45 protein-coding genes and 1 pseudogene are annotated in these 49,526 nt (G+C 66.9%); 25 read left to right on the top strand and 21 right to left on the bottom strand.

The features are described from left to right. Positions 1–356 (bottom strand): annotated as a pseudogene (gene glyA, locus LJF27_RS30200) (serine hydroxymethyltransferase); the annotation flags it as partial. Between the two features lie 215 nt (positions 357–571). Here glyA and LJF27_RS30195 point away from each other — a divergent pair. The 3 genes from LJF27_RS30195 (at position 572) to LJF27_RS30185 (ending at position 6,178) form a co-directional block, all read left to right on the top strand. Beyond that, positions 572–1,213 carry a hypothetical protein gene (locus LJF27_RS30195; protein ID WP_003096775.1) on the top strand — a complete coding sequence of 214 codons (642 nt, stop codon included), beginning with the start codon at positions 572–574 and terminating at the stop codon, positions 1,211–1,213. An 83-nt stretch (positions 1,214–1,296) separates the two neighbouring features. Then, complete coding sequence (locus LJF27_RS30190; RefSeq protein WP_023116837.1) at positions 1,297–2,337, top strand: low specificity L-threonine aldolase; 1,041 nt, start codon at positions 1,297–1,299, stop codon at positions 2,335–2,337. Positions 2,338–3,748: 1,411 nt separating this feature from the next. Next, the gene (locus LJF27_RS30185; protein ID WP_025921243.1) at positions 3,749–6,178 is read left to right on the top strand and encodes a hypothetical protein; all 2,430 of its coding nucleotides are present in this window, start codon (positions 3,749–3,751) and stop codon (positions 6,176–6,178) included. Here LJF27_RS30185 and gbcB read toward each other — a convergent pair. Further along, positions 6,172–7,272: a glycine-betaine demethylase subunit GbcB gene (gbcB, locus tag LJF27_RS30180; RefSeq protein WP_003096769.1), complete on the bottom strand. Its 1,101-nt coding sequence runs from the start codon at positions 7,270–7,272 to the stop codon at positions 6,172–6,174. The genes LJF27_RS30185 and gbcB overlap by 7 nt on opposite strands. Before the next feature lie 424 nt (positions 7,273–7,696). Between gbcB and gbcA the strand changes: the two genes are divergently transcribed. The 3 genes from gbcA to LJF27_RS30165 all read left to right on the top strand — a co-directional run bounded on the left by gbcA (position 7,697) and on the right by LJF27_RS30165 (position 10,002). Further along, on the top strand, positions 7,697–8,986 hold the full coding sequence (gbcA, locus tag LJF27_RS30175; RefSeq protein ID WP_003096766.1) for a glycine-betaine demethylase subunit GbcA: 1,290 nt from the start codon (positions 7,697–7,699) through the stop codon (positions 8,984–8,986). Positions 8,987–9,260: 274 nt separating this feature from the next. Further along, complete coding sequence (locus tag LJF27_RS30170) at positions 9,261–9,821, top strand: HdeD family acid-resistance protein (protein ID WP_003096765.1); 561 nt, start codon at positions 9,261–9,263, stop codon at positions 9,819–9,821. Between the two features lie 4 nt (positions 9,822–9,825). Beyond that, the gene (locus LJF27_RS30165; RefSeq protein ID WP_003096763.1) at positions 9,826–10,002 is read left to right on the top strand and encodes a hypothetical protein; all 177 of its coding nucleotides are present in this window, start codon (positions 9,826–9,828) and stop codon (positions 10,000–10,002) included. On the opposite strand, the gene LJF27_RS30160 is transcribed toward LJF27_RS30165, so the two are convergent. The 13 genes from LJF27_RS30160 to LJF27_RS30100 all read right to left on the bottom strand — a co-directional run bounded on the left by LJF27_RS30160 (position 9,999) and on the right by LJF27_RS30100 (position 20,833). Continuing rightward, complete coding sequence (locus tag LJF27_RS30160) at positions 9,999–10,289, bottom strand: cell division protein ZapA (protein WP_003105708.1); 291 nt, start codon at positions 10,287–10,289, stop codon at positions 9,999–10,001. The two genes, LJF27_RS30165 and LJF27_RS30160, sit on opposite strands and share 4 nt — an antisense overlap. Continuing rightward, positions 10,286–10,519 carry a hypothetical protein gene (locus tag LJF27_RS30155; RefSeq protein ID WP_003105710.1) on the bottom strand — a complete coding sequence of 78 codons (234 nt, stop codon included), beginning with the start codon at positions 10,517–10,519 and terminating at the stop codon, positions 10,286–10,288. The genes LJF27_RS30160 and LJF27_RS30155 overlap by 4 nt, the downstream gene beginning before the upstream one ends. A 95-nt stretch (positions 10,520–10,614) precedes the next feature. After that, complete coding sequence (locus LJF27_RS30150; protein ID WP_003105712.1) at positions 10,615–10,848, bottom strand: hypothetical protein; 234 nt, start codon at positions 10,846–10,848, stop codon at positions 10,615–10,617. Between the two features lie 13 nt (positions 10,849–10,861). Further along, positions 10,862–11,266 (bottom strand): hypothetical protein, encoded by a 405-nt coding sequence (locus LJF27_RS30145; protein WP_003114450.1) that lies wholly within the window; start codon positions 11,264–11,266, stop codon positions 10,862–10,864. A gap of 31 nt (positions 11,267–11,297) precedes the next feature. Then, positions 11,298–11,504, bottom strand: coding sequence for a helix-turn-helix domain-containing protein (locus LJF27_RS30140; RefSeq protein ID WP_003096753.1), 207 nt, complete (start codon positions 11,502–11,504; stop codon positions 11,298–11,300). Positions 11,505–11,511: 7 nt separating this feature from the next. Further along, positions 11,512–12,081, bottom strand: coding sequence for a hypothetical protein (locus LJF27_RS30135; RefSeq protein WP_003096751.1), 570 nt, complete (start codon positions 12,079–12,081; stop codon positions 11,512–11,514). A gap of 124 nt (positions 12,082–12,205) precedes the next feature. After that, positions 12,206–12,979, bottom strand: a complete 774-nt coding sequence (locus tag LJF27_RS30130) for an electron transfer flavoprotein subunit beta/FixA family protein (RefSeq protein ID WP_003105716.1) — start codon at positions 12,977–12,979, stop codon at positions 12,206–12,208. 35 nt (positions 12,980–13,014) lie between these two features. Continuing rightward, positions 13,015–14,247 (bottom strand): electron transfer flavoprotein subunit alpha/FixB family protein, encoded by a 1,233-nt coding sequence (locus LJF27_RS30125; protein WP_023116835.1) that lies wholly within the window; start codon positions 14,245–14,247, stop codon positions 13,015–13,017. A 118-nt stretch (positions 14,248–14,365) separates the two neighbouring features. Next, positions 14,366–16,327: a dimethylglycine demethylation protein DgcB gene (dgcB, locus tag LJF27_RS30120; RefSeq protein ID WP_003107277.1), complete on the bottom strand. Its 1,962-nt coding sequence runs from the start codon at positions 16,325–16,327 to the stop codon at positions 14,366–14,368. 103 nt (positions 16,328–16,430) lie between these two features. Then, positions 16,431–18,491: a dimethylglycine demethylation protein DgcA gene (gene dgcA / locus LJF27_RS30115; RefSeq protein WP_003107280.1), complete on the bottom strand. Its 2,061-nt coding sequence runs from the start codon at positions 18,489–18,491 to the stop codon at positions 16,431–16,433. 15 nt (positions 18,492–18,506) lie between these two features. Next, positions 18,507–19,037 (bottom strand): DUF5943 domain-containing protein, encoded by a 531-nt coding sequence (locus LJF27_RS30110; protein ID WP_003107282.1) that lies wholly within the window; start codon positions 19,035–19,037, stop codon positions 18,507–18,509. A 126-nt stretch (positions 19,038–19,163) separates the two neighbouring features. Beyond that, positions 19,164–20,141 carry a dipeptidase gene (locus LJF27_RS30105; protein WP_003106042.1) on the bottom strand — a complete coding sequence of 326 codons (978 nt, stop codon included), beginning with the start codon at positions 20,139–20,141 and terminating at the stop codon, positions 19,164–19,166. Between the two features lie 221 nt (positions 20,142–20,362). Then, on the bottom strand, positions 20,363–20,833 hold the full coding sequence (locus tag LJF27_RS30100; protein WP_003106041.1) for a DUF1348 family protein: 471 nt from the start codon (positions 20,831–20,833) through the stop codon (positions 20,363–20,365). A 153-nt stretch (positions 20,834–20,986) separates the two neighbouring features. On the opposite strand from LJF27_RS30100, the gene cls reads away from it, so the two are divergent. The 5 genes from cls (at position 20,987) to argE (ending at position 26,426) form a co-directional block, all read left to right on the top strand. Further along, positions 20,987–22,459, top strand: coding sequence for a cardiolipin synthase (cls, locus tag LJF27_RS30095; RefSeq protein ID WP_003121332.1), 1,473 nt, complete (start codon positions 20,987–20,989; stop codon positions 22,457–22,459). Positions 22,460–22,752: 293 nt separating this feature from the next. Continuing rightward, a complete protein-coding gene (locus LJF27_RS30090; protein ID WP_003122387.1) occupies positions 22,753–24,105 on the top strand; it encodes a flavin-containing monooxygenase in 1,353 nt (450 codons plus the stop codon). After that, positions 24,105–24,527 (top strand): RidA family protein, encoded by a 423-nt coding sequence (locus tag LJF27_RS30085; protein ID WP_003096732.1) that lies wholly within the window; start codon positions 24,105–24,107, stop codon positions 24,525–24,527. Before LJF27_RS30090 ends, LJF27_RS30085 begins: the two co-directional genes overlap by 1 nt. Before the next feature lie 13 nt (positions 24,528–24,540). Next, positions 24,541–25,215, top strand: a complete 675-nt coding sequence (locus LJF27_RS30080) for a DUF1028 domain-containing protein (protein WP_003106037.1) — start codon at positions 24,541–24,543, stop codon at positions 25,213–25,215. A 56-nt stretch (positions 25,216–25,271) separates the two neighbouring features. Next, complete coding sequence (gene argE, locus LJF27_RS30075) at positions 25,272–26,426, top strand: acetylornithine deacetylase (protein ID WP_010793634.1); 1,155 nt, start codon at positions 25,272–25,274, stop codon at positions 26,424–26,426. Here the strand turns inward: argE and cdhR are convergent. After that, a complete protein-coding gene (gene cdhR / locus LJF27_RS30070; RefSeq protein WP_003114442.1) occupies positions 26,356–27,366 on the bottom strand; it encodes an HTH-type transcriptional regulator CdhR in 1,011 nt (336 codons plus the stop codon). The two genes, argE and cdhR, sit on opposite strands and share 71 nt — an antisense overlap. 210 nt (positions 27,367–27,576) lie before the next feature. On the opposite strand from cdhR, the gene LJF27_RS30065 reads away from it, so the two are divergent. The 5 genes from LJF27_RS30065 to LJF27_RS30045 all read left to right on the top strand — a co-directional run bounded on the left by LJF27_RS30065 (position 27,577) and on the right by LJF27_RS30045 (position 31,989). After that, entirely contained in the window at positions 27,577–28,515 is a 939-nt protein-coding gene (locus LJF27_RS30065) for a choline ABC transporter substrate-binding protein (RefSeq protein WP_003096718.1), read from the top strand. A 72-nt stretch (positions 28,516–28,587) separates the two neighbouring features. After that, positions 28,588–29,472 carry a 3-keto-5-aminohexanoate cleavage protein gene (locus tag LJF27_RS30060; protein ID WP_003096716.1) on the top strand — a complete coding sequence of 295 codons (885 nt, stop codon included), beginning with the start codon at positions 28,588–28,590 and terminating at the stop codon, positions 29,470–29,472. 50 nt (positions 29,473–29,522) lie between these two features. After that, positions 29,523–30,488, top strand: coding sequence for an L-carnitine dehydrogenase (locus LJF27_RS30055; RefSeq protein WP_003096713.1), 966 nt, complete (start codon positions 29,523–29,525; stop codon positions 30,486–30,488). A 50-nt stretch (positions 30,489–30,538) separates the two neighbouring features. Then, entirely contained in the window at positions 30,539–31,018 is a 480-nt protein-coding gene (locus tag LJF27_RS30050; RefSeq protein WP_004351796.1) for a thioesterase family protein, read from the top strand. Positions 31,019–31,023: 5 nt separating this feature from the next. Continuing rightward, entirely contained in the window at positions 31,024–31,989 is a 966-nt protein-coding gene (locus LJF27_RS30045) for an acylcarnitine hydrolase (RefSeq protein WP_021205040.1), read from the top strand. Here the strand turns inward: LJF27_RS30045 and LJF27_RS30040 are convergent. Further along, positions 31,963–33,030, bottom strand: coding sequence for a YeiH family protein (locus tag LJF27_RS30040; protein WP_023116834.1), 1,068 nt, complete (start codon positions 33,028–33,030; stop codon positions 31,963–31,965). The genes LJF27_RS30045 and LJF27_RS30040 overlap by 27 nt on opposite strands. Positions 33,031–33,137: 107 nt before the next feature. Between LJF27_RS30040 and LJF27_RS30035 the strand changes: the two genes are divergently transcribed. Both LJF27_RS30035 and LJF27_RS30030 read left to right on the top strand, forming a co-directional pair. Then, entirely contained in the window at positions 33,138–34,031 is an 894-nt protein-coding gene (locus LJF27_RS30035) for a LysR family transcriptional regulator (RefSeq protein WP_010793635.1), read from the top strand. Between the two features lie 268 nt (positions 34,032–34,299). Next, complete coding sequence (locus LJF27_RS30030) at positions 34,300–34,548, top strand: hypothetical protein (protein WP_003096701.1); 249 nt, start codon at positions 34,300–34,302, stop codon at positions 34,546–34,548. A 46-nt stretch (positions 34,549–34,594) separates the two neighbouring features. On the opposite strand, the gene LJF27_RS30025 is transcribed toward LJF27_RS30030, so the two are convergent. Further along, a complete protein-coding gene (locus LJF27_RS30025) occupies positions 34,595–35,698 on the bottom strand; it encodes a GlxA family transcriptional regulator (protein ID WP_003096699.1) in 1,104 nt (367 codons plus the stop codon). 419 nt (positions 35,699–36,117) lie between these two features. Then, a complete protein-coding gene (locus LJF27_RS30020) occupies positions 36,118–37,494 on the bottom strand; it encodes an L-serine ammonia-lyase (protein ID WP_003111339.1) in 1,377 nt (458 codons plus the stop codon). Positions 37,495–37,957: 463 nt separating this feature from the next. Between LJF27_RS30020 and LJF27_RS30015 the strand changes: the two genes are divergently transcribed. The 3 genes from LJF27_RS30015 to choV are packed head-to-tail and all read left to right on the top strand — an operon-like array spanning position 37,958 to position 40,959. Next, on the top strand, positions 37,958–38,896 hold the full coding sequence (locus LJF27_RS30015) for a choline ABC transporter substrate-binding protein (protein WP_003104841.1): 939 nt from the start codon (positions 37,958–37,960) through the stop codon (positions 38,894–38,896). Between the two features lie 41 nt (positions 38,897–38,937). Continuing rightward, positions 38,938–39,777 (top strand): choline ABC transporter permease subunit, encoded by an 840-nt coding sequence (gene choW, locus LJF27_RS30010; protein ID WP_003096692.1) that lies wholly within the window; start codon positions 38,938–38,940, stop codon positions 39,775–39,777. 3 nt (positions 39,778–39,780) lie between these two features. Continuing rightward, positions 39,781–40,959: a choline ABC transporter ATP-binding protein gene (choV, locus tag LJF27_RS30005; protein WP_003096690.1), complete on the top strand. Its 1,179-nt coding sequence runs from the start codon at positions 39,781–39,783 to the stop codon at positions 40,957–40,959. Between the two features lie 217 nt (positions 40,960–41,176). Here choV and LJF27_RS30000 read toward each other — a convergent pair whose 3' ends face one another. After that, positions 41,177–42,727, bottom strand: a complete 1,551-nt coding sequence (locus LJF27_RS30000; RefSeq protein WP_003114437.1) for a BCCT family transporter — start codon at positions 42,725–42,727, stop codon at positions 41,177–41,179. 332 nt (positions 42,728–43,059) lie between these two features. Here LJF27_RS30000 and betI point away from each other — a divergent pair, with 332 nt between their 5' ends. From betI to betA, 3 genes are all read left to right on the top strand, one after another. Further along, positions 43,060–43,653 (top strand): transcriptional regulator BetI, encoded by a 594-nt coding sequence (betI, locus tag LJF27_RS29995; RefSeq protein ID WP_003096684.1) that lies wholly within the window; start codon positions 43,060–43,062, stop codon positions 43,651–43,653. Between the two features lie 60 nt (positions 43,654–43,713). Then, positions 43,714–45,186: a betaine-aldehyde dehydrogenase gene (gene betB, locus LJF27_RS29990; protein WP_003114436.1), complete on the top strand. Its 1,473-nt coding sequence runs from the start codon at positions 43,714–43,716 to the stop codon at positions 45,184–45,186. Between the two features lie 135 nt (positions 45,187–45,321). Further along, the gene (betA, locus tag LJF27_RS29985; RefSeq protein ID WP_003104848.1) at positions 45,322–47,007 is read left to right on the top strand and encodes a choline dehydrogenase; all 1,686 of its coding nucleotides are present in this window, start codon (positions 45,322–45,324) and stop codon (positions 47,005–47,007) included. 45 nt (positions 47,008–47,052) lie between these two features. Here the strand turns inward: betA and LJF27_RS29980 are convergent, their stop codons facing one another. After that, positions 47,053–47,457, bottom strand: coding sequence for an acyl-CoA thioesterase (locus LJF27_RS29980; RefSeq protein ID WP_003096677.1), 405 nt, complete (start codon positions 47,455–47,457; stop codon positions 47,053–47,055). A gap of 287 nt (positions 47,458–47,744) precedes the next feature. Here LJF27_RS29980 and LJF27_RS29975 point away from each other — a divergent pair, with 287 nt between their 5' ends. Next, complete coding sequence (locus tag LJF27_RS29975) at positions 47,745–49,061, top strand: MFS transporter (protein ID WP_003104851.1); 1,317 nt, start codon at positions 47,745–47,747, stop codon at positions 49,059–49,061. Positions 49,062–49,526: the final 465 nt, after the last annotated feature.

Genomic DNA, 49,526 nt, shown 5'->3' with positions numbered 1-49,526 from the left:
ATGCCGAGGATGGTGTCGCCGGCGTTGAGCAGCGCCAGGTACACCGCGGCGTTGGCCGAGGAACCGGAATGCGGCTGGACGTTGGCGTAGTCGGCGCCGAACAGTTGCCTGGCGCGGTCGATGGCCAACTGCTCGACCTTGTCGACGTGTTCGCAGCCGCCGTAGTAGCGCTTGCCCGGATAGCCCTCGGCATACTTGTTGGTCAGGCCGCTGCCCTGCGCCTGCATGACCCGCTTGCTGGTGTAGTTCTCCGAGGCGATCAGTTCGATGTGGTCTTCCTGGCGGGCCTCTTCGGCGTCCATCGCGGCGAGCAGTTCGTCGTCGTAGCCGCGGATCTGGTCATGCTTGCTGAACATCGCTGGGTCTCCCTGCGGCGCCGGAACCGCGCCGGAATGGCTGCAACGGGACACGCGGTCCCTTTGCCAGCGATGGTATGACCGGCCCTGCCGGCCCAGATGCCTATGCACGCCACGGGGAGGTGCGTTTGCGACATGGCGGTGGGATTCGGCAACCGATGCGGAACGCCCCGGGCTGGCGCTAAACTGCGTGCTCTTCGTCTTGCGAGAACACCATGAAACGCCCGCTGATCTTCCTTTCCGCCGTGCTGCTCGGCGCATCCCTGCAAGGGTGCGGGGGCGGCGATGAAAAGCAGGCCGCCGCGCCTGCGCTGCCGGCCGATTCCTGCACCGGCCATGAACTCGAAGTGGCCTTGCCGCCGGCCGGCAAGCCACTGTTCGGCTACGACTTCCTCTCCCGCCAGTGCGGCTACAACGATGCCACCGTGGTCTTCGGCGCCGCCGACGGCAGCAAGCGCCTGGAGATCGTCCTCACCGACACCGGCCTGCCGGCGCCGCCGACCGAGGGCGACGCGGTGGCCTATCGGGCGGCGCAGGACAAGCTGCGCGAGATGACCCAGACCAACCTGACCCTGCTCCACAAGACCCGCGAGACCGCCCTGAAGAACGGCACCGCCGAGCGCTTCGGCGGCGAGGACTACCTGCCGCTGATCGATACCACGCGAATGGGCGACCCGCTGGGGGTGATGGTCCCGGCCAAGGGCGAGGAGGGCGTCTCGACCCTCAGCGGAGTGATCAAGAACCGCTACGTACTGACCCTCAGCACCCGCGACATGCCCAATGGCGGCAGCGCCACGGCGATGCGCCAGGTGCTGGTGCCGTTCGTCGAGCAGATGAAGCTGACCAAGCTACCCTGACAGACTGTGCCGGCACCTACCCGTACCGGCGCGACCGCACGGAGCCCCACGAGGGCTCGGCAACCGTTCCATCCGAGGCCCACATGACCGATAACACCCAACAGTTCGCCAGCGACAACTATTCCGGTATCTGCCCCGAAGCCTGGGCGGCGATGGCCGAAGCCAACCGCGGCCACGAGCGCGCCTATGGCGACGACCAGTGGACCGCGCGCGCTTCGGACTACTTCCGCCAGTTGTTCGAGACCGATTGCGAAGTGTTCTTCGCCTTCAACGGCACCGCCGCCAACTCCCTGGCCCTGGCCGCGCTGTGCCAGAGCTACCACAGCGTGATCTGCTCGGAGACCGCCCACGTCGAGACCGACGAGTGCGGCGCGCCGGAGTTCTTCTCCAACGGCTCCAAGCTGCTGCTGGCGCAGACCGAGGTCGGCAAGCTGACCCCGGCGTCGATCCGCGACATCGCTCTCAAGCGCCAGGATATCCACTATCCGAAGCCGCGCGTGGTGACTCTCACCCAGGCCACCGAGGTCGGTACGGTGTACCGCCCGGACGAGTTGAAGGCGATCAGCGCCACCTGCAAGGAACTCGGCCTGCACCTGCACATGGACGGCGCGCGCTTCTCCAACGCCTGCGCCTTCCTCGGCTGCTCGCCGGCGGAGCTGAGCTGGAAGGCCGGGGTCGACGTGCTCTGCTTCGGCGGCACCAAGAACGGCATGGCGGTGGGCGAGGCGATCCTGTTCTTCAACCGCGACCTGGCCGAGGACTTCGACTACCGCTGCAAGCAGGCCGGCCAACTGGCCTCGAAGATGCGCTTCCTCGCCGCGCCCTGGGTCGGCGTACTGCAGGACGATGCCTGGCTGCGCTACGCCAATCACGCCAACCGCTGCGCGCGGCTGTTGGCCGAACTGGTGGCCGACGTTCCCGGCGTCAGCCTGATGTTCCCGGTAGAAGCCAACGGCGTGTTCCTGCAGCTTTCCGAGCCGGCGATCGAAGCCTTGCGCGCGCGCGGCTGGCGCTTCTACACCTTCATCGGTGAAGGTGGCGCGCGTTTCATGTGTTCCTGGGATACCGATATCGAGCGGGTCCGCGAACTGGCGCGGGACATCCGCCTGGTGATGGGCGCCTGAGTCCGCTCTCGGCCGCCTCTATGAACCGGGGCGGCCGCTCTTTCCTCATCTCCTGTGGATAACTCTGTGGGCTAACTGTTCGGGAGCTATGCAAAAGTGCCCCCGGCAACACCCTCCCTATCTCCGCCGGGGGTGTTGAAAGCCTTTATCCACGCGGTTCCACTCCCATGCCAGGAGAACCTGGCCAATCCACAAACACTGTGGAGTCGAATGTGAATAACGTGTTCGCAGTCGCTTCCGCGCGGCGCCCTGCCGGGCTCTTCGGAGGTTGGTCGGTTTTTGAGCGAAAACAGCCGTTTGTGAAAGGACGATGAAGGTTCAGGTGAAAAGCGCTGACGAAACGGTGACGGGCATTGTCCCTGCGGGACCCAGACAGGCCTGTGGATAGAAAAGCAAGGAGCGAAGTGGGGGCAAATGCCGCAAACCCCCTGCGCGGACGTAACGGCTTGAGGAAAAAGACAAAATTCTCCCGCTCCGATGGCGCTGGAACAGCGGTTGCGGCCGCCGCCGGGAATTTCCCCCAATTCCTGTTGAGGTCAGTGTGCAGAGCCTGTTTATAGAATGCTGGGAGCCAGAGGGCCCGCGCCTTCCAGGCTATTGGTCAAGAATTGAGCGGATTTTCTGTCAACAGGCTGCCGGCTTGCTTTAGGGGGCATGTGCACAAACGCAGGGTTGCTCACAAAAGGCCTGGAAAGCCTTGTGGACAACCTGTATGGATAGTTCTGTAAGCCTTATAAGGTAAGGCCTGCATGGAGTTGGTCAATAAATGGTCAGGCCGGGCGGGAAGGGATGAAGAGCCAGAATAGGCCAGGTTTTTTCTTCATCCTGTGAATATTTTTCTGGTTTTCCCCAAGGGGAGTGTAAAGCCCTGTGGAAAAATTGTTCGCTCACGCTTGGGGCGGCCGGACGGCGGGGTCTCTGGCGGATTGATCGTTAAATGAGCAGGAGAGTGCGGCCAGGCCGAGCGTGCGGCGAAGTGCGATTTACCCGGAAGGAAAGCCGGATGGGCTTGCGGAGCCCTCGCGCCACGGAGGAGGCATTGTCGGTATGTTGTTTCTGGACCCGCAGGACATAGAGGAGGCGATGGATTGCACAACTTGTGGATAAGTCTGTGATCAACCTAGCCTGGAAAGGGCTTCCCGGAGGCAGGGACGGGCTGAGTAGCCGGCCCTGAAATGCACTTGAATTTGTAGAATTTATCTTTTATTTCAAATGCTTGAGTGAACACATGGCGGACATTCAGGCGGCGAAGGAACACCTGTATGGAATTCCAGTCCGAATGTGGACAACCTTGGCGCCCTGGTGTTTTCCAGTATGAGAAGGTCAGCTTCGCCGTGGCTCTGGTGGTTGGTCGGAGCCTTGATTACCCTTGGCTTTTGCCAGGAAAGTGGGATGGATCATGGATGATCGGATGTCAGACAAGCCGCTCGGCCGCTTGTTGCTCGAAGGCCTCGGCGAGATCGCCTGGATCGCCGTGCTGGTGGCCCTTGGCGTCCTCCTTCCGTTGCCGCTGGTAGCGCTGGGTTGGGTGCTGCTGCTGGGCGCCGAGTGGGCCACGGATCGTTGGCGCGGCAAGGTGCCGTATCGCCTGCAACAGGCGCTGTTCTTCTGGGTTCTGGGTGGCGGCATCGCCCTGGGCCAGGCACTGCCGGGCTTCTGGCTGGGACTGGGCGGTGGCTTGCTGGCGGTGATCGGCGGCGTGCTGTTGCAGATCCGCTTCGAGCGCGGCCTGCGCCTGGAGCGCCAGGCTCCGCAAGCGCTGGACGCACCCCTGCCGGCCGGAGGTAGCGCATGGGGCGGCGAAGCGCCCGAGCGAACCCCCGAGGGCGAGCCGATCCGCCTGTTCGACGGCGGCGAGATCGCCATGGGCGGCCCGCTGGTATGCCACTACCTGATGCCCGACGGTTGCTTCATCCCCGACTGCAATCCTTCGGCACGCTTTTCCAGCGATGGCCGCCACTTCGTTTCGCCGATACCGAGCCGAGGCGCGTGGGGCCTGGCGATCTTCGACCGGCAGGAGCGGTTGCTTTACCGCTGTGCCGTGGACAACTTCTGGGAGCTGGACAGCGTCACCGAGCGCGAGGTGATCGGCCGGCACAGCCCGCTGACGTCCAACGCACCGCAGCGCCTCGAGCTGCAGGCGCTCAAGGCCGGCAGCGAGGCCGAGGCCTTCGTTGCCATCGGTGACCTCTGGCTGCCCGAAAGCGAATGGCAGCGCTGGAGCGGGGATCTGCGCGCGCAACCGCTACCGTCCCCGCTTGGCGGGCCCGCGCTGGAAATCCGCCCCTGGCTGCCGGACAGCCTGCTGGCCCTGGACGATCCTTTCGCGCCGCTGCGCGCCAACCGCGGCGAGCTGTGGATAAACGGCGAGGCCAGCGGCCTCTACCTGTCCCGTGAAGCGCCGCCATTGGCTTGGAACGATGACGGCCGGGCGCTGGCGCTGCAGGCAGCAGGCGAGCCGCTGGGGCAGGATACCTACTGGCTTTGGCGAGAGGACGGCGGCCTGCGTGCGCTGGGCGCGCCGTGGTCGGCGTTGCCCGCCGAGCCCCATGCCGGCGGGCCCGAACTGCTCGGGCTGGAGGATGGCTGGCTGCGTTTCGGCCTGGACCTGGCGCAACCCTGCCTGACCTACGAACGCTACGGCACGCTGGGTTCGTACAGCCATTCCAGCCTCTACCTTCTGCACGCTCGCGATGCGGACGACCGGCCGCGCTGGCGCGAGGCCGACATGCCGCGCCTGGACCTGTTGCTGCCCCTGGATGGCGCGGCCGGCAGGCCGGGATGCCTGTTGCAGAGCGCACCGCTGGCCGATGGCAGCCGGGCCGTCTGGGAGTGGTTGCGCGACGATCAGGAGGCGGAGCGCGGCGCCTATGCCTTGCGCCTGGGCGACTGGCGCCTGGATGGCGAGTGGACGCTCGACCACCGCGTGTCCGATTGCGGTCGCTACCTGGCCGTGGTGGCCTTCGCCGAGGCGCCGACCCTGCCGCAGCGCCTGGCCATACTCGATAGCCGGGAGCGGCGCCTGGAGTGGCTCGCCGAGCCGCTGGCCGATCTACACCTGCAAGGTTTCATCGATGGCCAGGTGCATTTGCTCCACCTGCTCGGCCGCAACGCCTACCAGCCGCCGGGCGGGCCGGGCGAAGGCGACCCCGGCCTGTTGCGCCGCTTCGACGAAGGCTTGCCCGAGCCCGGCGCCTGGCACGCATTCGGCCGCTTCCACGACGACTGGCGGCATTACTACGAGCAGGCGCGGGTGGCGTTCGATGGCACGGCCTGGCGGCTGTGCCCCACGTCGCGCTGGCTGGACGCAGCGCCGCGGCCCTGGAGCGACGGCGACTTCGTCTTGCCGTCGGTGGGCGCGGAGGACGCCGCCTGGGGCTTCGGTTTCCACTACGAGGGCATGCACCGCGACGAGGACGTGCGCGCCGGGTTCGGCCGCGACGGCTACCTGCTGACCGCGTCGGGCATCGGCTTGGGCAACCTGGCGGCGCCAATGATCTGGTCGGCGGACGGTCGCTACCTGGCGCTGACCCGGCACGTCCAGCGCTACGAGGAAAGCGACCTGGAACGGGACCAGTGGCGCCTGCTGCTGCTCGACGTGCAAGAGCGGACGTTGCGTCGCTACCGCGACGACCTCGGCGAGTACCCGTGCTTCGACAGCTTCGACGACGACCTGTGCTTCCGCTGCGCGGGGACGGGGCGCTACGTGCTGGCCCTGGACTCGCTGCTGAAGGCTCCCGCCGAGCCGCTGCAGGCCTGCGCCGGACGCTGGCTGCCGGCCGAGGAACTGCCGCGGCGGCGCTACTGGGAGCGCCTGGCGTTTCCCTCGCGCCCTCAGTAGTCGATGACCACGTCGCCCTTGGGCACGCTGCAGCAGGAGAGGATGTAGCCTTCGGCGACATCCTCGTCGGTGATCCCGCCGTTGTGCTCCATCTCCACCTCGCCGGCGGTCTTCATTACCTTGCAGGTGCCGCAGATGCCCATCCCGCAGGCCTTCGGAATGTGCAGGCCGAGCTTGGCGGCGGCGGCGTGCACGGTTTCCCCGGGGCTGACGCGGATGCTCTTGCCGGTGGCGGTGAATTCCACCTGGTGCTGGTCGGCGACCGGTACCTCCGGCGCCTCGGCGGCTTCCGCGGCCAGTTCCCTGACGTCGGCGCGGACCTCCGGCGGAGTCGGCCCGAAGGCTTCCTCGTGGTAGCGGCTCATGTCGTAGCCGTGGCCCTGCAGCAGGTGCTTCACCGCGCTCATATAGGGCGTCGGGCCGCAGCAGAAGATTTCCCGCTCGAGGAAGTCCGGGGCGATCAGTTCCAGCATGCGCAGGTTCAGGTAGCCACGGTAGCCGGCCCAGGCTTCGCCGAGGCCGTGGCGCTCGCAGATGATGTGCAGGCTGAAGTTGTCGATCCGCGAGGCCATGTGCTCCAGCTCGCGGTGGTAGATGATGTCCTTCGGCGAACGGGCGCTGTGGACGAAGACCATGTCGACGTTGGCGTTGGTGTCGAAGAACCAGCGCGCCATGGACATCACCGGGGTGATGCCGACCCCGCCGGAGAGGAACAGCACCTTGTCGGCCGGGAAGTCGATGGCGTTGAACAGGCCGACCGGACCGTGCACCGGTAGCTCCTGGCCTTCCTTGAGGTTGTCGTGCAGCCAGTTGGAAACCCGCCCGCCCGGCACCCGCTTGATGGTGATGGAGAAGCTGTAGGGCACCGAGGGCGAGCTGGAGATGGTGTAGGAGCGCATCACCGGCTCGCCGTCGATCTCCAGCTCCAGGGTGACGAACTGGCCCGGCTTGAAGAAGAACAGGATCGGCTGGTCGGCCATGAAGCAGAAGGTGCGCACGTCCCAGGTTTCCTGGATGACCTTGACGCAGCGCACGAGGTGCCGGCCGTTGGCCCAGGTCTGGGTGGTGACCGGATTGAGGAAGTTGCTCGACATGATGATCTCTCCGTGCGCACGGGGCCGAACGATGGCCTGATGGGGCGGATTGTGCGCATCGCCGTGGCCGCTCATTTACCTGCCAGCGACATTTACATGCTTATCGCGACCTGCCTGCTGGGGCGCGGCCCGGAGCGTCGGAAACGGATGCGGTCATGTCGCCCATGGATAAGGTCGGCGGCGGGCGCGGGCCCACACTCCAGACCAGCCGAGACGAGGGTTTGCATGAACCCCGGGAGGGTAGAGCCCGGACGTGTAGAGCGACTGACCTTCATTCCCGCCACGGCGGGGCCCGTCCATCGGCAGGGCGGGATTCCGGACGCCGCGCCGGGATGAGGAAGGCTGTGAACGCCACCTTGCGTAGCAACCGTATCAGCCACTTTTTCCGCCGCCACCCGCGCGGGGGCGGCATGAGGAGTTACCGATGGACGTCACTTCCACCCTGAGTCTCGGCGATCCCCTGGAACCGGCCCGCAAGGCCACCGCCGACATGCTGCGCAGCCGCGACCACAGCTTCTCGCTGCCGCAGCCCTTCTACTGCGACCAGCGCCTGTTCGAGATCGACATGCAGGAGATCTTCCACAAGGAATGGCTGATCGCCGGCATGACCTGCGAGATTCCCGCCAAGGGCAATTTCCTCACCCTGCAGATCGGCAAGAACCCGGTCCTGGTGATCCGTGGCGCCGAAGGCCAGGTGCATGCCTTCCACAATGTCTGCCGGCACCGCGGCTCGCGCCTGTGCGTGAGCGAGAAAGGCAAGGTGGCCAAGCTGGTCTGCCCCTACCACCAGTGGACCTACGAGCTGGATGGCCGCCTGCTGTTCGCCGGCACCGAGATGGGCGCCGACTTCGACATGAAGGAGTACGGCCTGAAGCCGATCCAGGTGAAGACCGCCGGCGGCTACATCTTCATCAGCCTGGCGGAGAACCCGCCGGCCATCGACGACTTCCTGGCGACGCTCGAGCACTACATGGAGCCGTACGACATGGAGAACGCCAAGGTGGCGGTGCAGACCACCATCCGCGAAGCCGCCAACTGGAAGCTGGTGATCGAGAACAACCGCGAGTGCTACCACTGCAACGGCTCCCACCCGGAACTGCTGAAGACCCTGCTGGAGTGGGACGACGTCACCGACCCGCGCGCCAGCCAGGCGTTCAAGGACCAGGTGGCGGCCTGCACCAGCGCCTGGGACGCCGAGAAGATCCCGTACGCCCATGCCAGCTTCGGCCTGCGCAATCGCATCGTGCGCATGCCGCTGCTGGACGGCACGGTGTCGATGACCATGGACGGCAAGCAGGGCAGCAAGAAGCTCATGGGCCGGATCAAGAATCCCGACCTCGGCTCGATGCGCATCCTGCACCTGCCGCACTCCTGGAACCACTGCATGGGCGACCACCTGATCGTCTTCACCGTGTGGCCGATCAGCGCCCAGGAAACCCTGGTCACCACCAAATGGCTGGTGCACAAGGACGCGGTGGAAGGCGTCGACTACGACGTGGCGCGCCTGCGCGAGGTATGGGACGCGACCAACGACCAGGATCGTCGGCTGGCCGAGGAGAACCAGCGCGGGATCAACTCCGACGCCTACCAGCCTGGTCCATACTCGAAGACCTACGAGTTCGGTGTGATCAATTTCCTCGACTGGTACAGCGAGCGCATGCTGAACAACCTCGGCGAGGAGTCCGCCCACGTGCGCAAGGTGGCCGGCAGCTGAGCCGGACGAGGCGCCCCCTGGCGGGGCGCCGCTGCGGAGGAAAGGTCATGGACAACCTGCTGTTCTACGTCAGTTCCGCTTTCGTCAGCCTGCTGCTGGCCTGGAACCTGTTCGCCTGCTGGCGCCGCCAGCGGCCGCCGGAGAAGTCCCGGCCCTGAGCCCGCGCGCACGCCTTGCCTCCCGCCTCCGCCCCCTGACAGCCTCCCGGCAAAAGGACTAAGGTGGGAGGACTCAACCTGAACGGGCCGCTCAAGGGCGGCCTCTGGAGGCAAGCGTGGAAAACAATCCCCTGTGGGCCGAACTGGGCAAGCACTGGAAACTGGTGGCCCTGCGCGGCGTGGCGGCGCTGGTGTTCGGCGTCCTGACCCTGCTCTCGCCGGCCCTGGCGCTGACCGTGCTGGTGCTGTTCTGGGGCGCCTACGCGCTGGTGGACGGAGCGTTCGCCCTGATCGCCGCGTTCAACATGCGCAGCGATGGGCAGTTCAACTGGCCGCTGGCGCTGGTCGGGGTGATCGGCGTGGCGGCCGGCCTGGTTGCGTTCTTCTGGCCGCAACTGACCGCCATCGGCCTGCTCCTGATCATCGCCGGCTGGGCACTGGCGATGGGCATCTTCCAGATCGTCGCGGCGATCCGCCTGCGCAAGTCGATCCAGAACGAATGGTGGATGATCCTCTCTGGTGCCATCTCGGTGCTGTTCGGCGTGCTGATGATCGCCAACCCCGGCGCCGGGGCGCTGGCGGTGGTCTGGGTGATCGGCGCCTACGCGGTGTTCTTCGGCGTGTTGCTGGTCATGCTCGCGCTGCGCTTGCGCAAGACTTCGACCCTGAAGGCTTGACGCGGTGGCGGCGAAGCCGGCGGAGGAAACGCGCTGGTGCCTGTGGCGCCAGGACGACAACGGCAATGCCTTCGTCATGCGCCGCGACCTGACGCGCGACGAGGCCTGCGCGCTGGTCAAGGACTACCAGGCGCGCGGGCATCGGCAGCTGTATTGGGCGAGTCCGCAGGCGCGCGACTAGCCGGATGCCCCGGCGATCCGCTCGACCAGCGCTTCCAGGCGCTGCTCCACCGCCCGCAGGCGCGGCGACTCGCCGTCGTTCGCGCCGAGCTGGCGGGCGCAGAGATTGAGCGCGGAGAGCACCACCAGCTCGTTGCTGGTGACGTAGGGAAACTTGCGCTTGTTGGCGTCCACTTCCGCTTGCAGCAACGCGGCGGCGTCCGCTAGGGCCCTCTCCTCGCCGGCCGGCACGCGGATCGAATAGTCCCGGCCGAGGATCGACAGGACCTGGACGCCGTCGCGGCTCATGCGCTAACCGGTTGCTGCGCGCTGAGGCGCTCGACCAGGGCTTCCAGGCGGGCCTGGGTGCCGCTCTGCTTTTCTTCCTGCTCGAGCATGGAGAGTTGCAGGGTTTCGTTTTCCTCGGTGGCCTGGCGCAGCTGCTGCTGAAGCTGGTCGTGGCTGTCGCGCAGGGCCTGGTTCTGTTGCAGCAGCTCGGCTACCAGGGTTTCCAGGCGTTCCAGGGTGTTCTCCAGCATGATCTCGTCCCAGTCGTTCAAAGGGCGCGCAGGATAAAGAAAAGCGCCTGCCGAAGCCAGGTCCGTGGTCGGTTGCCAGGCTTTGGCACCCGGCTTCACCAGTGAAAGCTGCCGCCCAGCGAGTAGTGCCCGGGGTCGGCGACGAAGGGATCGCGATCGGTGGCCGGCGGGCAGTTGCGCCGTTTCAGGCAGTCTTCGGCACGCTCGGCGTAGCTGCGTTCGTCGCCGCTGACGCGGACGTCCGGAAGGATGCCGGAGAAGGAGGGATAGCCCTGGGCGCAGCCGACCAGGAACAGGAACGGCAGGAGAGGGAAGAGGCGTCGGCTCATGGGGATACTCCGATCATTGAGGTTGCTCGACGATGCGGCGGATGGTGCCGCCGCAGATGTCGGTGAAGCAGCGGTCGTAGTCGGAACTGCAGTTGAAGTTGCCGGAGCCGCCGAAGCCGTTGTAGCCGAACGAGGAGGAATAGCCTGGCGCCAGGCATTCCTTGCGCGCCTGCTTCTTGCTCTTGCCCTGGCTGCAATAGTGGTAGCTGCGCCGTTCCGCTTCGCGCAGGCGGTTTTCGTTCTGCCATTCCAGGCGCGCGAGGCTTTCGCACTGGCTCTGTTGCGTGCGGCACTGGGCGACGCAGGTGCGTCCCGCTTCGCTCGGCGGCATCACGTACTGGTAGCGGACGGAGGGGCCGCAGCCCGAGATCAGGGCGAGCGCGAGCGCAACGCCCGAGAGGTTCAGGTGTCTGTTCATGGTTTCTGGTTGGGAAAGGGTGGAGCGGGGATCAGTCGTCCGCGACGTATTCCAGGATGTCGCCCGGCTGGCAGTCCAGGAAGGCGCAGATCTTCTCCAGGGTGTCGAGGCGGATGCCCTTGACCTTGCCGTTCTTCAGCAGGGACAGGTTCTGTTCGGTGATACCGATGGCTTCCGCCAGCTCCTTGGAGCGGACCTTGTTCTTCGCCAGGATGACGTCTAGTCGGATGATGATCATGAGGTCGTCATATGAAGGCTCTTACTTCTTCGTCCAGTTTCCTGGCTTCGCTCATCATCAGGCCGAACGAGCAGAGAAAGATCGCCTTGAGAAACTCGTAGGCCGCTTCGGAAGTGAGTCCTATCGAAACGCTCAGGACACGCTCGCCGTCGGGCAGGTCGAGAGATAGTACAAGACCTTGCAGCGTATTGATAAATGGCTGGAGCAAGAGTGCCAGGAAGGACAGCAGGCCGATGTGCACCAGGGTCCTGGCGTTGCGCTGCGACCAGCGTTCGCCCTTGGCCAGGCGGCGGAAGAACAGGCCGGTGAGCGCCAGGCCGAACGCGGAAAGCAGGGTCGGCAGGTAGTCCAGCAGCATCAGCAGCGCCCGGCTGCTCCAGGACAGGACGAAGCCGTCGCTGGCCAGGCGCGGCATTTCATCGCTCCAGGCCTGCAGGTAGCCCTGCTCGCTGAGGCCGGAGAACCAGAGGTGGGTGTTCGCTCCGAGTTCGATGCAGGCCATGCCCCAGGCCAGGATGGCGCAGAGCATGCCGAGCAGATAGAGCTTGTGGTTGCTGAGATGCGTGGACAGCGCCATGCCGGGTTCCCCTGTGTGTTTCGCGTCTGGATGGCGAAACTAGGGAATAAATTATCGTAATACAATAATTTATCGTCACCACGTCATAACTTGTGATCTGGCGCACAGTGCGTTCTGACCCGCTTCAGCGGATCACGCCTTCCTCGCGCAGGAGCTTGAAGATGGCTTCGGCGCCGGCTTCCGCCGAAAGATCCTTGAGTACCTGCCCGGTACCGCCGGAGGCCTTGGCGGTGGCGGCTTTCATTCGCTCGGCGCCGGTCTTCGCCTTGATTACCTTGAGCCGCTTCGGTCGCGGCCGGGCCGGTTGCAGGCTGTCTTCGGCGAGCAGCGGGTCGTCGACCACCTCCACCTCATGGGCCTCGATCTCGCCACGCCTAGCCGGGCCGAAGGCGCTCTGCCGGGCCACCGGCGCGGCATTGTCGACGCTGGCGACGAACGGCAGGCGTACCCGCAGTCGGCGTCGCTGGCCGCGAGGCAGAGCCTGGAGGACCTGAGCGCTGCCGTCTTCGACCTTCTCGACCTCGGCCAGGCCGACCACCAGTGGCCAGCCCAGGCGCTCGGCGAGGAGGAAGGGCAGCATCCCGGAGCCTTCCCCGGTTTCCGCCTGGCTGCCGGTGAGCACCAGTTGCGCGCGGGAGTCGCGCAGGTGCTCGGCCAGTGCGGGCAGGGCGTCGGCGCCGGCCGGCTGTTCCAGCACGGACAAGCGTTCCAGGCCCATGCCGAGATAGCCGCGCAGCGCCTCGGCGTGCGGGTCGCCGGCGTGCAGCACCTGTAGGCGTGGGCCGCTCAGGCGCAGGCCGAGTTCCACCGCGCGGGCGTCCTGTTCGGCACGGCGCGGGCGTCCGGAGGCGGGATGGGCGCCGATGGAGACCAGCGCGACGATGTTCAGCTCAGTCATGGTTCGATACCGATGAAAGGTACGTGGAAGCGGGTTCAGGCCGCATCGCGGGCGGCGCCGTTGCGGTGTGCCTCGGCCAGGCGGATCAGCGCGCGGAGGATTTCCGTCGAGTCGCCGATCACCGAGAGATCGGCGCGCTTGATCATGTCGCAGCCGGCGTCGCGGTTCACCGCCACCACCTTGTCGCAGGCGCCTATGCCCTGCAGGTGCTGGATCGCCCCGGAGATGCCCACCGCCAGGTAGACCCGCGCGGTGACCCAGGTACCGGTGGCGCCGACCTGGCGGTTGCGCGGCATGTGCCCGTCGTCCACCGCCACCCGCGAGGCGCCCTCGGTGGCGCCGAGGACGGCGGCGGCCTGGTGGAACAGCGTCCAGTCCTGCACGCCGTTGCCGCCGGAGAGAATGAATTCGGCCTCGGCCATGGGAATCCGCGCCGGGTCCACGGCCACCGGGCCGAGGTCCTCGATGCGTGGCAGGTTGCGCGCCACCTGCTCGGCCATGTGCAGTTCGCGAACCTCATGGCGGGTCTCGCTGACCGGCTCGGCGCATTCCGCCGCGGCCAGCAGCAGGCGCGGCAGGGCGCGCTGGATGTCCTCGCGGCCGGCGCCGGCGCGGCCGATGCAGCGGCCGTCCTCGACCTGCCAGACGCGACCGGCCGGCCGCTCGCCGAGCGCGGCGGCCAGGCGCCGGCCCAGTTCGCCGCCGCCGTTGCGACTGTCCGGGAACAGCCAGTGGCGCGGGGCGAGCTGGTTCTCCAGGTTGCGCAGGGCGAGTATTCGCTGCTCGGGCGTGTAGCCGTCGTACTCGCCGCCGGAGAGGTGCAGCAGGCGGTCGACGCCGGCGCTGTCGAAGGCGCTTTCCTTGTGTTCGCCGAACACCACGGCGAGCACCGCGCCGTCGTTGCCGGCGAGCTTGCGGGCCAGTCCGAGGAGGTCCTTGTCGTGGCTGGAGAGACGGCCGCCGACCATGTCCGGGACCACCGCGACGAGGAATGCCGGTTGCTCGACCACATGCAGCGGCAACTGCGCTTCCTGCGCTACGCTGGCGCGGCGCACGCCGCTGCCCTGCTGGCCGCCGGAGCGATCGATGCGGCGGATGCCGTTGGGGCCGACGAAGCCGACGGCGTGCGGGTTCTTGCGGATCACGCCGTGGGGGCCCATCCAGCGCACCTCGCCGCCTTGGGCGGAGTGCATGGCCGCATGCAGCGGATGCAGGCGGTTGCGGGCGATCCATTCGGCGCGTGGATCGCGACGGACGATATCGTTCATGCGGAATGCTTCCTGTGGCTGCGGCTACCCGATCCTGCGGCCCCCTCCCTGGAGGGAGAGGCCGCTATCCGTGCTGCCCCGGTCAGCAGCGGGTTCGATGTGAAGCTCGACACTCTCATCAATGCACCTCCGCCACGGCTTCACGCCGCAACGGCTTTTTTGCCGGCGCTTCCGCCTGTTCTATCAGCGCTTCCGCTACCAGCTCGGCGATGTCCTTGATCTCCGGCCGCGGCGCCACTACGCCTTCGAGCATCGCGGTGCACTGCGGGCAGCCGACGGCCACCAGCTCGGCGCCGGTCTCGCGGATGTCGGCCATGCGCATGTCGGGAATCCGTTGCTTGCCGGGGATGTCGGTGATCGGCGCGCCGCCACCGCCGCCGCAACAGCGCGAGCGGAAGCCGGAGCGTTGCATTTCCTTGACCTCGATGCCGAGTGCGCGCAGCACGTTGCGCGGCGCCTCGTACTCGCCGTTGTAGCGGCCCAGGTAGCAGGGGTCGTGGTAGGTGACGCTGCCGGCCTTGCTGCGGCCCGGTTGCAGCGTGCCGGCGCGCAGCAGTTCGTCGATGAAGGTGCTGTGGTGCAGTACCTGGTAGTCGCCGCCGAGGGCGCCGTATTCGTTCTTCAGCACATGGAAGCTGTGCGGGTCGCAGCTGACGATGCGGGTGAAGCGGTATTTCGCCAGGGTCGCGATATTGCGCCTGGCCAGGTTCTGGAAGGTCGCCTCGTCGCCCAGCCGGCGCGCCACGTCGCCGCTGTCGCGCTCCTCCAGGCCGAGCACGGCGAAGTCCACCGCGGCCGCCTTGAGGATCTTCACGAAGGCGCGCAGGGTGCGCTGGTTGCGCATGTCGAAGGCGCCATCGCCGACCCAGAACAGCACGTCGGCGCTCTTCTTCTCGCTCATCAGCGGCAGGTTCAGGTCGGCCGCCCAGTTCAACCGGCCGCCGGGGGCGAAGCCGCCGGGGTTGTCGGTGGCGATCAGGTTGTCCAGCACCTCGGCGCCCTTGTTCGGTGTGGCGCCTTTCTCCAGGGTCAGGTGGCGGCGCATGTCGACGATGGCGTCGACGTGCTCGATCATCATCGGGCACTCCTCGACGCAGGCCCGGCAGGTGGTGCAGGACCACAGGGTGTCGGCGTCGACCAGGGCCTTGCCATCCAGCGCGACGATCGGCTGGTGCGGGCCGCCGCCGTGCTCGCCCAGCGGTTTGCCTGGATAGGGGCTGCCGGCGAACTTCGCGTCGTTGCCTCCGGCCAGGCCGATGACCATGTCCTGGATCAGCTTCTTCGGGTTCAGCGGCTGGCCGGCGGCGAACGCCGGGCACATCGCCTCGCACTTGCCGCACTGCACGCAGGCGTCGAACCCGAGCAACTGGTTCCAGGTGAAGTCGCTGGGCTTTTCCACGCCCAGCGGCGCCTGCGGATCGGCCAGGTCGAGCGCCTTGAGGCCGGTGGAGCGGCCGCCGCCGAAGCGTTCGGCGCGGCGGTGCCAGGCCAGGTGCAGGGCACCGGCGAAGGCGTGCTTCATCGGCCCGCCCCAGGTCATGCCGAGGAACAGCTCGGACACGCCCCAGGCCACGCCAATGGCGAGGAGGCCGGCGAGGAACCAGCCGCCGAAGCCTTCCGGCAGGATCCCGGCCACCGGCAGGGTGGCGAGGAAGAAGCTCGCGGCGAACGCCAGCAGGCTCTTCGGCAGGCGCATCCAGGGGCCCTTCGACAGCCGCGACGGTGGGTCGAGGCGGCGGCGGGCGACGAACAGCGCGCCGACGAACATCAGCGCCGTGGCCGCCAGCAGGGCGAAGCCGAGGATCCGGCCGTGCAGCCCGAAACCGTGTACCAGGATCGCCAGCAGCGCCGCCAGGACGAAGCCGCCGGCGGTGGCGACGTGGGTCCTGGACATGTACCTGTCGCGCTCTACCACATGGTGCAGGTCCACCAGGTAGCGACGCGGCATCTGCATGAGGCCGCCGATCCAGTCGACCTTGGCGGGTCGGCCGCGGCGCCACATGAGGAAGCGCTTCGCGGCGCCGAGCACGGCAAGTGCCAGGGCGGCGAAGAGCAGGACGGGGAGGAGGGTGTCGAGCATTTCTGGTCTCCCTGCGGGACGTCAGGCGGCGCTGGATCGGCCTCCTCTCCCGCTTGCGGGAGAGGGGGGCCGGCCGTGCCGGTCGGATGCTACGAGGCGTGTCTTAGAAATCCTTGCACAAGCGCAGCGCGTCATAGATCGCCGCATGGGTGTTGCGCTGGGCCACGCAGTCGCCGATGCGGAACAGCAGGTAGCCTTCTCCGGACTGGCTGAGGCAGGGCTGCGGCTGGATCGCGAACAGCGCCTCGACGTCGATCTGGCCCTTGTTCCGCGAGCCCTGCTTGAGCGCGTAGTAGAGGCTCTCGTCGGGGCGCACGCCGTTTTCCACCACCACCTGGTCGACCACCCGCTCTTCCCGCGCGCCGGTGTATTCGTTCTCCAGCACCGCCACCAGCTTGTCGCCCTCGCGGTAGACCTTCTCCAGCATGAGGTCGCCGGTCATGATCACTTCCTTGGGATACATGCTGCGGTAGTAGGTGGGGAAGGTGGTGCCGCCGATGGCCACGCCCGGCTTGATGTCGTCGGTGACGATCTCCACCTGGGCGCCCTTGTCGGCGAGGAAGTCCGCCACCGACATGCCGCTGAACTCGCAGATGGTGTCGTAGACCAGCACGTTCTTGCCTGGCTCGACCGTGCCGTCGAGCACGTCCCAGCTGCTCACCACCAGGCCTTCGGCGGCGCCCCAGTGTTCGTTCTGCTCGAGGAACGGATGTCCGCCGTTGGCCAGCACCACCACGTCCGGGCGCAGGTCGAGGATGGTCTCGGGGTCGGCCGCGGTGCCCAGGCGCAGGTCGATGCCCAGGCGCGCCAGCTCCAGCTGGTACCAACGGGTGATGCCGGCGATCTGGTCGCGTTGCGGCGCCTTGGCGGCGGTGGTGATCTGGCCGCCGAGCTGCTCCTTCTTCTCGAACAGGGTCACGTCGTGGCCACGCTCGGCCGCCACGCGGGCCGCTTCCATCCCGGCCGGCCCGCCGCCGACCACCACCACCTTGCGCTTCGGTCCGGCGGACTTCTCGATGATGTGCGGCACGCCCATGTATTCGCGGGAGGTCGCGGCGTTCTGGATGCACAGCACGTCCAGGCCCTGGTACTGGCGGTCGATGCAGTAGTTGGCGCCGACGCACTGCTTGATCTGGTCGACCTGGCCCATCTTGATCTTGGCGATCAGGTGCGGGTCGGCGATGTGCGCGCGAGTCATGCCGACCATGTCCACGTAGCCGCCTTCGAGGATGCGCGTGGCCTGGTTCGGGTCCTTGATGTTCTGCGCGTGTAGCACCGGCACGTCGACCACTTCCTTGATGCCGGCCGCCAGGTGCAGGAACGGCTCCGGCGGGAAGGTCATGTTGGGGATGACGTTGGCCAGGGTATTGTGGGTGTCGCAGCCGGAGCCGACCACGCCGATGAAGTCGAGCATGCCGGTATCGCTGTAGTACTTGGCGATCTGCTTCATGTCCTCGTGGGACAGGCCGTCCGGGTGGAACTCGTCGCCGCAGATGCGCATGCCGACGCAGAAGTCCTCGCCGACCTCGGCGCGCACCGCCTTGAGCACCTCGAGGCCGAACTTCATGCGCCCCTCGAAGCTACCGCCCCATTCGTCGGTGCGCTTGTTGACCCGTGGGCTCCAGAACTGGTCGATCATGTGCTGGTGCACGGCGGACAGCTCGACGCCGTCCAGGCCGCCTTCCTTGGCGCGGCGGGCGGCCTGCGCGTAGTTGCCGATGACCCGCCAGATCTCCTCCACCTCGATGGTCTTGCAGGTGGCGCGGTGCACCGGCTCGCGGATACCCGACGGCGACATCAGGGTCGGCCAGTGGTAGCCGTCCCAGCGCGAACGGCGCCCCATGTGGGTAATCTGGATCATGATCTTGGCGCCGTGCTTGTGCATGGCGTCCGCCAGGTTCTGGAAGTGCGGGATGATCCGGTCGGTGGACAGGTTCACCGAACTCCACCACTGCTGCGGGCTGTCGATGGCGACCACCGAGGAGCCGCCACAGATGGCCAGGCCGATGCCGCCCTTGGCCTTTTCCTCGTAGTACTTCACGTAGCGCTCGGTGGTCATCCCGCCGTCGGTGGCGTAGACCTCGGCGTGGGCGGTGGAGAGCACGCGGTTGCGGATGGTCAGCTTGCCGATCTGGATCGGCTGGAACATTGCTTCGAAGGCCATGACCCTTTCCTCGGCTTACAGGGGTTTGACGACGAACAGGCCGTCTTCGTGACCGTCCTCGGCGCCGCTGTAGACCTGTTCGGCCACGGTGCGCAGGCTGCTGCCACGGGCGGCGAGGATCTGGTCCATGGCGCCGGCGAACCAGCCGGTGAACATGTAATCGACCTTGCGATTGACCTTGCCGTAGACGTAGACGAAGGCGGAGTGCCGCAGGCGGACCTCGGCGGTGCCTTCCTCGAGGTTGATCCGCTCGATCTCGAACAGGCCCCAGCCGCGCTGGGACAGGCGCTTCATGTAGTGCTCGAACACCGCCACGCCCTCCAGGCCGTGACATTCGGCTTCCTTCTCGCACCAGTGCCAGGCGGACTTGTAGCCGGCCTTGTAGAGGATCTCGGCGTAGGCGTCGGCGCCCAGCACTTCCTCGATGCCCATGTGGTTGTTGACGAAGAAATGTCGCGGTACGTAGAGCATCGGCAGGGCGTCGGTGGTCCAGACGCCGGTCTCGCTGTCGACCTCGATGGGCAGTTGGGGGGCATGTTTGGCCATGGTGTAAGCTCCGATTCTTTTGACTCCCTCTCTCCCTTCAGGGAGAGAGGCGGGGAGAGGGAAGATGGGTGCGATGCAATGCCCCTCCCTGGAGGAAGAGGCGACGAGTCGGGAGTGGGCCGGGAGTTACTCGCCCCAGACGTCGCGCAGGACCCTTACCCAGTTCTCGCCCATCACCTTGCGCACCACGCGCTCGGGCATGCCGCGCTCGAGCAGGGTCTCGGTGAGGTTGGGGAATTCGCCGACGGTGCGGATGCCCAGCGGGTTGACGATCTTGCCGAAGTTGGTCAGGCGCCGGGCGTAGCCCTTGTCGTGGGTCAGCCACTCGAAGAAGTCGTGGCCGTGGCCCTGGGTGAAATCGGTGCCGATGCCGATGGCGTCCTCGCCGACGATGTTCATCACGTACTCGATGGCCTCGGCGTAGTCGTCGATGGTCGAGTCGATGCCTTTCTTGAGGAACGGCGCGAACATGGTCACACCGACGAAGCCGCCATGATCGGCGATGAACTTCAGCTCCTCGTCGGACTTGTTGCGCGGGTGTTCCTTGAGGCCGGACGGCAGGCAGTGGGAGTAGCAGACCGGCTTCTTCGATTCGAGGATGACCTCTTCGGAAGTCTTGCTGCCGACGTGGGAGAGGTCGCACATGATGCCGACCCGGTTCATCTCCGCGACGATCTCCCGACCGAAGCCGGAGAGCCCGCCGTCACGCTCGTAGCAGCCGGTGCCGACCAGGTTCTGGGTGTTGTAGCACATCTGCACGATGCCCACGCCGAGCTGCTTGAACACCTCGACGTAGCCGATCTGGTCCTCGAATGCGTGGGCATTCTGGAAACCGTAGAGGATGCCGGTCTTGCCCTGCTCCTTGGCCTTGCGGATGTCCGCGGTGCTGCGCACCGGGATCACCAGGTCGCTGTTGTCGCGGATCAGCTTGTTGCTGGCGACGATATTGTTCACCGTCGCCTGGAAGCCTTCCCATACCGATACGGTGCAATTGGCGGCGGTCAGGCCGCCCTTGCGCATGTCCTCGAACAGTTCGCGGTTCCACTTGGCGATGATCAGACCGTCGATGACGATGCTGTCGGCGTGCAATTCGGCTGGGCTCATCTGGCATACCCCTTTCAGGCTGGGCGCGCCGGGACTTGTGCCGACGCTTTGGGGGCAGCATATCGTCGGGGCCCGGCGCGACCCGGCCCGAAAACGACCAGGGTCGTGCCGAAAGCGTCAAGCGTGCGACCGCAACGACGGAGGGCAATGTCGCGGATGGAACAGGCGCTGGCCGCCCGGGGCCGGCAACGGGGAGTGCGCGCGCCCCTGCCGGCGCGGGTTCAGAGGCCGAGTTCGCCGAGCGACGGATGGTTGTCCGGCCGGCGCCCCAGCGGCCAGCGGAACAGCCGCTGGTCCTCGCGGATCGGCAGGTCGTTGATGCTGGCGTGACGTTCGTACATCAATCCCTGCTCGTCGAACGCCCAGTTCTCGTTGCCGTAGGAGCGGAACCAGTTGCCCGAGTCGTCGTGCCATTCATAGGCGAAGCGCACGGCGATGCGGTTGCCGGTAAACGCCCAGAGTTCCTTGATCAGCCGGTACTCCTGCTCGCGCTGCCACTTGCCGCTGAGGAATTCGACGATCCGCTCGCGGCCGCGGACGAAGGTCGAGCGATTGCGCCAGACGCTGTCGGGACTGTAGGCCAGCGAGACGCGCTGCGGGTCGCGGCTGTTCCAGCCGTCCTCGGCGGCGCGGACCTTCTGCGCGGCGGTTTCGGCGGTGAAGGGGGGAAGCGGGGGACGGACGTCGCTCATGGCGGGCTCCTCGGTCTGCGGTGGTTTCGATGGGAGCAGCGTAGGGCAGGGCGAGCGCGGCCGAATGACGTCGATCCCACGGATCCTGCCAATCCCGCCTCGCCCCCCTGGCTGTTTGCCAGGCTGGCCAGACCTACCCCGGAGAGGGCTATGATGGCCGCCACCGGAGTGGACAAGGATCGACCTCGCGCAATGACCTCCACCACCTACCTCGGCCTGCTGTTGGTCGGTATCCAGGTACTCGGCTTCGTCGCCGCCATCCATGCCGTGCTCACCGTGCGCACCGCCCAGGGCGCGATCGCCTGGGCCACCTCGTTGGTATTCATGCCGTACCTGACCCTGCTGCCGTACCTGGTGTTCGGTCGCAGCCGTTTCGACGCCTACATCGAGGCGCGGCGCCAGGCCAACCGCGAGATGCACCTGGCGGCCGCCGAGCTGGACTGGCGTCCCTGGGTCGAGGAGGCCCTGGCGGCCCGCCAGGTCAGCGGCTACAAGGGGCTCAAGGCGCTGGTGCGGATGACCCGCACGCCGACCCTGGCGAACAACCGGGTGCGCCTGCTGGTCAACGGCGAGGCCAGCTTCGAGGCGATGTTCAAGGCGATTTCCGCCGCCCGCCAGGTGATCCTGGTGCAGTTCTTCATCGTCCGCGACGACGCCCTCGGCCAGCGCCTCCAGCAACTGCTGCTGGAACGTGCGGCCAACGGCGTCGAGGTGTTCTTCCTCTATGACGCCATCGGCAGCCACGCGCTGCCGCACCGCTATGTCGAGCGGCTGCGCCAGGGCGGCGTGCAGATGCATGGCTTCAGCACCGGCAGCGGCATGCTCAACCGCTTCCAGGTGAATTTCCGCAACCACCGCAAGGTCGTGGTGGTGGATGGCGAGTGCGGTTTCGTCGGCGGGCACAACGTCGGCGTCGAGTACCTCGGCGAGAAGCCGCCGCTGGCGCCCTGGCGCGACACCCACATGGAACTGCGCGGGCCGGCGGTGGCGTGCCTGCAGGAAAGCTTCGCCGAGGACTGGTACTGGGCGACCCACAGCCTGCCGCCGCTGATCCTGCCGCCGCAGTACGACAGCGAGGGCGCGCTCTGCCAGGTAGTCGCCAGCGGTCCGGCGGATGCCCAGGAAACCTGCTCGCTGTTCTTCGTCGAGATGATCAACGCCGCCCACGAGCGGGTCTGGATCACCTCGCCGTATTTCGTTCCCGACGAAGCGGTGATGGCCGCCCTGCGCCTGGCGGTGCTGCGCGGCGTCGACGTGCGCCTGCTGATACCCTCGCGCCCGGACCACCGCACGGTGTATGCCGCGTCCAGCCTCTACGCGCTGGAGGCGATCCGTGCCGGGGTCAAGGTGTTCCGCTACCAGCCCGGCTTCCTCCACCAGAAGGTGGTGCTGGTGGACCGCGACACCGCCGCCGTCGGCAGCGCCAACCTGGACAACCGTTCGTTCCGGCTGAATTTCGAGGTGATGGTGGTGACCGTCGACGAGGGCTTCGCCGGCGAGGTGGAGGCGATGCTCGAGGCGGACTTCGCCGAGTCGCTCGAATTCACTCCGGAAGACCGCCGCAGCGTGCGCCGCCTGCAGCAACTGGGGATGCGCGTGGCGCGGCTGGTCTCGCCGATCCTCTGAAAACCTTCGCGAACTCTGTACGTCGGCAAAACCGCGTTGGAAACGGCTTCGGAAAGCTCGGTTGCCGTTCGGGGACTCCGCTTCCCCGTCCGTTTTCGCCCGGTTTCTCCAGCTCGCCAGATCGTCGGCAGGTCCTGAGCGACGCCTCTGCCGCCCGCCGACCGCGCGGGCGTGCAGCTTTTCCCTAGCCAGCGACTACAAAAATCATAATTTCGCTATTCCCCGGCTCTGAACAGAATGCGGCCATCACGCAACCGCAGAACAAGAACGACCAGAGTCCGAGGAACCGAGCCATGACCGACCTGAATCGCACCGCCTTGCCCTCGCGCACGGACGGGACCGTGGAAAAGACCGACACCCTCGTCGTCGGCGCCGGCCAGGCCGGCGTGGCGATGAGCGAGCACCTGAGCCGGCTCGGCGTGCCGCACCTGGTCCTGGAGCGCAACCGCATCGCCGAGGCCTGGCGCAGCGGACGCTGGGATTCGCTGGTGGCCAACGGCCCGGCCTGGCACGACCGTTTCCCGGGAATGGAATTCGACATCGATCCCGACGGTTTCCCCGGTAAGGACCAGGTGGCGGCCTATTTCGAGGCCTACGCGAAGAAATTCGACGCGCCGATCCGTACCGGCGTCGAGGTGAGGAAGGTGGTGCGCAATGTCGGCCGCCCCGGCTTCACCGTGGACACCTCCGCAGGGACCATCGAGGCCAACCGCGTGGTCGCCGCCACTGGCCCGTTCCAGCGTCCGGTGATCCCGCCGATCGCGCCGCGCGACGAGCGTATCCGGCAGATCCACTCGGCCCACTACTACAACCCGCAGCAGCTGCCCGAAGGTGCGGTACTGGTGGTCGGCGCCGGTTCGTCGGGGGTACAGATCGCCGACGAGCTGCAACGTGCCGGGCGCCAGGTCTACCTCTCGGTGGGCGCTCATGACCGTCCGCCGCGTTCCTACCGCAACCGCGACTTCTGCTGGTGGCTGGGCGTGCTCGGCGAATGGGATGCGGAAGTCGCCAAGCCCGGGCGCGAGCATGTGACCATCGCCGTGAGCGGTGCCCGCGGCGGACATACCGTGGACTTCCGCGCCCTGGCGCATCAGGGCGTGACCCTGGTCGGACTGACCGAATCCTTCGTCGACGGCGTCGCGACCTTCCGGCCGGACCTGGCGGAGAACCTGGCGCGCGGCGACGAGAACTACCTGGCGTTGCTCGACGCCGCCGACGCCTATATCGCCCGCAACGGCCTTGACCTGCCGGAAGAGCCCGAGGCGCGCCGCCGGCTGCCGGACCCGCAGTGCGTGACCGATCCGATCCTCGAACTGGACCTGGCCGAGGCCGGGGTGGGCAGCATCATCTGGGCCACCGGCTATGCCGTCGACTTCGGCTGGCTGCAGGTCGATGCCTTCGACCGCGACGGCAAGCCGCGCCACCAGCGTGGCGTGTCCAGCGAACCCGGCGTGTATTTCATCGGCCTGCCCTGGCTGTCGCGGCGCGGCTCCTCGTTCATCTGGGGCGTCTGGCACGACGCGCGCCATGTCGCCGACCACATCGCCATCCAGCGCAAGTACCTCGCATACCGCGACGCCGCCCAGCGCCAGGAACAGGACCGCGCCTCGCAAGCTCCGCAAACCAGCCTCCAGGAAGTCAGCTGATGCCTACCCATACCCGCATTCGCATGTTCAACACCAAGGACACCTACCCCAACCAGTCCCTGGACAACGATCTCTGCCAGGCCGTGCGCGCCGGCAACACGGTGTACGTGCGCGGCCAGGTCGGCACCGACTTCGACGGCAACCTGGTCGGCCTCGGCGACCCGCGCGCCCAGGCCGAGCAGGCGATGAAGAACGTCAAGCAACTGCTTGAGGAAGCCGGCAGCGACCTCTCGCACATCGTCAAGACCACCACCTACCTGATCGATCCGCGCTACCGCGAGCCGGTCTATCGCGAAGTCGGCAAGTGGCTCAAAGGGGTGTTCCCGATCTCCACCGGACTGGTGGTCTCGGCCCTCGGCCAGCCGCAGTGGCTGATGGAGATCGACGTGATCGCGGTGATTCCCGACGACTGGCAGCAATGAGGAGGCGCGCGCCATGACCTTTTCCATCGTCGGCCGCTGCGCCGAAACCGGCCAGCTGGGCATCGCCATCAGCTCGTCGAGCATCGCCGTCGGCGCCCGTTGTCCCTGGCTGCGCGCCGGCACCGGCGCGGTGGCTACGCAGAACATCACCCTGCCGGCGCTCGGCCCGCAGATCCTCGACCGCCTCGACCAGGGCCTGGCCCCTGGCGAAGCGCTGGACCAGGCGCTGAGCAGCAACGGCTATGGCCAGTATCGCCAGGTCACGGTGATCGACCAGCACGGCCGCACCGCGTTGTTCACCGGCCGCGAGGCGCTCGGCGTCCACCATGCGCGGGCCGGCGAACAATGCGTGGCGGCCGGCAACCTGCTGGCCGCGCCGGAAGTGATCGAGGCGATGGTGGATGCCTTCGAGAACGCCGAAGGCCTGCTCGCCGAGCGCCTGCTGGCGGCGATGCGTGCCGCGCTGGCCGCTGGTGGCGAAGCCGGGCCGGTGCATTCGGCGGCGCTGTCGGTGGTCGGCGACCTGCTCTGGCCGGTGGTCGACCTGCGCGTCGACTGGGCCGAGCACGACCCCATCGGCCAGCTCGAGCGACTGTGGCTCGCCTACAAGCCGCAGATGCAGGACTATGTGACCCGCGCCCTCGACCCGACCCGTGCGCCGAGCTACGGCGTGCCCGGCGACGAGTGAGCGGGTCGTTCCCTTCCTCGACGGCGCAGCGCGAGACCTGCGCCCTGGAGCCCGACATGCCCGGCAGCCGCGACATCCTCGCCGACCTGGTGGCCTTCGACACCGTCAGCCGCGAGTCCAACCTGGCGCTGATCGACTACGTCCGCGACTACCTGGCGGGTTTCGGCGTCGACAGCGAACTGTTCTTCGACGCCGACGGCCGCAAGGCCAATCTCTATGCCACCATCGGCCCCAGCGACCGTGGCGGCGTCTGCCTTTCCGGGCATACCGACGTGGTGCCGGCGGACGGCCAGGCCTGGAGCGTGCCGCCGTTCCGGCTCAGCGAGCGCGATGGCCGCCTCTACGGGCGTGGCACGGCGGACATGAAGGGCTACCTGGCCTGCGTGCTGGCGGCCGTCCCGGCGTTCCTCGCCGCGCCGTTGCGCCTGCCGGTGCACCTGGCGTTCTCCTACGACGAGGAAGTCGGCTGCCTGGGCGTCCGTTCGCTGCTCGCGGCGCTGGAGCGGCGTCCGCACAAGCCGTTGCTGTGCATCATCGGCGAGCCCACCGAGCTGAAGCCGGTGCTCGGCCACAAGGGCAAGCTGGCCATGCGCTGCGAGGTGCACGGCGCGGCCTGCCATTCGGCCTACGCGCCGCAGGGGGTGAATGCCATCGAATACGCCGCGCGGCTGATCGGCCGCCTCGGCGAGATCGGCGCGCGCCTGGCGGTGCCGGAGCGCCACGACCGGCGTTTCGACCCGCCCTACTCGACGGTGCAGACCGGACTGATCCAGGGCGGCCGGGCGCTGAACATCGTGCCCGCCGAGTGCCGCTTCGACTTCGAGGTCCGCGCGCTGCCGGCGGACGACCCGCGGCAGGTCGCCGAGGAACTCCGCGACTATGCCGAAAGCGAACTGCTGCCGCGGATGCGCGCGGTGGAGCGAAGTACCGATATCCGCTTCACGCCGCTATCGGCCTATCCCGGCCTGCTCACCGCAGACGACAGCCAGGCGGCGGAGCTGATCGGCCTGCTCAGTGGTTCGACGGATTTCTCCACCGTGGCCTTCGGCACCGAGGGCGGGCTGTTCCAGCAGGCCGGTATCCCGGCGGTGATCTGCGGTCCCGGCAGCATGGACCAGGGCCACAAGCCGGACGAGTTCGTCAGCCTCGCTCAGCTCGAGGCGTGCGATGCCCTGCTGGCGCGCCTGGCGGCGTGGCTGCGGGAGCCTTGAGCGGCAGCACCGCGCGATCCTGGCTGGGACTGGCGGCGAAGCGCGCGCGGTAGCTGCGGGAGAAGTACGACGGCGACTCGAAGCCGCAGGCCAGGCTCACCTGTAGCACGCTGAGGTCGGTCTGGCGCAGCAACTGGCGGGCCTTGTCCAGGCGCAGGCCGAGGTAGAAGTTCGAGGGCGTGTCGTCCAGGTGCACGCGGAACAGCCGTTCCAGCTGGCGGCGGGTGACCTGGATGCGCTCGGCCAGCTCCAGGGTGGTCAGTGGCGGCTCGGTATGCCGCTCCATCTCGCCGATCACCTGCACCAGCTTGCGGTTGCTCACGCCATAGCGGGTCGCCACCTGCAGGCGCTGGTGGTCCTGGCGCGGGCGGATGCGGCCGAGCACGAACTGCTCGGAAACCTGCACCGCCAGTTGCGGACCGTGGGCCTGGGCGATCAGGTCGAGCATCAGGTCGATGGAGGCGGTGCCGCCGGCCGAGGTGATGCGCGGACCGTCGATCTCGAACAGCTCCTGGGTCACGCTCAGTTGCGGGTAGGACTCCTGGAAGGCGTCGATGGCTTCCCAGTGCAGGGTCGCGCGGCGCCCGTCGAGCAGACCGGCCTCGGCCAGCACCACGCTGCCGGTATCGATGCCACCGAGGGTCACGCCGTTGCGATCGAGCTTGCGCAGCCACTGCACCAGTGCCGGGGTGACCGCCCGCAGCGGCTCGAAACCGGCCACCACGAACAGCAGGTCGCCTTTCTTCAACGGCTCCAGCGCGCCGTCGCTGTTCACCGACATGCCATTGCTGGCCAGCACCGGACCGCCGTCGGCGCTGAGCACGTGCCAGCGGTAGAGGTCGGCGTGGAAGCGGTTGGCCACTCGCAGTGGCTCCACGGCGGAAACGAAGCCCATTACCGAGAAGCCGGGCAGCAGGAGAAACCAGAAGTCCTGGGACATGGGGCGCTCCGGGGTTGAGGTTGCGCAGCCTGTGTGTAGCGCAGGCCCGCCGCGCTTGGCAATGGCCAGGTCGCTGCAGTGCAAGAGCTGGTCGCCGCAGTGCGCTTCGCCGCCGTCCCGGCTGCGTACCTTGGTCGCCAGGGTCGGTCTCGCAAGGGGCCGGCGCCCACCTCGCAGAAAAACAATCAATAGCCGCACGAGGGGAGACCGATGAAGACGACGATTCGCCAGCTGGGCTGCGCCCTGCTGATCCTGGCCAGTGGCGCCGCCCTGGCCGCCGAACCCGAGCAGTGCCGCACGGTGCGCCTGGGCACGGTGAACTGGACCGACGTGGTCGCCAGCAGCGCCGTGGCCGAGGCCTTGCTCGACGGCCTGGGCTACCAGGTGAAGCAGACCAGCGCCTCGCAACAGATCGTCCTGGCCGGCCTGGCCGACAAGCAGCTGGACCTGTTCCTCGGCTACTGGCAACCGACCATGCAGCCGGTCGCCAGGCCTTACCTGGACAAAGGCCGGATCGAAGTGATCGAGCCGCCGACCCTGGCCGACGCGCAGTCCACCTATGCGGTGCCGAGCTACGTCGCCGAGGGCGGGCTGAAGACCTTCGCCGACATCGCCCGCTTCAAGGACAAGCTTGGCGGCCGCATCTACGCTATCGAGCCTGGCAGCGGCTCGAACCGCATCACCCGGAAGATGATCGACGACAACCGTTTCGGCCTGAAGGGCTTCCAGCTGGTGGAGTCCAGCGAGGCCGGGATGCTCACGGCGGTGAAGCGGGCGATCAAGCGCAAGCAGTGGGTGGTGTTCTTCGGCTGGAAGCCGCATCCGATGAACCTGCAGATCGACATGACCTACCTCACCGGCAGCGAGGATGTGTTCGGTCCCGACGAAGGCGCGGCCACCGTCTCCACCATGACCGCCGCCGGCTACCAGGCGCAGTGCGGCAATGTCGCCCGGCTGCTGCACAACCTGCGCTTCAGCAGCGCCCAGGTCAGCCAGGTGATGGCGCCGATCCTCGATCGCACCCAGCCCCTCGACGCCGCGCGGCAGTGGCTGAAGGCCAACCCCGAGCCGCTGAAGGCCTGGCTGGATGGCGTGAGCACCTTCGACGGCAAGGACGGCCTGGCCGCGCTCCAGGCCTCGCTGAAGTAACCCGCACCTATCCGTTCCGCCCGGCGCGGCCGGGCGGGGCTTCGTACACCCCGAATACAGGAAGCTACCACCGTGAACCATGAAGTCATCGTCACCTGCGCGGTGACCGGCGCCGGCGATACCGTCGGCCGGCATCCGGCGATCCCGGTCACTCCGAAACAGATTGCCGAGGCCGCCATCGAGGCGGCCAGGGCCGGCGCCACCGTCGCCCACTGCCATGTCCGCGACCCCGCCACCGGCAAGCCCAGCCGCGACGTGGCACTGTACCGTGAAGTGGTCGAGCGTATCCGCGAAAGCGACACCGACGTGATCATCAACCTCACCGCCGGCATGGGCGGCGACCTGGAGATCGGCAAGGGCGAGCAGCCCCTGGAGTTCGGTGCCGGCACCGACCTGGTCGGCCCGCTGGAGCGGCTCAGGCATGTCGAGGAGCTGCTGCCGGAAATCTGCACCCTGGACTGCGGCACCCTCAATTTCGGCGACGGCGACTACATCTACGTCTCCACCCCTGCGCAACTGCGCGCCGGCGCCCGGCGCATCACCGAGCTGGGGGTCAAGGCCGAGCTGGAAATCTTCGATACCGGCCACCTCTGGTTCGCCAAGCAGATGCTCAAGGAAGGGCTGCTGGAGGATCCGCTGTTCCAGATCTGCCTGGGCATTCCCTGGGGCGCGCCGGCCGATACCACGACCATGAAGGCGATGGCCGACAACCTGCCGCCGGGGGCGACCTGGGCCGGCTTCGGCATCGGCCGCACGCAGATGCCGATGGTCGCCCAGGCCATGTTGCTGGGCGGCAACGTGCGGGTCGGCCTGGAGGACAACATCTGGCTGGACAAGGGCGTGCCGGCGAGCAACGGCAGCCTGGTGGAGCGCGCCATCGAGATCATCGAGCGCCTCGGCGGGCGCGCCCTGAGCCCGGCGGAAGGGCGCCGCAGGATGAACCTGAAGCCGCGCTGATTTCTTCCTCCCCGCCCCGTCGGGGGCGGGAACAACTTCTGGAGATGTCCATGTCCTTCGTCACCGAGATCAAGACCTTCGCCGCCCTCGGTAGCGGCGTCATCGGCAGCGGCTGGATCGCCCGCGCCCTGGCCCACGGCCTCGACGTCGTCGCCTGGGATCCGGCGCCGGGCGCCGAAGCGGCGTTGCGCGCGCGCGTCGCCAATGCCTGGCCGGCCTTGCGGAAACAGGGCCTGGCGCCCGGCGCGGCGCAGGAGCGCCTGCGCTTCGTCGCGAGCATCGAGGAATGCGTGGGCGACGCCGATTTCATCCAGGAGAGCGCCCCCGAGCGGCTCGACCTGAAGCTCGACCTGCACGCCAGGATCAGCGCCGCGGCGCGGCCCGACGTGCTGATCGGTTCCTCCACCTCGGGCCTGCTGCCCAGCGAGTTCTACGCCGAGGCGAGCCACCCCGAGCGCTGCCTGGTCGGCCACCCGTTCAACCCGGTCTACCTGCTGCCGCTGGTGGAGGTGGTCGGCGGTGAACGCACCGCTGCCGAGGCCGTGCGGGCGGCGATGCGGGTCTACGAATCGCTGGGCATGCGTCCGCTGCACGTACGCAAGGAAGTGCCCGGCTTCATCGCCGACCGCTTGCTCGAGGCGCTCTGGCGCGAGGCGCTGCACCTGGTCAACGACGGCGTGGCCACGACCGGCGAGATCGACGATGCGATCCGCTTCGGCGCCGGCCTGCGCTGGTCGTTCATGGGCACCTTCCTGACCTACACCCTGGCCGGTGGCAACGCCGGCATGCGCCACTTCATGGCGCAGTTCGGCCCGGCGCTGCAATTGCCCTGGACCTACCTGCCGGCGCCGGAACTCACCGAAGCCCTGATCGACCGGGTGGTGGAGGGCACCGCCGAGCAGCAGGGCGCGCGCAGCATCGCCGAGCTCGAGCGCTACCGCGACGACTGCCTGCTGGCGGTGCTCGGGGCGATCAGGGAAACCAAGGCCCGGCACGGCTTCGCCTTCGCCGAGTGACATGACGCGCCTTCCGCCCCGCCGGGCGTAGCGCAACCACGGAGCCTGCCATGAGCCAAGTCCTGACGACCTACGAGACGCCGGTCCTGCCCGAGTGGGTGGACTACAACGGCCACTTGCGCGATGCGTTCTACCTGCTGGTGTTCAGCTACGCCACCGATGCGCTGATGGCGCATATCGGCCTGGACAGCCAGAACCGCAACGCCAGCGGACACTCGCTGTTCACCCTGGAATGCCACCTGAACTTCCTCCATGAGGTGAAGGAGGGCGCCAGGGTCGAGGTGCGTACGCAACTGCTCGGTCACGATCGCAAGCGCCTGCATATCCACCATGCCCTGTACCTGCCTGGCAGCGGGCAGGCGCTGGCGCTGAGCGAGCAGATGCTGCTCCACGTCAGCCTCGACGGCCCGCGCTCGGTACCGTTCGAAGGCGAGGTGCTGGCGCGGGTCGAGGCGCTCGCCGAGGCACATCGCGCGCTCCCCGTGCCGGAAGGTGTCGGTCGGGTGATCGGCCTGCCGCCGGTGCGCTGAGCGCGATGGCTGCGAAGTATCCGCTGTCTCCGGCGATGTGGCGCTTCGTCGAGCACAGCCGGGCGTTCGCCAGCGACAGTCCGCGCCTGGATGCGCAACGTGCGGCCTACGCGCGGATGTGCCAGGCGTTCGCGCCGCCGCGCCCGGCCGGTTTGCGGGTGCTCGACTCCTGCTTGCCGGCCGCGCCGCCGGTGCGCGTGCGCCGCTATCGCCCCGACCGCCCGGCACCGCCCGGTGGCTGGCCGGCGCTGCTCTACCTGCACGGTGGCGGCTGGATGCTCGGCGGCCTCGATTCACACGATTTCATCTGCGCCGACCTGGCGGCGCGCCTGGGCCTGCTGGTGCTGGCGGTGGATTACCGACTGGCGCCGGAGCATCCGTTCCCGGCGGCATTGCAGGATTGCCTGCGTGCCTGGCAGGCGCTGAGCCTGGGCGAGCTGGACGAAGCGCTGGATGGGCGACGCCTGCTGGTGGCCGGCGACAGCGCCGGCGGCAACCTGGCGGCGGCGCTGTGCCTGGCCCTGCGCGATAGCGGCGCGCCGTCGCCGGCCGCGCAGATATTGCTCTATCCCTTGCTGTCCGCTGCGCCATCGCCCTCGCGGATCGACTGCGCCGACGCGCCGTTGCTCGGCCTCGGCGATGTGCAGGCGTGCCTGGACGCCTACCTGCCGCTGGCGGCGCTGCACCGACAGCCGCTGGCGCTACCCCTGGAGGCCGCTGATTTCACTGGCCTGCCGCCGGCCTTCGTGGCGGTTGCCGAATTCGATCCGCTGCGCGACGACGGCGAGCGCTATGGCGCAGCGCTACGCGCGGCGGGTGGCGAGGCAGGGTTCTATCCGGGAAGCGGGCTGGTCCATGGCTGCCTGCGCGGCCACGGCATCGATGAGGTGGAAGCCCTGCACGAGGCCTTGCGGCGGGCCGTGCAGGGCTTCCTGGCGGAGGACTCAGGCGAGCGCCAGGCGGGTGAGTAATCCACCGCCGAGCACCAGCCAGGCGAATAGCAGGGCGGCCAGCAGCAGCGGCTTGAGGCCGGCGCGGCGGATCGCCGAGAGGTGCGTGCCGAGGCCGAGGCCGGCCATTGCCATGGCCAGGAGGAAGGTGTCGAGGTCGTTGACGTGGCTGACCAGCGCCGGCGGCAGGCTGACCAGCGAGTTGAGCCCGGCGACCAGTACGAAGCCGACGGCGAACCAGGGAATGGTGATCTTGGTCGCGCCGCTGTGCTGCCGGCGGTGCGCCTTGTCGCGTGCCAGCCAGGCCGAGAGCAGGATCAGGAAGGGCGCCAACATCATTACCCGGACCATCTTGGCGATCACTGCGGTATCCGCTGCCTCGATGCCGATCGAGCGACCCGCGGCGACCACCTGGGCCACCTCGTGCACCGTGGCACCGATGTACACGCCCCAGGTGCCAGGGTCGCGCGGCAGCAGCCCCCAGTCCTGGTCGAGCTGGAACAGCGCCGGATAGAGGAAGATGCCCAGGGTGCCGAACACCACCACGGTGGAGACCGCCACCGCGACCTGTTCGGCACGGCCGCGCACCACCGGCTCGGTGGCCATCACCGCGGCGGCGCCGCAGATCGAACTGCCGGCGCCGATCAGCAGGGTGGTGGTGCGGTCCAGGCCGAACAGCCGGGTGCCGAGCAGGCACGCCAGGCCGAAGGTGCTGGCGAGCATCAGGGCGTCCAGCAGCACGCCGTGCAATCCGACGCCGGCGATGTCCGGGAAGGTCAGGCGCAGGCCGTAGAGGATGATCCCGGCGCGCAGCAGGATCTGCTTGGAGAAGCCGACGCCGGCGGCGCTGCCGGCGGCGATCCGAGGGTACAGGGTGTTGCCGACGACGATGCCGAGCACGATGGCCAGGGTCAGCGCGCTGATGCCGTTGTGCTGCAACCATTGCGAACGACCCAGGAGGATCGCCGCGCCGGCCAGGGCGGCGCTGAGCAGCAGGCCGGGGATGAGTTTCTGGACCTGGGCCAGGGGTCTGGTACCGGTCTTAACGGGGAGGGTGTGCATCCTTCGCTCCTCAGGTGAGGTCACGGGACGCAGGTTAGGTAGCGGGCATGAATTTGTGAAACGAATAGTTTCTGTATTAAATACCTGAAAAACAGGTAGGTTAGTCCATGGCCCTCAGTTTCCGTCAGCTCCAGATCTTCTGTGCGGTGGCTCGCTGCGGCAGTACCACGGCGGCGGCGGAATCCATCTCGCTGTCGCAGTCGGCCACCAGCGCTGCGCTCAACGAGCTGGAGTCGCAGCTTTCCACGCGCCTGTTCGACCGGGTCGGCAAGCGCCTGCAACTGAACGAGGTCGGCCGCCGCTTCCTGCCCCAGGCATTGCGCCTGCTCGACGGGGTGGCGCAACTGGAGCAGCAGTTCGCGGTTTCCGCCGCGCCCCAGGCGAGCCTGACGGTGGCGGCCAGCAGCACCATCGGCAACTACGTGCTGCCACGCCTGCTGGCCTCCTTCGAGCGGGAGCAGCCGGGGGTGAGGGTCAACGCCAGCATCGGCAACACCGGTTCGGCGGTGCAGGACGTGGTGACCTTCGCGGCGGACATCGGCCTCATCGAAGGCCCCTGCCACGAGCCGGGCCTGCGGGTGGAGCCCTGGCTCGAGGACAGCCTGATCGTGGTGGCGGCGCCCGGCCACCCGCTGGCCTTGCGCACCCAGGTCTCCCGCGAGGCCCTGCGCCGGGCGCGCTGGCTGCTGCGCGAGCCCGGCTCGGGCACGCGCGAGGAGGTCAGCCACGCCCTGCTGGGCCACCTGCATTACCTGGAAGACAGCCTGGACCTGGGCAGCTCCGAGGCGATCAAGCACAGCGTCGCCGCCGGGCTGGGCATCAGTTGCCTGTCGCGCTGGGTGGTCGAGGAACAGTTGGCCTCCGGCGCGCTGGTCGAACTGCGCAGCAGCCTGCCGCCGTTGCGCCGGCGCTTCTACATGCTGCGCCAGCGCGACAAGTTCCTCTCGCCGGGCTTCGAGCGTTTCTGGGAACACTGTCGGGCGGGAGTCGGCGCCGGCTAGCCGGCTTCCGGCAAAAAAATCCCCCTGCCGCGCCCGACGCGCGGAGGGGGATGAAAAAGGAGCCAGGAACGGCCCTCAGTGTGAGTCTGGCGTTTTCCGGAAGCCGTCCGCTGCATTCCGCAAGCCGCTGGAGGCGATTGTGGCGGTGTCGCTGGCGGTCGAATTAGCCGAAAACGACCTGCCCATGTCCAGGCGGGACAGCCCCCTTGCCGGGAGCGACGTGGGCTTAGCAGAATCGATGGCAATCCCCATCGAAGGAGCTGCCGCGATGATGCACGCCGATCTGATCGACCAGGACGATTTCCGCGAACGCCTGCAGGCGCTGGGCTTCAGCGTGCCGCCGGACTCGACTCCGGAGCAGGCCTGCGAATACGCCGTGCGCGGCCTCAGTCCGGAGCGCGCCCAGGCGCTGCGGCGGCTGGTGGAGGACATGCTCGGCGGGCACGCCACGCTGCTCCCGGCGGTGCGCGAGGCGATTTCCCGGCAACTGCTGCCGGCGCTGGTGCCGCGGGGCTGACAAGGCCCTGCCCGCTCCCGTGGATGGGGCGGGCAGGGACGCGCCGTCAGATCCGCACGCTGGCGAAGGTCGACTCGCCCTGCGCCTGGCTCAGGGCCGACAGCGCCGAGGAGTTGGGCATCAACGCCAGGTCCTGCGGGATCGGCATCAGCACCACCGGCTGGCCCAGCGGCTGGCCCTGGCGCTCGTCGCGCGGCGGGATGCCGAAGTACTCGCGGTAGCATTTGGAGAAGTGCGGGGTGGAGACGAAGCCGCAGACCGAGGCCACCTCGATGATCGACATGGACGTCTGCTTGAGCAACTGGCGGGCGCGGATCAGGCGCAGCTTCAGGTAGTAGCGCGACGGCGAGCAGTGCAGGTACTTCTGGAACAGCCGCTCGAGCTGGCGACGCGAGACGTTGACGTAGACCGCCAGTTCGTCGAGGTCGATCGGTTCCTCCAGGTTGGCCTCCATCAGCGCGACGATCTCCTGCAACTTCGGCTGGTTGGTGCCGAGCATGTGCTTGAGCGGCACGCGCTGGTGGTCCTGCTCGTTGCGGATGCGCTCGTAGATGAACATCTCGGAGATCGCCGCCGACAGCTCGCGGCCATGCTCGCGGCCGATCAGGTGCAGCATCATGTCCATCGGCGCGGTGCCGCCGGAAGAGGTGAAGCGGTTGCGGTCGATGGAGAACAGGCGGGTGCTCATGGCCACCCGGGGGAAGGCTTCCTGCATCGCCGCCAGGCATTCCCAGTGCACGCTGCAATCGTAGCCGTCGAGCAGGCCGGCGCGGGCCAGCGCCCAACTGCCGGTGCACACCGCGCCGAGGCGCCGACCCTGGCGGGCCTGGGCCTGGAGGAAAGTGACGTGCTCGCGGGTGACGCTGCGCTGGATGCCGACGCCGCCGCAGACGATCACGCAATCCACCGCCGGGGCGTTGTCGGTACCGGCGTCGGGGGTGATCTGCAGGCCGTCGCTGGCCCAGACCTGGCGGCCGTCCAGGCTCAGCGTATGCCAGCGGTAGAGTTCGCGTCCCGAGAGCTGGTTGGCCATGCGCAACGGTTCCACCGCCGAGGCCAGGGAGATCAGGGTGAAGTTGTCCAGCAGCAGGAAGCCGATGGACTGCGGATTTCGGTTCTGTGGTGGGACTCCGGGCGCGTACGTGGTCATGGGTGTATCTCCTCACGCTGAGCAAGCAGGCCTCTCACGAGGCTTTTTTTATGATTGTTGGAATTTCCGGGTGGCTGCTTGGGCCACGCCGTCGGCGTTGCTTGTAACCAGAGCAAGGCAAATGCCATGCCTATATTGATTGGGCGTTCAATCAAAAAAGCCGGAAGGCTTTAGCCCGGTATTTCCACTCGGACCTGGCACAACGACAGCATGGGCGACGGCTGGCGGCGCGCCGCGCGCCTGGGCATTTCGGTAGCACCAGGGCGGCCCCCGGCGAGAAGCCGGGGCAGCGGCCGTGGCGACAAAGGTAACGACGGGCGGCGAGCCGTTACTCCGCAGTGTGACGGATGACGACCGCCCGGTCACGCGTCATATGCGCCAAAAAGTGGCGTCTCGATCGTTTCGTGAGCAATTCCGGTTCAGCACTCGATGGCGTTCACCGCCAGGCCCCCGCGCGAGGTTTCCTTGTACTTGTCGTGCATGTCGGCACCGGTGTCGCGCATGGTGCGGATCACCTTGTCCAGCGAGATGAAATGCTGGCCGTCGCCGCGCAAGGCCATTTGCGCCGCGTTGATGGCCTTCACCGCGGCGATCGCGTTGCGCTCGATACAGGGCACCTGGACCAGCCCGCCGACCGGGTCGCAGGTCAGCCCGAGGTTGTGCTCCAGGCCGATCTCGGCGGCGTTCTCGACCTGCGCCGGGGTGGCGCCGAGGACTTCCGCCAGTCCGGCGGCGGCCATCGCGCAGGCCGAGCCGACCTCGCCCTGGCAGCCGACCTCGGCGCCGGAGATCGAGGCGTTCTTCTTGCACAGGATGCCCACCGCGGCGGCGGCCAGCAGGTAGTCGACGACGTCGCGGTCCTGGGCGTCGGGATTGAACTTCATATAGTAGTGCAGCACCGCCGGGATGATCCCCGCCGCGCCGTTGGTGGGCGCGGTGACCATGCGCCCGCCGGCGGCGTTCTCCTCGTTCACCGCCAGGGCGAACAGGTTGACCCATTCCATGGCGCTGAGGGTCGAGCCGATCACGTTGGGCTTGCCGATCTCCTGCAGGTTGCGGTGCAGGCGCGCGGCGCGGCGTTGCACGTTGAGCCCGCCGGGAAGGATGCCTTCGTTGCGCAACCCGTTGTCGACGCAATCGCGCATCGCCTGCCAGATGCGCCGCAGGCCTTCGCGGATGTCGGTCTCGCTGCGCCAGATGCGTTCGTTGGCCAGCATCAGCTCGGATACCCGCAGGTTGTGGCGCTTGCACAGCAGCAACAGTTCCTCGGCGCTGGAGAAGTCGTAGGGCAGCACCGTGTGGTCCTGGTCGAGCTGTCCCGAGGCGGCCTGTGCCGCATCGACCACGAAGCCGCCACCCACCGAGTAGTAGGTCTCCTGGTGCAGTTCGCCTTGCTCGCCGTAGGCGACCAGGGTCATGGCGTTGGGGTGGTAGGGCAGGTTCTCGTCGAGCAGGCGCATGTCGCGCACCCAGTCGAACGGTACCGCCACGCGGCCGTCCAGTTGCAGCAGGCCGCTATCGAGCAGCGCGGCCATGCGTGGGGCGATCTGGGTCGGGTCGATACGATCCGGCCATTCGCCCATCAGGCCCATGATCACCGCGCGATCGGTGCCGTGGCCGACGCCGGTGGCGGACAGCGAGCCATACAGGCGCACTTCGAGACGCCGCACCGCCGACAGCGCCTGGCGCTGGCGCAGGGCAGCGGTGAACAGCGCGGCGGCGCGCATGGGGCCGACGGTATGCGAACTGGACGGGCCGATACCGATCTTGAAAAGGTCGAACACACTGATAGCCATGCCGGCCTCCGGGATTGCCGCGGCATCCGTGCCTGCGTAGTGGGGGTGGCGGCTCCTCCGCCCGCGATTCCTGCGCATCATCGGGCTTTCCCCGGGGCGGGCCGCATCCGCCACCGACCCGGCCATGTCCAAAAGCGCCGCGTCCGCGCCCGGATCGGGGAACCTCTGCGGCCGAGGGGCGTCTGCACCTGCACGGCGTCGGAATGAGAACGGGCTCGCGCCGCTCCGAAAACGGCATCCGCTGGTCGCCGGCAAAGACCACTATGATTGAATGCGACACAGCGGGTACTGAATGCGACCCCGCCTGCACTGGTTGCGACCCACCCTGTAGGCGACGGATGCGTCCTGTTTCATGATCGTTCACGAATTGCCCGCTGAGGGCCGCTACCGGTCGGCCCGATACAGACAGACCGCCGCGCCCTTCGGGGTAGCGCCGGCGCCTTACCCTGCAGAGGAGTTCGCTATGAAAGGTTGCAAGTCTTGGCTGCTGGCCGTGTCTCTGTGCGCACCGCTGGCAGCCCAGGCCGCGGAGCCCGAATCCTGTGCGTCGGTGCGTTTCGCCGACGTCGGCTGGACCGACATCACAGTGACCACTGCGGTCACCCGCCAGGTCCTCGAGTCCCTCGGCTACAAGACCAAGGTCAATCTGCTCTCGGTGCCGGTGACCTACCGCTCCCTGGCCAACAACGACCTCGACGTATTCCTGGGCAACTGGATGCCCACCATGACCAACGACATCAAGCAGTACGCCGAGAAAGGTACGGTCGAGACACTGCGCGCCAACCTGGAGGGCGCCAAGTACACCCTGGCGGTTCCCCAGTACGTCTACGACGGCGGCCTGCGCAGCTTCGCCGATATCGCGAAGTTCTCCGACAAGCTGGGCAACAAGATCTACGGCATCGAGCCGGGCAACGACGGCAACCGCGTCGCCCAGAGCATGATTGACAAGAACGCCTTCGAACTGGGCAAGTTCAAGTTGGTGGAATCCAGCGAGGCGGGCATGCTCTCGCAGGTGCAGCGGGCCATCCGGCGCAACCAGTGGGTGGTGTTCCTCGGCTGGGAGCCGCACCCCATGAATACCCGCTTCCAGATGAAGTACCTGGAAGGCGGCGACGACTTCTTCGGCCCCAACTATGGCGGCGCGACCATCTACACCAACGTGCGCAAGGGCTACGCCCAGGAGTGCGCCAACGTCGGCCAACTGCTGAAGAACCTCAGCTTCACCCTCGAGATGGAGAACAAGCTGATGGACGCGGTACTCAACGAAAACAAGAAACCCGAGGAAGCCGCTAAGGCCTGGTTGAAGGATCACCCGGAACAGCTGGATGCCTGGCTGGCCGGTGTCACCACCCGCGACGGGCAGCCTGCCGCAGCCGCGGCCAAGCTGGCGTTCGCCAAGTAGGCGACCGGTCGTTCATTTCCCGCTCTTGATGGACCCTGATTATGTTCCTGACTGATCACAAGCTCCCGCTGGGAGAGCAGATCGCCGGTTTCGTCGACTGGCTGACCCTGCATGGCGCATCGTTCTTCGACAAGATCTCCGACACCCTTGAGTTCCTCATCCATGGCGTCACCAACGGCTTGCTCTGGTTCAACCCGCTGGTGCTGATCGCCTTGCTGGTAGGGCTGGTGCATTTCATCCAGCGCAGCTGGGGGCTGACCGTGTTCGCCCTGGCCTCGTTGCTGCTGATCCTCAACCTGGGCTACTGGCAGGAGACCATGGAAACCCTCGCCCAGGTGATATTCGCCACCCTGGTGTGCATCGCCGTAGGCGTGCCGCTGGGCATCGTCGCCGCGCACAAGCCGTGGTTCTACACCGCGCTGCGGCCGCTGCTGGACCTGATGCAGACGGTGCCGACCTTCGTCTACCTGATCCCGACCCTGACCCTGTTCGGTCTCGGCGTGGTGCCGGGCCTGATCTCCACGGTGATCTTCGCCGTCGCCGCGCCAATCCGCCTGACCTGCCTGGGTATCCAGGACGTTCCGGCGGAGCTGCTCGACGCCGGCAAGGCCTTCGGCTGCTCGCGCTGGCAACTGCTGACGCGCATCGAGCTGCCGCACGCGATGCCGAGCATTGCCGCCGGCATCACCCAATGCATCATGCTCTCCCTGTCGATGGTGGTGATCGCCGCGCTGGTCGGCGCCGATGGCCTCGGCAAGCCGGTGGTGAACGCGCTGAACACCGCCGACATCTCCCTCGGCTTCGAAGCCGGCCTGGCCATCGTCCTGCTCGCCATCCTGCTCGACCGGGTGTGCAAGCAGCGCGCCGTGAAGGGGAAATAAGCCATGACCGCGATCCGATTCGACCATGTGGACGTCATCTTCGGCACCCACACCAAGGAAGCCCTGAAGCTCCTCGACCAGGGCCTCGGCCGCGCCGAGATCCTCAAGCGCACCGGCCAGGTGCTCGGCGTCGAGGACGCCTGCCTGGACGTCAACCGCGGCGAGATCTGCGTGCTGATGGGACTTTCCGGCTCCGGCAAGTCGAGCCTGCTGCGCTGCATCAACGGCCTGAACAAGGTCAGCCGCGGCAAGCTGCTGATCGAGCACGAAGGTTCGCAGGTGGACATCGCCAACTGCTCGCCGGCGACCCTCAAGGCCATGCGCACCAAGCGCATCGCCATGGTGTTCCAGAAGTTCGCCCTGATGCCCTGGCTGACGGTGGCCGAGAACGTCGGCTTCGGCCTGGAGATGCAGGGCCGTCCGGCCGCCGAGCGGAAGAAGCTGATCGACGAGAAGCTCGAGCTGGTCGGTCTCTCGCAGTGGCGCGACAAGCGTCCTGACTCGCTCTCCGGCGGCATGCAGCAGCGCGTCGGCCTGGCTCGCGCGCTGGCGATGGATGGCGACATCCTGCTGATGGACGAACCGTTCTCCGCCCTCGACCCGCTGATCCGCCAGCAATTGCAGGACGAACTGCTGGTGCTGCAACGGCAACTGCACAAGACCATCGTGTTCGTCAGCCACGACCTCGACGAGGCGCTGAAGATCGGCACCCGCATCGCGATCATGAAGGACGGCCGGATCATCCAGCACGGCAAGCCGGAAGAGATCGTGCTGAGCCCCGCGGACGACTACGTGCGTACCTTCGTCGCCCATACCAACCCGCTCAACGTGCTGTGCGGCCAGAGCCTGATGCGTGGCCTCGACCAGTGCATCCGGCAGAACGACGAGATCTGCTTCGACCAGGGCCGCGACTGCTGGATCGGTCTCAGCGAAGGCGACGTGCTCAAGGGCGCGCGCCAGGGCAGCAACGTCATCGACCTGCAACGCTGGCGCCAGGGCGATCCGGTGGAGAAGCTGCGCCGCGAACCGACCCTGGTGGATGTCAGCATCCGTATGCGCGATGCCCTGCAGATTCGCTACCAGACCGGCCACAAGCTGGTCCTGCAGGAGCAGGACAGGGTGGTCGGGGTGCTCGGCGACAGCGAGCTGTATCACGCGTTGCTGGGCAAGAACCTCGGCTGATCACCCTCGGCCCGCTCGGGGCCGCTGCGAATGCCCGGCGCTGCCGGGCATTCGCGTTTACCCTCCGCGCTTTTTCCGCCTGCTCTTCCTGTCCCACACTCCTGCGCGTCGGTTCCTGCGGCATGCGCCGGGCGCCGGGTGGCAGAAAAGAAAGGCCCGGCGAAACGCCGGGCCAAGTACGCACCTGATTGGCGAGGGCGCCCTAGCGGCGCCGGGTTCAGGTCTGGGGCTGGGTTGGCGCCGGCACCGGCTGGTAGGTGCGGCGGTCGCCGACCTGGGCCTCGTAGTCGGCGCGCATGGCCTTGTGCAGGCCGAACATGAACAGGATCAGCACCGCCGAGAACGGCAGCCCGGCGAGCACCACGACGGTTTGCATCGCCGTGAAGTTACCGGCGAACAGCAGGCCGATGGTGACTAGCGTGACGACGGCCGACCAGAGGATACGCAGCCAGTTCGGCGCGTCCTCGTCCAGCTCGCCGCCGCTGCGCGAGAGATTGGCCAGCATCACCGAGCCGGAATCCGCCGGGGTGAGGAACAGCACGAAGCCGACGAAGATCGACAGGCCGATGACGATCTTCGACAGCGGATAGTGTTCCAGCAGCAGGTAGATCGACATCGACGGCTGTTCCAGCGCGGCCTTGCCCAGGTCGGTCGCGCCGTGGTTCATCACCAGGTCCAGGGCGCTGTTGCCGAATACCGACAGCCAGGCCAGGGTGAAGCCCAGCGGGATCAGCAGCACCCCGCAGACCAGTTCGCGCACGCTGCGACCGCGGGAGATGCGGGCGATGAACATACCGACGAAGGGCGCCCAGGAAATCCACCAGGCCCAGTAGAACAGGGTCCACAGGCCCAGCCATTCCTCGCTCTTGCCGGCGCCGGCACCGGTGTAGACGTAGAGGTCGAAGGTCTTCAGCACCAGGCCGTCGAGATAGTCGCCGAGGTTCTGTACGAAGCCGTTGAGCAGTTCCAGGGTCGAACCGCAGACCAGCACGAACAGCAGCAGCGAGCTGAACAGCACGATATTCAGGTTGGACAGCCGGCGGATGCCTTTCTCGACACCGGAGACCGCCGCCAGGGTGGCGACCAGGCTCATCGCCAGGATCACCGCCAGCAGGGTGCCTTTGCTGTGCGGCATGCCGGTCAGGTACTCGAGACCGGACGACACCTGCAAGGCGCCGATGCCCAGGTTGGTCACCAGCCCGAGAAGGGTGACGAAGATGCCGAAGCAATCCACCGCATGGCCCGCGGCGCCTTTCACCCAGCGCTCGCCGAGGATCGGATAGAGCGCCGAGCGCAACGCCAGCGGCTGGCGATGGCGGTAGGCGAAATAACCGACGGCGAGGCCGACCAGGGCATAGATCGCCCAACCGTGTAGGCCCCAGTGGAGGAAGGTCAGTTGCAGCGCCTGGCGCGCCGCCTGAGGGCTGCCGGGAACGCCTTCGGGTGGATGGTAGAGGTGGTCGATCGGCTCGGATGCGGCGAAGTAGAGCAGCGAGATGCCGATCCCGGAGGAGAACAGCATGCCGGCCCAGGCGCCGTAGCTGAAGTCCGGCTTTTCATGCTCCTCGCCGAGCTTGAGGGTGCCGAAGCGCGAGAAGGCCACCCAGGCGACGAAGAACAGGTAGGCGCCGATGGCCAGCATGTAGTACCAGCCGAAGCTGTGCGACAGCCACTCCTGGATGCGGCCGAGCAAGGCTCCGGCGCTGTCGGGATAGAGGATGAGGGCGGCGGTCAGAACCAGGATCAGTGCGGTCGAGCCGAAGAACACGATCGGATTCAGACGTACCTGCTCGTTTGTTTTTATTGGCGAAGCAGTACTCATTGGAGGATGACCCCATGGCAGTGAAAGCATGGCGGCTTATGGCCGCGGACTACAGACACAGCATTGCCACCCCACTTGAAGCCCGGATTCTGCGATCCTTGGCGGACTTCGGCGACGAGGTGATGAACGGCGCGGGCCAGGTTGCACGCAGGCTGGGAGCCGCTCATGGACGCCGAGCTTATTCTTAGTTGATTGAACGTTCAATAAAAACAAAATAGACTGGCCACCAATGACGTCGGTCGGTGCCCGCACGCACCCATCGACGAGAGGAGATAGCAATGCCCAAGGTCGGTATGCAGCCCATCCGCCGCTCGCAACTGATTCACGCCACCCTGGAGGCGGTTGATCAGGTCGGCATGGGAGACGCCAGCATCGCCCTGATAGCCCGCCTGGCGGGTGTTTCCAACGGCATCATCAGCCACTACTTCCAGGACAAGAACGGCTTGCTGGAAGCGACCATGCGGCACCTGCTCAGCGCCTTGAGCAAGGCCGTACGCGAACGCCGCGCGGCGCTCTACGACGACAGTCCGAGGGCGCACCTGCGAGCCATCGTCGAAGGCAACTTCGACGACAGCCAGGTCAATGGTCCGGCGATGAAGACCTGGCTGGCGTTCTGGGCGACCAGCATGCACCAGCCGGCACTGCGTCGATTGCAGCGGGTCAACGACCATCGCCTGTATTCGAACCTGTGCTACCAGTTCCGCCGCCAGCTCTCGGCGGACGACGCCCGCGCCGCGGCACGCGGCCTGGCGGCCCTGATCGACGGCCTGTGGTTGCGTGGCGCGCTGACCGGCGACGCCTTCGATACCGACGAGGCCCTGAACATCGCTTACGACTACCTCGACCAGCAGTTGGCAAAACAGTCGGGGTAGGGACGAAAACCCCCGCGGCGCCGCCTTGCGCCTGCGATACCGATAAGAGAGGACTGCAACATGGCCCGATTCGAAGAACAGAAGCTCTACATTGGCGGTCGCTACGTGGAGGCCAGCAGTGGCGCCACCTTCGAGACCATCAACCCGGCCAACGGCGAAGTGCTCGCCAAGGTCCAGCGGGCTTCCAGGGAAGACGTCGAGCGGGCCGTGCAGAGCGCCGTCGAGGGGCAGAAGGTGTGGGCGGCGATGACCGCCATGCAGCGCTCGCGCATTCTCCGTCGCGCCGTCGACATCCTCCGCGAGCGCAACGACGAACTGGCTGCCCTGGAAACCCTGGATACCGGCAAGCCGCTGGCGGAAACCCGCTCGGTGGACATCGTCACCGGCGCCGACGTGCTCGAGTACTACGCCGGCCTGGTCCCGGCCATCGAAGGCGAGCAGATTCCCCTGCGCGAAACCAGTTTCGTCTACACCCGCCGCGAGCCGCTGGGCGTGGTCGCCGGCATTGGCGCCTGGAACTACCCGGTGCAGATCGCCCTGTGGAAATCCGCCCCGGCCCTCGCTGCCGGCAACGCGATGATCTTCAAGCCCAGCGAAGTCACCCCGCTGACGGCCCTCAAGCTGGCCGAGATCTACACCGAGGCCGGCGTGCCGGACGGCGTGTTCAACGTGCTCACCGGCAGCGGACGCGAAGTCGGCCAGTGGCTGACCGAGCACCCGCTGATCGAGAAGATCTCCTTCACCGGTGGCACCTCCACCGGCAAGAAAGTCATGGCCAGCGCTTCCAGCTCGTCGCTGAAGGAAGTGACCATGGAGCTGGGCGGCAAGTCCCCGCTGATCATCTTCCCCGACGCAGACCTCGACCGCGCCGCCGACATCGCCGTCATGGCCAACTTCTTCAGCTCCGGCCAGGTCTGCACCAACGGCACCCGGGTGTTCATCCACCGTTCCCAGCAGGCTCGCTTCGAAGCCAAGGTACTGGAGCGCGTGCAGCGCATCCGTCTCGGCGACCCGCAGGACGAGAACACCAACTTCGGCCCGCTGGTCAGCTTCCCGCACATGGAAAGCGTGCTCGGCTACATCGAGTCCGGCAAGGCGCAGAAGGCTCGCCTGCTGTGCGGCGGCGAGCGTGTGACCGATGGAGCGTTCGGCAAAGGCGCCTACGTCGCGCCGACCGTGTTCACCGATTGCCGCGACGACATGACCATCGTCCGCGAGGAAATCTTCGGCCCGGTGATGAGCATCCTGGTCTATGACGACGAAGACGAGGCGATCCGCCGCGCCAACGATACCGAGTACGGCCTCGCCGCCGGCGTCGTGACCCAGGACCTGGCCCGCGCCCACCGCGCCATCCATCGCCTGGAAGCCGGCATCTGCTGGATCAATACCTGGGGCGAGTCGCCGGCGGAAATGCCGGTCGGCGGTTACAAGCAATCCGGTGTCGGTCGCGAGAACGGTCTCACCACCCTGGCTCATTACACTCGCATCAAGTCCGTGCAAGTGGAGCTGGGCGACTACGCCTCGGTGTTCTGAGCCTCGACGCAGCGCTCGAACCCCTAACCAGGCCGGTCCCAGGCAACGCTCCCTGACACCGGCCATTCCGAACTTCCAGACACCGGCGCGCCAGCGTCGCGGCCGGTGTCATGCCGAGAAAAGAGGAAGGCCTGCATGTCCCAGGAATTCGACTACATCATCATCGGAGCCGGCTCTGCCGGTAACGTACTCGCTACCCGCCTCACCGAAGATGCCGACGTCAGCGTCCTGCTGCTCGAAGCCGGCGGTCCCGACTACCGCTTCGACTTCCGCACCCAGATGCCGGCGGCCCTTGCCTTCCCGCTGCAGGGGCGGCGCTACAACTGGGCCTACGAGACCGACCCCGAGCCCTACATGAACAACCGCCGCATGGAGTGCGGTCGCGGCAAGGGCCTGGGCGGCTCCTCGCTGATCAACGGCATGTGCTACATCCGCGGCAACGCCCTGGACTTCGACGGCTGGGCCAAGGAGCCGGGCCTCGAGGACTGGAGCTACCTCGACTGCCTGCCGTACTTCCGCAAGGCGGAAACCCGGGACATCGGCCCCAACGACTACCATGGCGGCGACGGCCCGGTCAGCGTGACCACGCCGAAGGCCGGCAACAACCCACTGTTCCATGCGATGGTCGAGGCCGGCGTGCAGGCCGGCTACCCGCGAACCGATGACCTCAACGGCTACCAGCAGGAAGGCTTCGGCCCCATGGACCGGACCGTCACCCCGGAGGGCCGTCGCGCCGCCACCGGGCGCGGCTACCTGGACCAGGCCCGCGGCCGGCCCAACCTGACCATCGTCACCCACGCCCTGAGCGACCGCATCCTGTTCAGCGGCAAGCGCGCCATCGGCGTCTCCTACCTGGTGGGCAACGGCGACAACCCGGTCACCGCCCACGCCCGCCGCGAAGTATTGGTGTGCAGCGGCGCGATCGCCTCGCCGCAATTGCTGCAACGCTCCGGCGTCGGCCCGGCGGCCCTGCTGCGCGACCTGGACATCCCGGTGGTGCATGACCTGCCGGGCGTCGGCGCCAACCTGCAGGATCACCTGGAACTCTACCTGCAGTACGCCTGCAAGCAGCCGGTGTCGATCTACCCGGCGACCAAATGGTGGAACCAGCCTGCCATCGGTGCCCAGTGGCTGTTCCTCGGCAAGGGCCTCGGCGCCAGCAACCAGTTCGAGGCCGGCGGCTTCATCCGAACCCGCGAAGCGTTCGAATGGCCGAACATCCAGTTCCATTTCCTCCCGGTGGCGATCAACTACAACGGCAGCAAGGGCGTGCAGGAGCACGGCTTCCAGGCGCACATGGGCTCGATGCGCTCGCCGAGCCGCGGGCGCATCCACCTGAAGTCCAGGGACCCGCGCCAGCATCCGAGCATCCTGTTCAACTACATGTCCCACGAGCAGGACTGGCAGGAGTTCCGCGACGGCATCCGGCTGACCCGCGAGATCATGAACCAGCCGGCGCTGGACCCCTATCGGGGCCGCGAGTTGAGCCCTGGGGTGAGCGTGCAGTCGGACGCCGAACTCGACGAGTTCATCCGCAACCATGCTGAGACCGCTTTCCACCCATCCTGCTCGTGCAAGATGGGCAGCGACGACATGGCGGTGGTCGATGGCCAGGGACGGGTCCATGGCATGGAAGGACTGCGAGTGGTGGATGCGTCGATCATGCCGCTGATCATCACCGGCAACCTCAATGCCACCACCATCATGATGGCCGAGAAGATCGCCGACAGGATCCGCGGTCGCCAGCCGCTGCCGCGCAGCACGGCGAAGTACTACGTGGCCGGGGATGCGCCGGTACGCGGCAACCCCGTGCGGGCCTGAGGAACGCGCAAACAAGAACGCCGGCGATAGCCGGCGTTCCTGCGTCTAGCCCCGGCGTGGCGGGACCGGGCGGGTGCGCCCGCTGCCATCGATGGCGACGAACACGAACACCGCCTCGGTGACTTTGCGCCATTCGCTGGACAGCGGGTCGTCGCTCCACACCTCGACCAGCATGCGGATCGAGCTGCGGCCGACTTCCAGGGTCTGGGTATAGAAGGAAAGCTGGGCACCTACCGCGACCGGCACCATGAAGGCCATGCGGTCGATGGCGACGGTGGCGATACGGCCGCCGGCGATCTTGCTGGCCATGGCGGTTCCCGCCAGGTCCATCTGGGATACCAGCCAACCGCCGTAGATATCGCCGAAACCGTTGGTTTCGCGCGGCAGCGCGGTAATCTGCAAGGCCAGGTCTCCCTGGGGAATGGGGTCTTCTTGTTCAAGCTCGATCATAGGTAAGGGCCTCGTGCCCCCCGGATTTCTTGTTCAAGCGCGGTTTAGGGGAAAACTCTCCCAAAACGCCTGCCGGTGCAAGGTCTTGGGACAGCTTTCAGAGGCGCCCGGGCATTATATAGAGGAGTAGGGCAGCCGACGACCGCCCGGTTCTCTCTTCGACCGACTGTGTGGACATTCGTCGATTTGCTATGGTTTCGCTCCTGCGTCCCCGGGTCGCAGGTCGACACGGCTGCCGGTCGAACCCCGCTCATGCTTGCTGAACGAATAAAGAGAACAATCCCGACATGCCATCCGCGAATGCTCCCGAGGCGCCGGCCCAGCGTCCATTGACCCGCAGCGACTACAAGACCCTGTCCCTCTCCGCCCTGGGTGGAGCGCTGGAGTTCTACGACTTCATCATCTTCGTGTTCTTCGCCACCGTGGTCGGCAAGCTGTTCTTCCCGGCGGACATGCCGGAATGGTTGCGTCAGTTGCAAACCTTCGGCCTGTTCGCCGCCGGCTACCTGGCGCGGCCGCTGGGCGGCGTGATCATGGCCCACTTCGGCGACCTGCTCGGGCGCAAGCGCATGTTCACCCTGAGCATCTTCATGATGGCGGTGCCGACCCTGATCATGGGCCTGCTTCCGACCTACGCGCAGATCGGCATCTGGGCGCCCCTGGCGCTGCTCCTGCTGAGGGTGATCCAGGGCGCCGCGATTGGCGGGGAGGTGCCGGGGGCTTGGGTCTTCGTCGCCGAGCATGTACCGGCACGGCATGTCGGTTATGCCTGCGGGACGCTGACTTCCGGCCTGACGGCGGGCATCCTGCTGGGCTCGCTGGTGGCTACTGCGATCAATAGCTTCTATAGCGCGACAGAGGTGCAGGACTACGCCTGGCGGATTCCCTTCCTGCTCGGCGGGGTGTTCGGCCTGTTCTCGGTCTACCTGCGCCGCTGGCTGCACGAGACGCCGGTATTCGCCGAGCTGCAGCAGCGCAAGGCGCTGGCAGAGGAAGTGCCGTTGAAAGCGGTGGTCCGCGATCATCGTGGCGCCGTCCTGGTGTCGATGCTGCTGACCTGGGTGCTGTCGGCCGCGATCGTGGTGGTCATCCTGATGACCCCTACCGTGCTGCAGAGCGTATACGGCTTCGATGCCGCCACGGCGCTCAAGGCCAACAGCCTGGCGATCGTCTGCCTGACCCTTGGCTGCATCGTCGCCGGGCGCATGGCGGATCGTTACGGCGCGGGGCTGACTTTCGTTGCCGGTAGCGTGCTGCTGGCGCTGGTGTCCTGGAGCTTCTACGGCAACCTCAAGGCCCACCCGGACTGGCTCTTTCCTTTATATGCACTGACCGGCTTCTTCGTCGGCATCGTCGGCGCCGTTCCCTACGTGATGGTCAATGCGTTCCCACCGGTTGTGCGTTTCTCCGGCCTGTCCTTTTCCTACAACCTGGCCTACGCCATCTTTGGTGGGCTGACGCCGATGGCGGTGGCCCTGCTGCTCAAGCAGAGCCCGATGGGGCCGGCTTACTACGTGGTCACTCTGTGCCTGGTCGGCTTCCTCGTCGGGCTCTACCTGCTGGCGCAGAAAAAGCCGGCTGGCGAGGCGGTTTCGGTGGGCTGAAAGCGCTTCCGGCGGTTATTTGAATTATTTTTGAAATAATCGTTGACGCCAGTTTCTATCTCCCTATAATGCGCACCACTCCCGGCGACGACGAAGAGTAAATGCTTGAAAATCAAGGATTTACGGATTCTCTTCCAGGGGGTGGTGAAGCGCTCCGGCAGGTTGTTCGTCGCAGCGGTTCGGTCCCGAAAGGGATTCGAAACGAAGCTTCACCGAGGTGCTTGACAGCGAATTTGAACGCTGTAGAATGCGCCTCCCGCTGATCGGAAGATGGTTTGAAGGTCGGCGCAAGCGGTTGAGTAGAAAAGGAAATTTTCGAAAATAACGCTTGACGGAAAGAGAGGTTGCTGTAGAATGCGCGGCCTCGGTTGAGACGAAAGCCTTGACCAACTGCTCTTTAACAAGTCGAATCAAGCAATTCGTGTGGGTGCTTGTGATGTAAGACTGGTGATCGCAAGATTATCA

Origin of the sequence: Pseudomonas sp. 203-8 (genome assembly GCF_020708595.1) — a bacterium.
GTDB classification, from domain to species: Bacteria; Pseudomonadota; Gammaproteobacteria; order Pseudomonadales; family Pseudomonadaceae; genus Pseudomonas; species Pseudomonas aeruginosa.
The sequence above is the reverse complement of the archived record's forward strand: the minus strand, read 5'-3'. Positions and strand labels throughout refer to the sequence as shown.

What these genes read in the sequence shown, in the direction of transcription:
- LJF27_RS30125 (WP_023116835.1), bottom strand. Translation starts at nt 14,247, where the DNA reads ATGAACGATATCGTCCGTCGCGATCCACGCGCCGAATGGATCGCCCGC.
- LJF27_RS30065 (WP_003096718.1), top strand. Translation starts at nt 27,577, where the DNA reads ATGAAGACGACGATTCGCCAGCTGGGCTGCGCCCTGCTGATCCTGGCC.
- argE (WP_010793634.1), top strand. Translation starts at nt 25,272, where the DNA reads ATGCCCGGCAGCCGCGACATCCTCGCCGACCTGGTGGCCTTCGACACC.
- dgcB (WP_003107277.1), bottom strand. Translation starts at nt 16,327, where the DNA reads ATGCTCGACACCCTCCTCCCCGTCCTGCTCTTCGCCGCCCTGGCACTT.
- gbcB (WP_003096769.1), bottom strand. Translation starts at nt 7,272, where the DNA reads ATGTCGAGCAACTTCCTCAATCCGGTCACCACCCAGACCTGGGCCAAC.
- LJF27_RS30035 (WP_010793635.1), top strand. Translation starts at nt 33,138, where the DNA reads ATGGCCCTCAGTTTCCGTCAGCTCCAGATCTTCTGTGCGGTGGCTCGC.
- LJF27_RS30195 (WP_003096775.1), top strand. Translation starts at nt 572, where the DNA reads ATGAAACGCCCGCTGATCTTCCTTTCCGCCGTGCTGCTCGGCGCATCC.
- LJF27_RS30090 (WP_003122387.1), top strand. Translation starts at nt 22,753, where the DNA reads ATGACCGACCTGAATCGCACCGCCTTGCCCTCGCGCACGGACGGGACC.
- LJF27_RS30135 (WP_003096751.1), bottom strand. Translation starts at nt 12,081, where the DNA reads ATGGCGCTGTCCACGCATCTCAGCAACCACAAGCTCTATCTGCTCGGC.
- LJF27_RS29980 (WP_003096677.1), bottom strand. Translation starts at nt 47,457, where the DNA reads ATGATCGAGCTTGAACAAGAAGACCCCATTCCCCAGGGAGACCTGGCC.
- LJF27_RS30040 (WP_023116834.1), bottom strand. Translation starts at nt 33,030, where the DNA reads ATGCACACCCTCCCCGTTAAGACCGGTACCAGACCCCTGGCCCAGGTC.
- LJF27_RS30030 (WP_003096701.1), top strand. Translation starts at nt 34,300, where the DNA reads ATGATGCACGCCGATCTGATCGACCAGGACGATTTCCGCGAACGCCTG.
- LJF27_RS30150 (WP_003105712.1), bottom strand. Translation starts at nt 10,848, where the DNA reads ATGAGCCGACGCCTCTTCCCTCTCCTGCCGTTCCTGTTCCTGGTCGGC.
- gbcA (WP_003096766.1), top strand. Translation starts at nt 7,697, where the DNA reads ATGGACGTCACTTCCACCCTGAGTCTCGGCGATCCCCTGGAACCGGCC.
- LJF27_RS30025 (WP_003096699.1), bottom strand. Translation starts at nt 35,698, where the DNA reads ATGACCACGTACGCGCCCGGAGTCCCACCACAGAACCGAAATCCGCAG.
- LJF27_RS30130 (WP_003105716.1), bottom strand. Translation starts at nt 12,979, where the DNA reads ATGACTGAGCTGAACATCGTCGCGCTGGTCTCCATCGGCGCCCATCCC.
- LJF27_RS30045 (WP_021205040.1), top strand. Translation starts at nt 31,024, where the DNA reads ATGGCTGCGAAGTATCCGCTGTCTCCGGCGATGTGGCGCTTCGTCGAG.
- cls (WP_003121332.1), top strand. Translation starts at nt 20,987, where the DNA reads ATGGCCGCCACCGGAGTGGACAAGGATCGACCTCGCGCAATGACCTCC.
- LJF27_RS29975 (WP_003104851.1), top strand. Translation starts at nt 47,745, where the DNA reads ATGCCATCCGCGAATGCTCCCGAGGCGCCGGCCCAGCGTCCATTGACC.
- LJF27_RS30155 (WP_003105710.1), bottom strand. Translation starts at nt 10,519, where the DNA reads ATGCTGGAGAACACCCTGGAACGCCTGGAAACCCTGGTAGCCGAGCTG.
- LJF27_RS30020 (WP_003111339.1), bottom strand. Translation starts at nt 37,494, where the DNA reads ATGGCTATCAGTGTGTTCGACCTTTTCAAGATCGGTATCGGCCCGTCC.
- LJF27_RS30140 (WP_003096753.1), bottom strand. Translation starts at nt 11,504, where the DNA reads ATGATCATCATCCGACTAGACGTCATCCTGGCGAAGAACAAGGTCCGC.
- betA (WP_003104848.1), top strand. Translation starts at nt 45,322, where the DNA reads ATGTCCCAGGAATTCGACTACATCATCATCGGAGCCGGCTCTGCCGGT.
- choV (WP_003096690.1), top strand. Translation starts at nt 39,781, where the DNA reads ATGACCGCGATCCGATTCGACCATGTGGACGTCATCTTCGGCACCCAC.
- LJF27_RS30055 (WP_003096713.1), top strand. Translation starts at nt 29,523, where the DNA reads ATGTCCTTCGTCACCGAGATCAAGACCTTCGCCGCCCTCGGTAGCGGC.
- LJF27_RS30160 (WP_003105708.1), bottom strand. Translation starts at nt 10,289, where the DNA reads ATGAGCCGCGACGGCGTCCAGGTCCTGTCGATCCTCGGCCGGGACTAT.
- LJF27_RS30100 (WP_003106041.1), bottom strand. Translation starts at nt 20,833, where the DNA reads ATGAGCGACGTCCGTCCCCCGCTTCCCCCCTTCACCGCCGAAACCGCC.
- betB (WP_003114436.1), top strand. Translation starts at nt 43,714, where the DNA reads ATGGCCCGATTCGAAGAACAGAAGCTCTACATTGGCGGTCGCTACGTG.
- LJF27_RS30145 (WP_003114450.1), bottom strand. Translation starts at nt 11,266, where the DNA reads ATGAACAGACACCTGAACCTCTCGGGCGTTGCGCTCGCGCTCGCCCTG.
- betI (WP_003096684.1), top strand. Translation starts at nt 43,060, where the DNA reads ATGCCCAAGGTCGGTATGCAGCCCATCCGCCGCTCGCAACTGATTCAC.
- LJF27_RS30185 (WP_025921243.1), top strand. Translation starts at nt 3,749, where the DNA reads ATGTCAGACAAGCCGCTCGGCCGCTTGTTGCTCGAAGGCCTCGGCGAG.
- LJF27_RS30085 (WP_003096732.1), top strand. Translation starts at nt 24,105, where the DNA reads ATGCCTACCCATACCCGCATTCGCATGTTCAACACCAAGGACACCTAC.
- LJF27_RS30050 (WP_004351796.1), top strand. Translation starts at nt 30,539, where the DNA reads ATGAGCCAAGTCCTGACGACCTACGAGACGCCGGTCCTGCCCGAGTGG.
- LJF27_RS30190 (WP_023116837.1), top strand. Translation starts at nt 1,297, where the DNA reads ATGACCGATAACACCCAACAGTTCGCCAGCGACAACTATTCCGGTATC.
- LJF27_RS30110 (WP_003107282.1), bottom strand. Translation starts at nt 19,037, where the DNA reads ATGGCCAAACATGCCCCCCAACTGCCCATCGAGGTCGACAGCGAGACC.
- choW (WP_003096692.1), top strand. Translation starts at nt 38,938, where the DNA reads ATGTTCCTGACTGATCACAAGCTCCCGCTGGGAGAGCAGATCGCCGGT.
- LJF27_RS30015 (WP_003104841.1), top strand. Translation starts at nt 37,958, where the DNA reads ATGAAAGGTTGCAAGTCTTGGCTGCTGGCCGTGTCTCTGTGCGCACCG.
- cdhR (WP_003114442.1), bottom strand. Translation starts at nt 27,366, where the DNA reads ATGTCCCAGGACTTCTGGTTTCTCCTGCTGCCCGGCTTCTCGGTAATG.
- LJF27_RS30080 (WP_003106037.1), top strand. Translation starts at nt 24,541, where the DNA reads ATGACCTTTTCCATCGTCGGCCGCTGCGCCGAAACCGGCCAGCTGGGC.
- dgcA (WP_003107280.1), bottom strand. Translation starts at nt 18,491, where the DNA reads ATGGCCTTCGAAGCAATGTTCCAGCCGATCCAGATCGGCAAGCTGACC.
- LJF27_RS30105 (WP_003106042.1), bottom strand. Translation starts at nt 20,141, where the DNA reads ATGAGCCCAGCCGAATTGCACGCCGACAGCATCGTCATCGACGGTCTG.